The following is a 57671-nucleotide window of genomic DNA, read 5'->3' as shown; positions in this document are numbered from 1 at the left end:
CAAGTGGCCGCGGCGGCGGCCATGCCGACATACTCCTTCATTTTCCCCGGCGAAAACAAGGAAAGCAAAGCCCCTGCAAAGGGTATGATCACCACAAACACCATCATTGCCGCGTATGCTTCACTGGTTTCTGAGATACTTCTTTGTTGCCCAGGGAAATCAGCCCGGTCTTCGCCTTGATCCTGCGTGCCAGAGCCAGGGCAAATCCCGTGGCGCTGATGGAAACGACTATACCAGTGATGACCATGGCCTGGGGAACGGGGTCGGCAAAAACATTCCTGTTTCGGTATGCAACTGATATAAAAAGAAGAAATGCTCCGGTCGCCATAATATTCAAGCCCATTATCTTGCGCAGAAGATGACGGCGGCCGAGCAGGCTTTGCAGACCCATGACAAAAAGGACTGCGGCTGTCGTTCCATACAGCAGAAAAGAATCGATCATATTTCGTATCTCCACGAGGTGCGAGGCAGACCCTCTTGAAATTCAGCCCTCATCCCTGTCTGACGAGGAAATTTCCTTCCTCAAAGGCTGGAGAGCAAGTACCAATCCGGCCAATATTGCGCCAATGGACAAAGTGGCCGCGCTTTCCATGAGGAAAATCTGCAATCCCGCATATTGTCGATCGTAAGCCAGAAAGATTCCTGTACGCAGAAGGGAGGAAGTGCCCATAGCGATAAACGCCAGAAAACCCATGATGATCAGAATCCGCCATATCCCTACCGGCAGCAGGGTCAAAGACCGGTACCCGACCATCCATAAAAGAATACCAGCTGCGCCCAGAACCACACCGGCCTGAAAAGCTCCCCCCGGGGCAAAGCCTCCCCGCCAAAGCAGGTATCCGGCGACCAGGAGCAGGAGAGGCATCATTCCCATGACAAGGTTTTCGAGGATGATGTTGGTAGCGGCGGGAGGTGCGACAGCCCGGAGATCCGGGCACTTTCGGATGCAGAGAACCCCCAGGATGGCTACCAGAAGGATTCCGAGCTCCATCCAGGTGTCGTATCCCCGGAAATTCAGGAGAACGGCTGTAACCGGATGCTTGGTGCCGCTTACTTGCAGCTTGGCGTTTACCAGATCCGCCAGGCCTCCTTCTGTCCGCGGGAGTTCCAGCACCGTACTTATGAGCAGGGATAACAACAGCAGGACTGCTCCGAAGGAAAGGACCTGGTGGTACCAGGGGAGATCGGCCACATCCTGCCAGCTGTCTTCTTCTGCTGCTTTTTCTGCAGCTGTGGATTTCATCATTCTCAAAGTGTCGAGAAGCATGACACCCGCGAGCCCGGCGCCAACGGCCGCCTCTGCAATGGCAATATCGGGAGCATCCAGCCTGACCCAGGTCAACGCCAGAATCAAACCGAAGATGATGAAGAGGACTACTGCCTGAAAATGATCGGAGGAGTGCAGAACCCGCCAACTCGTGAAAACCAGGGCGGCACACAGTGCCAGATCGAGCAGGAGACCTGTACCACTCATATTGTCCTCCTTTAGGGGTGAAGGTTTCCAGCCTGATTTATCTTTCCCTGCCGTTTTTCCGCTCTTCCTCGAGAATGGAATTGCCCACCAGATAGCAGGCCGTGGAACTTGCCAGCATGACCGTAAACCAGATAAGCAGCAGTTTGATGATGACCGGCAGCACCAGCGATCTCAGGGAAAGCCCCAGGACAATGAATCCGAGTCCCAGATTATCAGCTTTAGTAAGGGCGTGCAGACGGCTCATGGCATCGGGAAAGCGGAGCATGCCCACGGTCCCGGCCAGAAAAAAGAATCCGCCTGCCAGACAGGATAATAGAGAAAATATATCCCAGATGGTCATGATCCCTCGCTGGTGTTTTTCGGTGAAAGCCGCCGTACAAAAGCGAGAACAGCCATAATCGACAGAATGACGAAAACCAGGGCGGTATCCCTGACACCTTCCATCTGCAGAGCTTCGGCTATTAGCAGACAGATGGCTGACCCGGTGGTGCTGAAGAGCTGAGCGGCAAGCATGCGGTCGGCTCTGGTAGGGCCAATAACGACACGCAACAGACCGGCCAGGATGTTGAGAAACAAAAAAAATGCCATGAGCAGGTAAAAATGCTGCATGATTACTCTCTCCTGATGTTAGTACTCACTGATTGTTTTCGTGGCTTTGTCTGTCTGAAGTTCTTGTTCAGCTCAACCTGGCTAATTTTAGAAATCCGCATTGGCTCCATTGAGTGGAATTCCTTACTTCTATAAGTCTGTCATAAAAAACAGGAAAACGGAAAGATTTTAGAACAAAAAACCCAGAAGCCCACTCTGTCAGTTATTCCAGTCCCGCAATATTCCAGCGATACCAGGTCAGGCTATTTCCAGTTAACCGCACCCTTAGCTCCTCGAACTGCAGCGATTGCCTGCCCGATTCATTTTCCATTATCACCGCGGCAAAAGGGTGAATGGTGAAAGGGGTGATGATCACTTCACCGTATCCGTGGCTCAGAGGATTGAGCTTCAGATGAAGGTCATCCCCCTCGATCCAGGCCATCACCTCCACGGTGCTGCGCCTGCCCTTGAGGTAATCGAAACTGATGCCGTCGTCGCTCCGATAGAGATAGCGGCTTGTGCCCTCATACTTTGGGGACAGGCAGCAAAACATACCTATATCATTTAAATTATGGCTATTGTTCTCTCTTTTTCCTGGTTGAAAGGGAATCAGGCCTCCTTCCCGGAAAAACAGAGGAGTGCTCCAGGGTTTTTTAATCGCCCTGACCTGCCGCTTTCCCCTGAGCCACTGCCCGCTTTCTCCATCGAGCCAGTGCCCCGACGGCAATACCAGCTCCCGCTCCTGCCGGTTTTCTTCAACAAAGGGAGCCTGCATGATGGCGGGGCCCACCATGAACTGGTCGTCGATATGGCCAAGAGGCAGTGATGCAGTATCGGCAAAATCATAGAACAGCGGGCGCAGGACAGCCTCTCCTTTCTCCTCCTGATCCATGAACAGATTGTAGAGATATGGCATCAGGCTGTAGCGTAGACGGACAAAGCGGCGGATGATTGACAAGGCTGCAGATGAATACACCCAGGGCTCCTGGGGGCGGCTTCCCCGCATGGTGTGATTGCGGAAGAAGGGAAAGAGAAATGCTGTTTTTATCCAGTCTACAAGAAGCTCTTCTCCGCAATCATCCCCGAAACCGCCGACATCGGCCCCATTGAAAGGAACCCCGGACAGGGCCAGATTTAGAGATTTGCCGATGGAGCGCTGCAGATGGTGGTAGTTCGAAAAGTTATCCCCGGTCCAGTGAGCGGCATATTTCTGAGAACCGGTGCTGCCGGAACGGGACAAAAGGAAAGGCCTCTGATAAGGACGCGCGGCCAGCAGACCGTCCCGGGTGGCCCTGGCCATCAGTAGGCCGTACTGATTGCGATAGGCCACATGCTCGGTATGGCCATACTCAAAGCGCATGGATGAGGGATCTATGGGGCCGGTGGATGGATCATTCATATCTATCCAGGCACCTTCAAAACCATACTCGAAGAATTTCCGACACAGATCAGCCCACCACTGCCGGACTTCCGCCAGGCTGAAATCCGGGAAGACCGAGAAACCCGGCCAGACCAGGCCAACGAAAATCTTGCCCGATTCGGTGAGGCAGAACATTCCGCCTTCTTTGCCGCCGGTGAAAACAGGATAACCGTCCTCGCGCTTCACTCCGGGATCGAGGATAGGCACGACTCTATATCCTCTCTCTTTCAGGGCTCTGACCGTCTCAGCCGGGTGGGGCAGATGTTTCCTGTTGAAGGTGAAAACGCGGAATTCGTCCATATAATCGATATCCAGCCAGAGACCGTCCACCGGGAATTTATGATTTTCAAAATGTTCCGCGAGATCAAAGAGGTCTGCATCCCCACTATAGCCCCAGCGGCTCTGATGATAGCCGAGAGACCAAAGAGGAGGCAGCGGCGTGGTACCAACCAGCATCTGCAGTTTACAGGTGAGTTCGGCCAGAGAGGGTCCGAGAATACAATAAAGCGAGGGAAGGCCGTTTTCCGCACCTATAACCACAGCGGCGGGATAATCGAGTCGTATCTGCAGTTGCTCTGCCACCTGAGCTTCGCCTGAAATGGAAATCACCCCCGGATAAGGGTTGTCCGACAACAACCCGATAAAAATGTTGCCGCGCTTGATGATAAGATAGGGGATAGAGATGTAGTCCGGATCGTAATCGCCGTTTCTGACCTGCTCGATGTGGTGATCCGCCCAGACATCTACATTATAGAAGCGATAGGTTCGATTGGAACGCTCGAAAGGGGCCTGCTTCTCTCCAAGCCCATAAAAGCTCATGTCGGCTTCACGCCGGAACTGAAAAAGCCAGGCGTGTCCGCATACTCCGAACCAGCTGCGCCGGCACCCTTCCAACAGAACATCTCCCGCAGGAGAAAGCAGCCGCATACCGCCAACGGAGGTTATCTCGAGGCTGGAACTCCCTTCGCCAACAGCATCCGGCAGCCGGGCAGGCCTTTCAGCGCGCACATCCTTCAGCGGCCCGGTCTGAGAGCTGATAGCGATATGATGGATGTGCTCCGCGGTCGAACCAACTTCAACCGGATAATTCCGATGGCCGATCTGTATTGTGCGGTTTTTATATCGCTCTGCAAATCTGAAATTAAGGGGGTGAAAGTGTTTATTGGGCAACACAGCCTTCTCCTGAATTTAAAATTGACATATCCCCGGTAATTCCTAGAATAAAGATGAAGTGTATTAATTTTTCAGTGGAATCATATTCTCTGCAGACTGCCACATGGCACTGAACCGTTCTCAATCAGGACAATTTTCAAAACAGAAGAAAACCAGAGACAGTATCGTTTTTTCACGCAGCATTCTTCCATTACTTTGCCTTAAAAAAAAATCAGATAGAGGTAATAGGTTGGCCGATATGAAAAAAGATATAAGACAAAGAGTCATCATTGACAAGCTGAGGCCGGAGATCGACGGCGGACGATTTCCTGCCAGAAGGGCGGCGGACGAAGCCGTCCGCATAGAAGCCGATATTTTCGCCGACGGCCATGACAAACTGGCCGCGATTCTGCTCTATCGCAGAGCAGGAGAAGATACCTGGCGGACGCTACCCATGGAGTTTGTCATCAACGATATCTGGCAGGCTTCCTTCAAAGCCGACGAACTTGGCATCTATGAATTCACCGTCCAGGCCTGGATCGACAGATACCGCACCTGGCAAAGCCAGATGATGATAAAATACGACAACGACCTGGACGTTGCGGTGGAATTGCTTGAGGGTGCGGATATCATCCTCAAATCGGCCGAGCTGGCGGCCCACGATGACGCCGAGCGCCTCAGGCAGAAGGCGGCGACCCTGCAGGACGAGGGAATTTCTGCGGTCGACCGTGTTCGGGTTGTGGACCAGGAGCTGTCCTATCTGATGACGCTCAACCCGAACCGTACCTATCTGACACGATACCGGAACATCCTCGAAGTTCGTATTGAGCCGGCCAGAGCCCGGTTCAGCACCTGGTATGAGATGTTCCCCCGCTCCTGCTCAGAAGAACCCGGCACCCACGGCACCTTCAACGACTGTATCAAGCGGCTGCCCTACATTGCCCAGATGGGCTTCGATGTGCTCTACCTGCCCCCAATCCACCCCATCGGTCATACCTTTCGGAAAGGGAAAAACAACACCATCAGCCCGGAGGAGAATGCTCCCGGCAGCCCCTGGGCCATAGGCGCCGAAGAAGGCGGGCATAAATCAATCCATCCCCAGCTCGGCAGCCTTGAGGATTTTCACCGGCTGCTGCATGAAGCACGGAATCATGGAATAGACATCGCCCTCGACATTGCCTTTCAATGCAGTCCCGACCACCCTTACGTCAGGGAGCACCCCGAGTGGTTTCAGTGGCGGCCTGACGGCACGGTGCAGTATGCCGAGAATCCTCCGAAAAAATACCAGGATATCTACCCTTTCGAGTTTGAATCGAAATATGCAGAGGAGCTGGCGAATGAACTCCTCAGTATTTTTCAGTACTGGATCGACCAGGGAGTCCGTATCTTTCGGGTAGACAATCCGCATACCAAACCCCTGCATTTCTGGGAGTGGGTGATCGCCGAAATCAAGACGGAACATCCGGAGGTGCTTTTTCTGGCCGAAGCCTTCACCCGTCCGAAAACCATGTACCGCCTGGCCAAGGGAGGCTTCACCCAGTCATACACCTACTTTACCTGGCGCAACATGAAATGGGAGATTGAGCAATACTTCCAGGAACTGACTCAAACGGATGCCGCGGAATTTTTCTGGCCCAACCTTTGGCCCAATACCCCGGATATTCTCCCGGAATATTTACAGATCGGTGGACGCCCAGCCTTCGCGGTCAGGCTGATGCTGGCGGCTACTCTGTCTTCCAATTACGGCATCTACGGCCCACCATTCGAACTCCAGGTCAATGAAGCCAGGGAACCCTTCAGTGAAGAATACAACGACTCCGAGAAGTATGAGATTCATCACTGGAACATCGACCAACCCCACAGCCTCAAGCCTTTGATCTCCCGGGTTAACCGGATCCGCCGTGACAATCCTGCACTGCAGCAGACCCGCAACCTGATGTTTCACCCGGTGGATCGCGAGGAGATCATCTGCTACAGCAAATGGACGGATGACTATTCCAACATCATTTTAGTGGCGGCCAATCTCGAGCCCCATCATACCCATTCCACCTGGCTCTATCTGCCTTTCGAGGAAATGGGGGTGAACACGGACCAAACCTTTCAGATGCACGAACTCGTCAGTGACTCCCGTTATCTGTGGCATGCCGGCGCCAATTATCTGGAGCTCAATCCACAGACACTTCCTGTTCAGATTTTTCGCCTGCGCCGGCGGATACGCTCCGAGAACGACTTCGATTATTTTATGTAGAGGCGACAATGCGACACACCACCAATCTGCACAAAGAACCGCTCTGGTATAAAGACGCGATCATCTATCAGCTGCACATCAAGGCTTTTCACGACAGCAACGGCGATGGTATCGGTGACTTCCGCGGACTCAAGGAGAAACTGGGATACCTGCAGGAACTCGGGGTCAACACCCTCTGGCTCCTGCCCTTTTACCCCTCTCCATTCAGGGACGACGGCTACGATATTTCAGATTTCAAGGGAATCCATCCCAGCTACGGCACCCTCGCCGATTTTAGAGCCTTCCTGCGGGAGGCACACCGCCGCAACATGCGGGTCATTACCGAACTGGTAATAAATCATACCTCCGATCAACATCCCTGGTTTCAGCGGGCCCGCCGGGCCAAACCCGGCAGCATCTACCGGGACTTCTACGTCTGGAGCGATACCTATAAAAAATACACCGATGCCCGCATCATCTTTCAGGATTTCGAGTCCAGCAACTGGACCTGGGATGAAGTGGCTCAGGCCTACTTCTGGCATCGCTTTTATTCTCATCAGCCGGATCTAAATTACGACAATCCCAGGGTCCATAAAGCAATTTTCCAGGCCCTTGACTTCTGGATGGATATGGGGGTGGATGGCATGCGGCTGGATGCCATTCCCTACCTCTATCAGCGTGAAGGCACCAACTGTGAAAACCTGCCGGAAACCCACGCTTTTCTCAAGAAGCTGCGAGCCCGCATGGATGAAAAATATGAGGGCCGCATGTTTCTGGCGGAAGCCAACCAATGGTCCGAGGATGCGGTGGAATATTTCGGCGATGGCGATGAATGCCACATGTCCTTTCATTTTCCGCTGATGCCCAGACTCTACATGGCGCTGCATATGGAAAACAGTTTTCCCATAATCGAAATTCTCAGCCAGACCCCGGACATCCCGGAGACCTGCCAATGGGCCATCTTCCTGCGTAATCATGACGAATTGACCCTGGAGATGGTCACCGACGAAGAACGCGACTATATGTACCGCGCCTATGCCCAGGATCCGCGGATGCGGGTAAACCTGGGCATTCGCCGCCGCCTCGCCCCGCTGGTGGGTAACCATCGCCGCCGTATCGAATTGATGAACGGACTGCTCTTTTCTCTCCCTGGCACCCCGATCATCTATTACGGCGATGAAATCGGCATGGGGGATAATATCTATCTGGGGGACCGCAACGGCGTTCGCACTCCGATGCAGTGGAGTTCCGACCGCAATGCCGGTTTTTCCCGGACCAATCCCCAGCAGCTTTACCTGCCGGTCATCCTTGACCCGGAATACCACTATGAAGTGGTCAATGTCGAGTCGCAGAAGAAGAATCGCCACTCCCTGTTCTGGTGGATCAGAAGACTGCTCACCCTGCGCAGCCGCATCCCGGCCTTCAGTCGCGGCAACCTGAAATTCCTGGAGCCGGACAATACCAAGATCCTGGTCTTTATCCGTCAATATCAGGAGCAGCGCATTCTGGTGGTAATCAATCTTTCCCGCTTCGTCCAGTTCGTCGAACTCGACCTCTCAGAATATGCGGGGATGATACCCGTGGAAATCTTCGGCAATACCAATTTTCCCAAAATCAGCGAGGAACAGTATTTTCTTACCCTCAGCCCTCATGCCTTTTACTGGTTCAACCTGGAATCCGAAGAGGCTAAGCAAGATGAAAAGGTACCTTCTCCTGAGCGGCTTGGGCTGTTTCAGGTTGAGAAGAGTTGGCATGAGATCTTCGAGGGCCGTCTGCCTGCACGATTTGAAAAACTCATCCCGGCGTATATCAGGAAACAAAGGTGGTTCGGAGCCAAAAGCCGGCGCATCAAAAACTCGGCTGTCAGGGAAATACTGCCGCTGCGGGACAGGACCCTGGTAGGGATAATCCTTTTCATCGACCTGCAGTACATGGACGGTACCGGAGAATCCTATATTCTGCCGCTAACCTATCAGGCTGCAGATAAAGCCGGGGACACTATCGAAGAACTATCGCGGATGATGGTGGCCAGGGTCAAGATACGTTCCAGCGGCGAGGAGGGCTTTATTGTCGATGGACTTTTACAGCCCGAATTCTGTACCGCCCTGCTCAACATGATTGCCACCCGCCAGGGAATCAAGGGCAAGTACGGGCGGTTGAGCGCCACCCCGACTCATGGTATGAAAAGCATCTACAATAAACTGGAAGCACCTTTAGAAACCACGGTGGTCAAAGCGGAACAGAGCAATACCTCGATTATATACGGCCATAGTTTCATCCTCAAGCTTTTCAGACGTCTTCAGGATGGTATCAACCCCGACCTTGAAATCGGCCGCTTCCTGACCCGCAAGAGATTTCCCAATCTGCCGCCGGTAAACGGCTATCTTGAATATGGCGGCAAAGGCGAGGAACCCAACACCGTGGCCATTCTGCAGACCTTCATACCCAACCAGGGAGACGCCTGGCAATATACCCTGAACAGCCTCTACAGCTATTTCGAACAAATCCTGGAAATTCAGGATGAACAGCCACCCCCACCCCGGCAGGAAACCCTGCTGGAGCTGGGTCATGTTGCCATTCCTCCTGAAAGTGGGAAACGGATCGGGTTTTACCTGGAGTCGACCCGACTGCTGGCTATGCGCACTGCCGAGATGCATCAGGCCCTGGCCTCGGAAAACATCGATCCGCTGTTTTCCCCGGAATCGTTTTCCAAGCTTTACCAACGCTCTCTTTTCCAGTCCATGAGTTCCCAGGCCAATCAAGTGCTTTCACAGTTCAAGAAGCAGTTGCGGCGGATGCCTCAGGATGTCCGAAAAATGGGAGAGAGTTTTTTGGAGCGCCAGGGGGATATCATTGCCCGTTTCCGGTTATTGACCGACCGGAAAATCAGCGCCAAACGATTGCGCTGCCATGGAGACTTTCATCTTGGTCAGGTTCTCCACACCGGTAATGATTTTGTGATCATCGATTTCGAGGGAGAACCGGCACGTCCGGTCAGTGAACGCCGCATCAAGCGCTCGCCGCTACGGGATGTCGCCGGAATGCTGCGCTCCTTTCATTATGCGATCTACAGCGCCCTGCGGGACGAGGAAGGACGGGGCTCTTTTCATGAAGACGACAGAGAGAAGATGGAGGCATGGGCCGAAGAATGGCGCATGTGGGTTAGTGCGGAATACCTGTACACCTATCTGAATCATAGTGCCGATTCCAGATTTCTGCCCGAAACGTCAGCGGAAATACAGGTTCTTCTCGATGCCTATCTTCTGGAAAAAGCCATCTACGAACTCGGCTATGAGATGAATAACCGGCCCGAATGGATACACATACCGCTGCATGGAATCGAGCAGCTCCTTGATAGCCGATAATGCCAACTGTCCCGTAACTTCAACGGGATTTTTTTTGATCTGGAGGATAATATGTCGCACAACACAACGAACGGGACAGCCGGCGAAGTCCGCTACGATTTCAGTCTGCTGAGCAAAGACGACATCTACCTGTTCAATGAAGGCAGCCATTTCCGTATCTATGAGAAACTCGGAGCCCACCCGGCCGAGCATAACGGCGAACGGGGGATCTATTTTGCGGTATGGGCACCCAATGCCGAGCATGTCGGGGTCATGGCCTCATTTAATGACTGGAACAAGGACAGTCATGTCCTGCAGCCCTATGAAAGCTCCGGCATCTGGCACGGCTTCATTCCGGGAATACATTCCGGAATAGCCTACAAGTACTATATTCGCTCACACCACAAGAGTTACCGGGCCGACAAAACCGACCCCTTTGCCTTTTTCACCGAGCTATCACCCCAGACCGCATCCGTCGCCTGGAACCTGGACTACGCCTGGCAGGATCGTGACTGGATGGAACACCGCCATATCCCCAATAACCTCAATGCCCCCATCTCCATCTATGAAGTTCATCTCGGATCGTGGATGCATGTGCCGGAAGAAAACAACCGCTCTCTGACCTACCGGGAACTGGCCCCCCGACTGATCGACTACCTTCACAAGATGGGCTTTACCCATGTGGAATTCCTGCCGGTGATGGAGCACCCCTTTTTCGGCAGTTGGGGATATCAGAGCCTGGGATATTTTGCTCCGACAAGCCGCTTCGGCACGCCTCAGGACCTGATGTATCTGATTGACCAGCTGCATCAGAATGGTCTCGGCGTCATTCTCGACTGGGTGCCTTCTCATTTTCCCACCGACGAGCATGGTCTCAGTTATTTCGACGGCACTCACCTCTACGAACATGAAGACCCGCGTCTGGGCTACCATCCGGACTGGGGCAGCTATATCTTCAATTACGGCCGTAATGAAGTGGTCAGTTTTCTGATCAGCAGCGCCCTGTTCTGGCTGGATAAATATCATATAGATGGTTTTCGGGTTGATGCAGTCGCATCCATGCTCTATCTCGATTATTCACGAAAAGAGGGGGAATGGATCCCTAATCGCTTCGGCGGCAAGGAGAATCTCGAGGCCATCGCTTTTCTGAAACGGTTCAACGAGGAGGTGCATATCAACTATCCCGATGTGCTCACCATCGCCGAGGAATCCACGGATTGGCCCCAGGTTTCCCGTCCCACGTATATAGGCGGTCTTGGCTTTGACATGAAGTGGGACATGGGCTGGATGCATGACACCCTCGCCTATATGTCCCAGGAGCCCATCCATCGCAGCTATCATCACAACAAGCTCACCTTTCGAATGCTCTACGCCTTTCACGAAAATTACATCCTGCCCCTCTCTCATGACGAGGTGGTTCACGGCAAGGGTTCGCTGCTGGGAAAAATGCCCGGGGATGAGTGGCAAAAGTTTGCCAACCTACGCTTGCTTTTCGGCTACATGTATTCCCAACCGGCCAAAAAACTGCTCTTCATGGGGGCGGAAATCGGCCAATGGAATGAATGGAATCACAGCAACAGCCTCGACTGGCATCTACTGGAGAACAGCTTTCACAAGGGACTGCAGCGCTGGCTTGAAGACCTCAACCAGTTTTACCGTAAAAGTCCCGCCATGCACGAAAAAGATTTTTCCCATGAAGGTTTCGAATGGATCGACTGTAACGACGTCCATCAATCAACACTCAGTCTGGTCCGGCACGGCCATTACGCGGAGAATGACATCATTATCGTCTGCAACTTCACCCCCGTGCCCCGCCATAACTATCGCATAGGAGTCTCCCAGGAAGGCATCTGGAAAGAGTGCCTCAACAGCGATGCGCGCGATTACGGGGGCAGCAATCAGGGCAATCTGGGATCTCTGGAAGCGGCCCCGATTCCCTGCCATGGCCATTACTTTTCCATCAACCTGGTACTTCCTCCACTTGGCATCGTCTTTTTCAGAAAGGAGAGTTGAGGTCGTCATACCGCCATGTTCGATAAAGGAGGAGTATGACCATGAACATTCTGCTGCTGACCAATGAATATCCACCCCACATTTACGGGGGTGCCGGCGTCCACATAGAACACCTGAGCCGGGAACTTGCCGAAATCAAAGGAAACCATCTTCAGATCCTGAGTTTCGGAGACCAGAAAATTCAACTCCAGACCATGGATATCGCGGGCATAGCCCCAGCCCCAAACCCTCTTTCCACCGACCGGGGACGCGCCAGGTTCCTTGATGCCCTGTATCGTAACATCATGATGACCGGCCTGGCGGAATCAGCCGATATTATCCACTGCCATACCTGGTACTCCTATCTGGGCGGCTGCCTTCTTAAGCAGATTCTGGGAATTCCTCTGGTGATCACCACCCACTCCCTGGAACCGCACCGCCCCTGGAAAAAGGAACAGCTGGGAGGCAGCTACGATGGAGTCTGCTGGCTTGAAAGAGCCGCCTTTGCCGCAGCGGACGGCATCATCGCCGTTTCACAGGCAATGAAAGAGGATACCGAAAAGCTCTTCGGGATCGCAGCCGACCGGGTGCAGGTCATCCATAACGGCATTGATGCCGGAACTTTCCATAAAATCAGGGAGCCGCAGATCCTCAAGCATTACGACATCAACCCCGACAAACCCTATATTCTCTTCGTCGGCAGAATCACCAGTCAAAAAGGTATCCTTCATCTGGTTCACTCTCTGCCGCTGCTTAACGAGGGTATTCAGGTCGTACTCTGTGCCGGTATGCCGGATACCGAAAAAATCGGCCGGGAAATGCATGAAGCGGTACAGAAGGCCAGGACCAAAACGACAAACAACATCATCTGGATCGAACAGATGGTTCCGGTACCTGACTTAATAGCTCTCTACAGCCATGCCGACATCTTCGTCTGCCCCTCGGTCTATGAACCCTTCGGCATCATCAACCTTGAGGCCATGGCCTGCAGCACCCCGGTGGTAGCTGCTGCGGTCGGCGGTATTCCCGAAGTGGTGGTGCATGGTCAAACCGGACTGCTGGTTCCTTTTCAATCCAGGGGAGGCGGCAGCCCCGAACCTCAAGACCCGGATGGCTATTCCCGGGATCTCGCCGCTGCCGTCAATGCCCTGATGGCCTCTGCCGGGAAAAGAAGTCAAATGGGAAAAGAGGGCCGCCAAAGGGTCGAGGCGCTTTTCAGCTGGAAGAGCATCGCCCGCCAAACCCAGGATTTTTACCGGTCGCTGACCGTGCCCCCCACTTTTCCCCGGTGACAGCTTCTCCACCAAACTCAACAAACGAAAAAATTGCAGCAACCGAAAACAGGCATGCAGGACAAGTTATCCTGGTTCGGCTTTATGGTTCGGCCGGTTAAACTTACCAGTCTTTTTAGCGGAACATAAACCGTCTCTTCAGCACGACCACTTTTGGTATTGAGGATGGCCCGATTTCTAACCTGAATAGCAGCCGGCTGAGATTTAAAGCGCGAATTTTGCTTGAAAGGCGGCTAAAAAGAAATAGGTTTTTGATATTGATTGTTGATGGAAAGGAATTTAAATAAAATTTGACAAACTTACAAAGAAATGACTTATCATCTCAGATGCCATCTGGCTGGAGATAAAATCTTTGGATAATTCAACCTCCGGGAAAGGACACCAAAAACGAATTGGCCGCTGGCTGGAGCGCCTGGAAAGGTCCCAACATGTTATGTGGCTGCTCTTCAGCCTTTCGTTTCTGGAAACCATCATTCTGCCGATCCCGATAGAACTTGTTCTCATCCCCTTCATGCTCACCAACCGTCACAGGTTGTGGAAAACTGCCGCCTATGTCACCGCCGGTTGCCTGGCCGCCTCAGTTTTTGGTTACGGCATAGGATACTTTCTCCTTGAAACCGCCGGGGAATGGATGATCAATACAATGGGATGGCAGCAGGGTTATGAAAAATTCCAGAACCTCTTCGACCAACACGGCTTCTTTGCCATTCTCATGGTGGGTATGGTTCCAATACCTTTTCAAACAGCCATGCTCGCCGCCGGAGCTGCCGGTTATCCTGTCTGGAAATTCGTACTGGCGGCGACCCTGGCCAGGGGCATACGCTACTTCGGATTGGCCTGGCTGGTATTTGTCTTAGGAAAGCAAACGGTAATCCTTTGGCAGAATCATCGTTTGATCGTCGGTCTGGGCCTGGCGACCATCGTCCTTGCTCTCTGGGCGCTGACACAGTGGCTTTCTTCAGTTCTCATCTAAATATGACGCCAGCCCCATCGGCAAACGCAGCTTCCGAGACTCTGGCGGGCAAAGAACCTTGAGGTAAATAAAAATACAAGAAAGTATCAACCCGATGCTGCCGATGCCATGCTTTTTCCGTCGCAGCCCCAACAAAAGCACAAACGGAGGTCTCTTGGAGTCCAATCGCCATTTCACTCTGTTCTGCCGGAAATATTCTGGGCGAGCCTGGCTTGGTAGTCGACACCATATTGTATCAGTGCCATTATAAAAAAGACCGGGATGAACAGCTCCAGACACTCCTCCATGATACTGCTGTAGATTCCCAAATCTCCCTCTTCCATACCGAACAGGAACTCAAAAACTTCCGAGTTTCCATCGATGAGTTTGCTGGCCACCATACAGGCCAGACCGAAGATGATGGAGAAGGCGTAGGCCTTCCTCGCGGAAAGTGCCCTGAGAAATCCAGGTGTTACCTTCCTCAGGTAAACAATGGCATAGCTTATTACTGCGATATCGAACAGGACGACGATGATCTTCTGCTCGACAGGAACTTCGGGGCTGAGGTAGAATTTGATTTTAAACATGCCCATGGTGGTGAAGCGGGCATGGAAATCCATTTCGCGCAGCGCCAGCAGCAGGATGAAAACACCTGGAGCGAAGCTGGTGCGCAGGATTCCAGTAGCATTGAAATAGACGATAAAAAGGATGAACAAAAAATAGAGGCCAACCGAGATAGTTTCGACAGGACCAAATTCCCTAACTGTTTCATAAGGCAGATCGCCAGGCAGCAGCGCAATCCCCACCACCAGCACCAGCAAGGCGGCAGCCATTTTTAATGTCGACACCAGAATATCTCGATCTTTCTTATGCATCCAGGCCCCTAAAGCTCTTGTCCTCTGCGCGATACCGTGTAGCATCGGCTCTGTCACAGCGGTTTTTGTGAAACTGAGTTTATGTCATACCTCCAAACGTTAGGTCGTGCAAGCTGATTCCTGAACACCAACGAGTACTTACCTCCAATTCCTGCTAGACATCGACTCGCAGCGCGCCCCTCTGTCATGTACATAGCTGCCGCAATTGGGAAATTCCGCGTTGAAAAAATATCATAAAAGAAGTACGCATTAAAACAATGTCTTACTGTTCGATTCTCGACTTCCACAATTCTTCCGGGGCAGAGCCTGAATAGATGATCGTCAAATTTATGCATAGAGGCTTCAGAAAAAGCAGGCCGATCAGCACGCTGCTCCGTCAGTTTCCGGGGATGAATCCCGTCTGGGGCCACTGCTCGTTCATATTCGACGCCGACTGTCGCGACTATGACTGGCTGGTCGTATATCATGACCTGCCCAGGAATAACGGTCTGATCAACGAAGAGCGGCTCGCCTGTCCCCGCGAGCGCACCATGCTGCTGACGGGCGAACCCTCGACCATCACGGTGTACGGTACCGATTATTTGCGGCAGTTCGGTTGTATTGTGACCTTTCAGGAACCGTGGGCGATACGGCACCCACAGGCATTTTTTCGCCACCCTGGGCTCACCTGGTTCTATGGCATCACTTCGGATAACAAATTTCTCTCGTGGGATGAATTGGTGCGCCGCCAACCTGGACGGAAAGACCAAACCATCTCGACCGTCTGTTCTTCGAGGACGGGAACGATCACGCTGCATTCAAAACGCGTGGCGTTCACAAATTGGCTGAAGGAGCAACTGCCCGAGCTGGAGATTTTCGGCCACGGCGTAAGGCCGATGAAGGACAAGGCCGAGGCCCTTGATCCCTTCCGCTACCACATCGCCGTCGAAAATCATGTGTATGATCATCATTTGACGGAAAAATTGCCTGATGCCTTTCTTGGATATTGCCTGCCGTTTTATCACGGCGCTCCCAATGCCGCCGATTACTTTCCTGAAGAGAGCTTTGTCCTCATCGATATCAATGATCGGCAAAGAACCTTCGATATCATCAGAAGCCATATTGCCAACAACGAATATGAGGACAGGTTGCCGTATATCCGTGAAGCCAGGCGGCGAATTCTCGAGGAGCAGAATCTTTTTGCCGTAATCGCCGATACCATCGAGAAAATCGAGCGCAGGCCTCAGGCAACTACATACGGGAAAGTTATCCGTAACCGCTCGACCATGCGTTTAAAAAATCCTATCATCGGCCTGCGGAGCCTCTCGCAAAAAGGATTGACCAAATTCTATCATCGCCTTGCCTTGACCGCCAGAAGAAAGCTGAAGTGGACATTGCGTTAATAGGGTTAAATTGATGCTCCGGCATAGGCACAAACCGCCTCAGGCTTTTCCCGGCTCAACTCCACCTCTTTTCCAGAGTGATGAAAAATAAGGCCCGGTCCATCCTTAAGGCGATAGACGGCTGCTTCGGGAATCAGTTCGACCTCCACGGAGCTTCCTCGGATCCTCAGACAGAAACGAAAGAGAGTGCAGCGCTCGGGAATTCTGGGATTAAAAGAAATATTCCCGTTGTAGTCCCGCATTCCGGCAAAACCGTAAGCCAGAACCATCCAGGATGCACCAATGGAAGCGATATGGGCGCCATGCCCGATATTGCCGCCGATATCCGCCAAATCCATCAGGACCGCGTACCTGGCATACTGCCCTGCTTTGCGGTAGTTTTTTATCTCGGAGGCCATAATGCTCTGCACCCCAACGGAAAGAGAGGAATCTCCAGTAGTAAGACGATCATAATAATTGAAGTTCCGCAATTTTTCTTCCTCGGAAAATTCCTGCCCGAGAAGAAATAGAGCCAGGACCAGATCGGTCTGCTTGATCACCCGGTGACGGTAGATCACCAGCGGATGATAATGGAGCAGAAGAGGATAGTTCTCCGGAGGCGTTCCGGCAAAATCCCACTCCTTTTTTTCCAGAAAACTGTCATCCTGGGGATGGATTCCCAAGTTCTCGTCATAGGGTATATACATGTGGTCGGCAGCCCGCCGCCACTCTTCGACCTCAGCGTAATCCAGAAGGGTCTTGTCCAGCAGACTCTGATAATTTCCCACATCGTCCAGGTGCAGGTTATCGATGGTATCTGCGGCAAACCAGAGATTTTCCCGGGCCATCAGATTGGTGTAGGCATTGTTGTTCACTACAGTATTGTATTCATCCGGTCCAGTCACTCCATGGATGCAGAACCTGCCGTCCTTTCGTTGTGAAAAAAAACCGAGACTCCGCCATAATCTCGCAGTCTCCACCAACATTTCCGCGCCTTCCCGGTAAAGAAATTCCAAATCCCCGGTCACCTCCACATATTTTTTCAAACCGAACATAATATCAGCGTTGATGTGGTATTGAGCGGTACCTGCAGCATAATGTGCAGAGGCTTCATCTCCATTGATGGTCCGCCAGGGGAACAGTGCGCCGCGCTGGTTGACGTCCCGAGCTCGCTGTCTGGCCCCATCGAGCATGCTGTGCCGAAATTTGAGCAGATTTTTGGCAATCCGCGGATTGGTGTATATCAGAAAAGGGAGCACATATATTTCGATGTCCCAGAAATAATGGCCCTCATATCCGCCACCGGTCAGACCTTTTGCCGGAATTCCCGTGCCCTCGGCCCGGCTGGAGGCCTGACAGAGCTGGAACAGATTCCAGCGGATAGCCTGCTGCCATTCTTCAGTGGAACGGCCGCCTGTTTTACGCCTCTCCGTTACTGCCATCTGGACATCACTTTTCTGCCAGTAGTTCTCCAGAAACTCCTTCTGGGAGTTCAGAAGCGCATCGAAACCATCTTCCTTGGCGCGGACCAGAGTCAGTTTGACCCTCCTGCACAAATCCTCCGGAGCCGTTTTTCGGGAAGTATGAAAACTCATCCATTTGGTAATCCGGATCGGAATTTCAGGTTGCGCCTCTACCGAAAAAATGATTTTACCTTCATCAGCGAGAGCCTCATTCTCCCAACTCACCGGATTCTCCGTTTCCACACTGTGATCAAAGCCGCATCCCAGAGTCATTTGGCTGTTTCGTGTGATAAATCCCAGGATAATCTGAAGATCCGCTGCCACTTTAGTTTCCGGATTCAAAACTTTTTCTCTGAAAACCCGGGTATCCCGTGGATCCCCATCCGTCCCCCGGATGGTGCGGTGGGGGGTAATCTCAGATAAAATCACCAGCGGAGCATGAGAGTTCAGCACTTTCACCTCGTACTGGATAGCCGCAAGATGTCTATGTTCAAAGGAGACCATTCGTGTCGATTTTATAGAGACCAGCTTGCCGGACGGCATTTCCCAGAGAATATCCCGGGTCAGGGTTCCTGCTTTCATGTCCAGTGTACGCTCAAAATGCCTGAGGTCTGCAGTCGGCAGAAAAAAGGGTTCATCGTCGACAAATAATCGAATGACCTTGAGGTCGTGAAGATTGACGATGGTCTGACCCGTTTTTGCAAAGCCGTAGGCCTTTTCGCCATACACTATCGGCCAGCTTTCATAAAACCCGTTAATCAGGTTGCCGTGGTTATAGAAAGGCCTTCCTTCTTCAAAAGTACCGCGCATGCCGAGATAGCCGTTGCTCAAGGCAAATATCGTCTCCATCTGGCCGAGAAATGCAGGATAGAATTTTTTTTCGATGATTTTCCATTCATCACCCGGATAGATATATCGCGGGGGATTGAGCCGTTCTCGATGAAGCATGAATTTTCTCCAAATTTTTCCAGCTTCCTCTGGACAGAAACTTTCGATTACACTTGTGGGCACCAGCTACATCAACCAGCAAATCTGTATCCACAATAATATCGGTGCCGCTTTTACGAGTCCTTCAGGTATGATAGTAAATCATATCATAATCGCCATTGTCAAAACAGAGATTTTCCCAATGGGAATAAGGCAGTGGAGAGGAAACGCTGAAGAAGAAGAGTAAGCCATAGTTTTTTTATAGCGGCAACGGCAAGCTTTGAATAAGATTCTGAAATACCGGAATTACCCTTCTCTGCTGTTACGTATGGGTAACATTCTCCTTCGACAACCGGCGGATTATGTCCTATAATCAGGCCGGAGAAGGGATGGAATCAAACTTGCAGTCATTTCTGCCGACCTCAGACCTTCTTTAATTTTAACGACAACGAGGACTCCATGTCTCTACAACGCTATTTGCTGTGCGCCCTTCTGACCGCTTTATTTTCCGCCGGTGTCACCCAGGCATCAGAGAAGAAGATAAGGGCGGGCGTTGCCAGCATGATAACCCCTGTCAGTGCGGTTAGATACTATCAACAGGTTGTTGACTATATAGGTGAAAAAATCGGCAGCTCCGCTGAAATGGTGCACCGGACGACCTACGACGAGATTGATGTGCTGCTCGAACAGGGTGAGGTCGACCTCGCCTTTATCTGTTCCTCCCCCTATGTCCTCAACAATGAAAAATTCGGAGTGGAACTGCTGGTTGCCCCCCAGGTTGAGAACAAGGTGGAATACCACTCCTACATTATTGTTCACAAAGACAGCGAGGTGGACTCTTTCAAAGACCTGCGGGGCAGTTCATTTGCTTTTGTCGATCCCAAAAGCAATACGGGAAAGCTTTACCCTACCTATCTTCTGGCCCGGATGGACCAGACTCCGGAGAGCTTTTTCAATAACTTTATCTACAGTTACAGTCATAACAAGTCTGTGGAAATCGTTGCCAAAAATAGAGCTGAAGGTGCAGCTGTCGATTCGATTGTTTACGACTTCATGGTTGCTTCAAAGTCTCCCTACATCGAACAGACTAAAATAATTCATCGTTCCCCGCCCTTCGGCATTCCTCCGGTGGTGGTCCCGCCTACCACTTCGACCTTTCTCAAGGAATCACTCCGGCAGATTTTTTTAACTATGCACGAAGACGAGGACGGGAAAAAAATATTGAGCTCCATGCGCATCGACAAATTTGTACAGGTGCCCGATACAAACTACGATACCATCAGAGCAATGAGGGCATTTATCAAAAACAACACCATTGCCCGCAACAACAACTCAATTCCTGAAAACGATGATGCAGATACAGAGAATGAGACAATCTGGATAGGGGTGTTGCCCAAGGATAACCCGATCATCGCCTATGAACGATATCAGCCACTGGTCAATTACCTGACGGAGGCAACCGGCATACAGACCGAACTGCATCTGGAAAAAACGTATAAAGAAGTGGTCAACAGCCTGGGCAAAGGAAAGATCAATTTTGCCCTCTTGGGGCCTCTTACCTATCTCGATGCCCGTAAGCGTTTCGATGCCTCCCCCATTGCCAAAAGCAGAACCTCCCGCGGCGAGAGCTTTTTCAGGAGCGTCATTGTCACCGATACCGAAAGAAATCTTGATGAAATATCCCAACTCGTCAATAAGAAATTCGCCTTCTCTGCGCTATGGTCCACCTCCGGAAATCTCATTCCGCGTTATATGCTGGCCTGGTCAGGCATCCACCTGGACGACCTTCTTGAATACCAGCACTACAACTATCATGATACCGTCGCCAAAAAGGTGATCAGCCGCGAATTCGATGCGGGAGCTTTAAGGCTGTCGGCGGCCGAACGTTATCTTCCTTACGGATTGAAAATTATTGCGGTTTCCGATCCTATCCCCACCGGTCCCGTTGTGGTGTCTCCTCATACGCCATATGCAACCATGCGCAAATTTCAAAAAGCCCTGCTGGCCATTGCAGAAAGTGAAGAAGGCAGAGCAATCCTCAAGAAACTCGATCCTGATCTGCAAGGGGGATTCGTAGCCGCTTCCGATGCCGATTACTCTCAAATTCGACAGATGATTAACGATGTCCCCAAAACCTGCGGCAAAGGTTGCCATCCACAGGTTTCCTTTTAAGGCGGTTGACGATGCGGCTTTCTCTACAGAAAAAATTTATCCTCATCGGCTTTGCCTCCGTCCTGCTTCTCACCGCCTCCATCGGGTACATGGCTGCTGTAAAGACTCGGGACGCGCTCTATAAGGCCTCCGACAAGCAAGGCAGAATGCTTGCCCAGACGGTCAGTGCGGTCATCATCAATGAGTTGATCTATGAAATGCTGGGGCTGGTGGAGGAAGGCGGTCTCATCGACAATTACATGCGGGATCTCCATAAGCATCCTGAACTTGATCTAAACTTTATCGCCGTTCTCGACAACACTCGCAAAGTCATATCCCATAGCGATTTCAGCGAATATGGAAAGCGATACGAAGTACTATTTATCGAGAAGTCGCTGCAGCAGGAAGAAGTAGCGCTTAGAAAAACCATGGATACACCCCATTCCACTTATTCTCTAGAGGTTGCCGCCCCGCTCTCCATCGAAGGAAAACGCTGGGGAATTCTCTACTTTTCCATGTCCCTGCAATCCGTTGAACAGGAGATCAACGCACTGATCCAGCTCATTGTTTCGATATCCGTGATCGCCTTGATCGTTCTCTTCATCCTCATTTATTTCCTGAGCAGAAGATTTATCAAACCCATCATAGATATGTCCCATGCCATGGCCGAAGTTGAAGTTGAAATGAGTGAAAAGGCGATACCCGTCTTCGGCAGCGATGAACTTTCACGCCTGACCGAAAACTTTAACGATATGGTGAGGAGGATACGCAACGCCAATGAAGAAATGAAAGTGGCCCACGAGAAGCTGCTCCAATCCGAAAAACTGGCCACGCTTGGAGTGCTTTCTTCCAGCGTAGCACACCGGATCAACAACCCCCTGGGCGGACTGTTCAACTGCGTTACCATGCTGCGCAGAAAGGGAGATGAAAAAGATTTTCGAGGCGAATATCTCGATCTGATAGAGGAGGGACTGGTGAGCATCAGGCGCACCGTCAGCCAGCTCCTTAAAACAGTAGGGAGAGACAAGGTAGAAGATCAGCGAAGTGATATACATGACGTTCTTGCCAATGTGATGAGGTTTCTCGATTATAAGTTAAAAAACCAGAATATAACCTTCCTGGCCGATATCGAACCTGGCCTGGAAACCCCACTTGCGCCCCATGACCTTGAAGAGATCTTTCTCAATACCATGATCAATTCGATTCAGGCCATGCCGGAAGGCGGTTATTTGCGGGTGGCCGCCAGGCGCGGCAATAAAAAAGTGCACCTTATCGTGGAGGATAACGGCGCTGGTATTGCAAAAGCTGATTTAGAAAAAGTTTTCGATCTCTTCTATTCCACCAAAGGGAGGGGTGAAGGAACAGGGGTCGGCATGTGGATGACCTATGAACTTATAAAAAAATACAACGGGGATCTTTCCCTGGAAAGCGAGGAGGGAAGCGGAACCACTATTTCCTTCATCATCCCGGAGGCCCGATGAATCAGAGTATTTTAATAGTTGAAGATGAAAAAATTCTTCGAATTTCCCTTGCCGACGCCCTCAAGTCCGAAGGCTACACTGTCTATGCGGTTGAAAACGGAGAAGCCGCCCTGCAGGCTCTCGAAGATGGTGATTTTTCTCTGGTTTTGACTGATATCAGGCTGCCGGGTGCAAGCGGTATGGATATTCTTAAAAAAAGTCTGAAAGAGCAGCCGGCTACTCCGGTAATCATGATGACCGCATACGGCAGCATAAATGATGCCGTTGAAGCAATGCGATACGGCGCCTTCGATTACATCACCAAGCCATTTGACCTTGATGAAATACTGGAAACCGCCAAAAAGGCACTGGATATCGAGGCAATCACCCAGGAAAACATCAGACTCAAGCAAGAGATCAGGCGGTATTACGGCGCCCCCAATATTATAGGAGAAAGCAAGGCTATGCAGTCTGTTTTTGCCTTGCTGGAAAAGGTCAGCAGAACGGACTCAACCGTCCTCATACTTGGTGAATCCGGTACAGGCAAGGAGATGGTAGCCTCCACCATACATTTCCAAAGCCCCAGGAAGGATAAGCCCATAATCCGTGTCAACTGTGCCGCCCTGCCGGAAAATCTCATAGAAAGTGAACTCTTCGGGTATGAGAAAGGAGCCTTTTCCGGGGCTGCAGGCAGAAAACCGGGAAGATTTGATCTGGCCGACGGCGGCACCATTTTTCTTGACGAAATCGGAGACCTGCCCCTTCTCACCCAAACTAAAATCCTTCGCGTTCTGGAAGAGCGTTCTTTCGAGCGGCTGGGCGCGACCACTACAGTTACCGTTGATGTCAGGATTATTGCGGCCACCAACAAGGATCTTGAAAAAGAAGTGAAGAAAGGCACCTTTCGCGAGGATCTCTATTACCGTCTGAACGTGATTCCCGTTCTCCTCCCGCCACTGCGCCGGCGCAAAGAAGATATTGCTCTTCTGGTCCATTCCTTTACCCGGCGGTTCAATGATCAGATGGGAACATCCGCATCCTTCACCCCGGAAGCGGTTGAGACTCTGACCTCCTACTCCTTCCCTGGAAATGTCAGAGAGCTTCTCAATGTGATCGAGCGCTGTGTAGCTCTCAACACTGATAATCTTATACGTCCCGCTGACCTGCCGGCGCATATTACCAAAGACAAGAAAGCAAAAACAGTCCTGGCATCTCTTCACGATATCACTTCCGAGGCAGAGAAAGATCATATTATCAGTATATTGCGACTTACCAAGGGAAATCGCACACAAGCTGCTGAGATTCTTGGAGTGAGCAGAAAGACCCTCTGGGAAAAAATCAACCTTCATAAAATAGATCTCTGACCCAGCGAAGCTGAATAAGTTTTTTGCGGCAGTTTTCTCGGAGGAAGATACTAATGGTCTGTAGCTGTTCGTGCTGAGGCCCGGCCACCACCACGCTGTTACACCAAGGTAACACCCCTCCAAGGACCATATCCCTACATTGCAATGGCAGCGAGTCTTTGCAGAGAATGTGGACTCTGCAATACCTGTTACGCCACTCCTCCGCCAAATACCAATCACTATAGTATTGATCTTGTATGGTAAAACCAAAGTCACCAAGAGCACATGTTACCTTAAAGTAACACCATCGCGTCATTTAGGCATGGCATGGATAATGCAAATGTTGCCCTAGCTATTGGAGGGTATGTGCAGCAATGCAACAGCGTATCATTATCCTATTCAACAATGTTATGCGGAGGTTTTCATGAAAATCAAGAGGAGAGACTTTCTCAAACTAACGGCGGTCGCAGGAGCAACAGCGGCTTTGACCGGCTACAACAGCAAACATTCAGGCATGAATGCCCTTGCCGCGACCAAAAACGGCGGAAAAACAGGAGAGTTGCCGGGTGAATGGATTCCGACCAGCTGCCAGGGCTGCACTACCTGGTGCCCTGTCGAAGTTTTTGTCCAGGACGGCAGAGCGGTCAAGGTAAGGGGCAACAGATATTCCAAACAAAATGAAGGCAAGGTATGTCCGCGCGGCCATCTTTCGCTGCAGCAGGTCTATGATCCGGACCGCATCAAGGTCCCCATGAAAAGGACAAATCCCAAAAAGGGACGCGGCGAGGATCCGAAATTCGTGCCTATCAGCTGGGATGAAGCGCTGGATACCATCGCCGATAAAATGATGGAACTCCGCAAGGCCGAGGAGCCTGAAAAATTCTGCCTGATGCGGGGGAGATACACCTACCTGCGCGATGTAATATATGATGTTCTGCCGAAAGTTTTCGGCTCCCCCAACAATATCTCGCACAGTGCCACCTGTGCCGAAGCAGAAAAGTTCGGCGCTTTCTATACTGAAGGGTATTGGGATTATCGAGATTACGACATCGATAATTCCAAGTATATCCTGATCTGGGGATGCGATCCTGTTGCCAGTAACCGTATGGTTCCGGCAATGATCAAACGGCTCGGCAACGCTCTTGATCGTGCCACAGTCGCTGCAGTCGATCCCCGGCTGACCACAAGTGCCGCCAAGGCCCAGGAATGGCTGCCGCTGATTCCGGGAACAGATGGCGCGCTGGCCCTGGGGATTGCCCACATAATTCTGACCGAAGGTTTGTGGCACAAGGATTTCGTTGGCGACTTCACAGACGGCACCAACAGATTTACAGCAGGAGCAGATGTCGCCGAGGCCGATTTTGCGGAGAAGGAAAGTCATGGTGTGGTCAAGTGGTGGAACCTGGCGGTAAAAGACATGACACCTGCACGAGCGGCGGAGCTGAGCGGTGTTGACGAGCAGCAGATTTTCAGGGTCGCCCGCGGTATGGCTGCCGCTGCGCCTAATGTCGCGGTATGGATGGGGCCCGGTGCCGCCATGCAAGCTCGCGGGGGCTATTCAGGCATGGCCGTGCACGCCCTTGGCGGACTGGTCGGCGGCATCGACAACGTCGGCGGCTCACTGCAGACGGCAAGCATCCCGGTGAACAAGCTCAACAAAGACATCCTGAAAAAGCATCAGGATGAACTTGCCCAGAAACACACGAAAAAAGAGAAAATCGATCAGCGCGGCCGGCTTGAGCTGCCTGCCCTGTCCAAGGGCAAATCCGGCGGCGGCGTAGCAACCAATAACGCGGCCAACGGTATTCTCAACAAGGATCCCAATGAAATCAAAGTGCTGGTAGGCTACATGAATAATTTTGTCTTCTCCTGCAACGGCACCGACCGTTGGGAAGACGCTCTTTCCTCTGTACCGTTTACGGTCCATCTAACCACTAATGCCTCGGAATTCAGCATGTTCGCGGATATCCTGCTGCCCTGCACCGTCAACATGTATGAACGCTATGGCTTTTTAAAGACCAAAGCCAACAGATACGCCACCTGTACGCTGCTGCGGCCGGTTATCAATCCTGTCTGGGATGTTATCCAGGATGAAACGGAATTCCCCTTCCTGCTCGCCGAGAAACTGAAGGACAGGGGGTTTGCCAATCTCTACGACTGTCTTGTGGAGATGTATTCCGATCCCGAAACCGGAGCCAAACCGACAAACTCCAAAGATTTCACGATCTATGCCATGAAATATTACACCCAGCCTCTGTGGGACGGCAAAAAGGAGAATAAAGGAGACAAGATCAACGGCTGGAATGAAATGCTTGAGCGGGGAATGTGGAATTCCGAACCCTACGAATACAAAAAACATTGGGGTGGAAATTTCAAAACAGCTTCAAAGAAATTCGAATTTTACAGTGAGACCCTGAAGGAGGCGCTCACTGGCCACGCCGAGAAACACGGGGTCGATATCGACACGGTTATGGAAAAGGTCAATTACACCGCCCGTGGAGAACTTGCTTTTGTTCCCCATTATGAAGCTCCGTTTCGGCATGGCAGTAAGAAGGATTATCCTTTCGAATTTGTCGACTATAAATCACGATTGAACCGTGAGGGCAGAAGTCAGAACAGCCCTTGGTACTATGAATTCAAGCATGTCGATCCAGGCGATGTCAGTAACCAGGATTCCTTGCGCATCAATCCAATCGATGCCGACAAACTCGGCATCAAAGACGGCGACAAAGTGAGGATAACCTCTGTTGCCGCCTCGGGAGAATGTGTTGCCCGGGTCTGGGAAGGAGTACGGCCCGGAACGGTCAGCAAATCCTTCGGCCAGGGCCATTGGGCGTATGGCAGGACGGCAACCGATGATTTCGCCAAAAGCGCCACCCGCGGGGTGAACAACAACACCATCATTCCCTGGGAACTCGAGAGGCTATCGGGATCAAATGCTCGAAACGGAGGCCATGCAGCCGTCCGTATCGAGAAGATATAGGTAAGAGGAGGATGTAATAATGACCCAATATGGAATGATAATTGATTTACGCAAATGTGTTGGTTGCGGCGCCTGTGCTCTTGCCTGCAAAACAGAAAACAACACGGCAATCCGCAAAGACGGCCAGACCTACAACTGGGCCGATTTCCTTCATGAAACGGAGGGAAAATTTCCCGACACCACCTTCAGGACACTGCCGGTTCTTTGCAATCACTGCAGCGACGCCCCCTGCGTCGAGGCCTGTCCGGTGGAACCGAAGGCCATGTATAAAACGGAGGACGGCATTACCATGCACAATGACGAACGCTGCATCGGCTGCCGCGCCTGCCAGGACGCCTGTCCCTACAGTATGTATGAGGTTACCAAAGACGGGGCTTACGGGGAATACAGCGTCATCAGCTATAATGAAGAAGGTCAACCGACCCATCCTTTCTACAGGGACAAGACCGAGCTTCTTCAAGGGAGAACCGGATCGGGAGCGGAAATTTCCTCGATTACCGGATCGGTACCTCCGCATCAGACCCGCTACAATCATCCGGACTATGAAAGTGTGCGTCGGGACAATATCGTAGAAAAGTGTATTTTCTGCGACCACCGTGTAAAAAACAACGAGCTGCCCTATTGTGTAGATGCATGCCCATCCGGGGCAAGAGTCTTCGGCGATCTCAATGATAAAAACGGTGAACCTGCCAAACTGCTCAAACAGTACCAGCATTTTGTACTGCAGCCGGAGGAAGGCACCAAACCAAACGTCTTTTACATTCGGGACTATTCAGCAAAAGTTTAATGTTCATCAACTCAGGGCAACATCCCGTTCACGGGATTGTTGCCCTTTTCAACCATAAAAGAGAAAATAATGACCACGCACGATACTCAGCAGATTTCCCGGGCCGGCGATTGCTTCAGGCTCCTGTCCGCCTGCTTCTATGAACCGGACAAAGCTCTCTTCCTGGAGCAGAAGGTATGCGATAATCTGGCCATGCTCCTGGAAGGGTTTTCACCGATTGCAGCCACCTCCGCCAGGCTGATGTCCGAGAGCCTGCTCAACCAGGATCAGGAACAGTTGGTTCTGGATCATGCAGCCCTCTTTGTCGGACCATTTGAGCTTCATGCCGCCCCCTACGGTTCCATCTATCTGGAAAAGAAGCGTGAGGTAATGGGTGAATCCACCATCAAAGTCATGAAATTTTATCGGGATGCGGGTTTAGAGGTAGAGGAAAACGAACCTGCGGATCATATAGCCATTGAACTTGAGTTTATGTCCTTTCTTTGTGGAGAGGAGAGCCGGACTGCCGCAGAAGGCCGGACTGCCGAAGCTGAAAGGTATAGGAATTTCCGACTCGACTTTTTTACAGCATGTCTGCAAACCTGGGTGGATGATTTTTGCGGGGCGATTCGGGCCGGAACCACCAATGTATTTTATTTATCCCTTGCAGATTGTCTTGCCGGTTTTTTGACATCTCAGCAGAAATGCATAGATAAAGCCGCCTGACACCGTGTCTATCAGGATATCAGCTGAAATAAACAGTTTGAAATGGTTACCTTCTCTTTTTTGACAGGCTTTATTAAAGAATCGAGTTTTGAAGTGGAAGTGGACTCCCGCCTCTGCCTTCGAAACAGGCTGAACAGCTGCAGATGCAGCCTATGTATAGATGATTGCCCGGCAAACGCCTTGAATTATAGCGATAAGCGAATTCAGCTGGATCAAAGCAAATGCACAGAGTGTATGCTTTGCACGTCCGCATGCCCGAACGACGCATTCACCCCAGGATATGATTTTGGCGGAGAGCTTATCGCCTTCGAGCAGAGTAAAGATGAAGTTGTTAACTTTTCATGCCCTCGCCAAAAGGATTTTTCGGCAGGGGAGAAGGTTGTTCCCTGTCTCGGTATTTTTTCCTATGAAGCCTTACTGTTCCTGGGAAGTTCTTCAAAAAAGAGGGCCGTCTATTTCAATGCCGTTTCCTGCTCCTTCTGTACAAATATGGCGGCTTCTCTTGCTTTCAGGAGAATGCTCGAGCGCCTGCGCCGACAGGCCGGCTCGATTCTTTGCACGGATTTAATCATACGGGATGGGTATGCAAACGATGGCCGGGCTACGGACCGGAGATCATTTCTTGGAGTCCTTAAAAAAGGCGCTTTCGCCGCTGCAAAATCGTCACTGCCGGCGCACCCTCCGCAGAGCAATGATTCTCACGACACCCGGAGAATTCCTTTGAAGACAAAATTGCTGCAGAAAAGCCTGCAGAATCTTGCCGACGATGTTCCCCCCTCCCTTGCCGCAGCCTTCAGCCCTGATCTGAGCATAAATGCTGCCTGTGTGCCATGTCCGCGCTGTTCCGGCATCTGTCCCACAGGTGCTCTCAAGCTCAGCGGAGCGGCAAAACAAAAAATATTGATATTCAGGCCGGAGAGGTGCAGCAGTTGCGGGCTTTGCATCGCTTTCTGCAAGCACAATGCCTTATCGCTGTCCAGTCCCTACCAACCTCCTGCCGATTCACTGGATAGCTGATATGTTCTCTTCAGTCCTGCGGCACTAGAGAATAGTTATAATTCTGAAGATTTATCCTGCTTTTCTTCCCTCTTCGAGAAGAGCTTCTCAGCCATAGAAGAAATCCACCAGGTATTTAACCGCCGTCGACGCGATAATGGCGGCAAGCATCCACTTGATGGTTTTCGCCGGAACGAATTTCTGGCAACGGGCACCGAAATACATTCCCGCCATGCCGCCTATGCCGAAGAGAATTCCCAGCAGCCAGTCCGGGGCCACGGCAAGATTCGGATAAAACGGGGCGATGGCCTGATAGAAGATCACACCGGCAATCGAGGTGACGAACGTGCCCATCAAAGCCGCCCCGGCAACCGTATAGACCGGCAATCCTAAAAAGGTGATGAAAAACGGCGCGATGATGGAACCACCGCCGATGCCGTAAATTCCTCCGACAACGCCGACAATGAGACTGAGAAGGAAGATGCTCCAAAAGGAGACATCAAAGCTTTCTTCATAGAAGGTGTAGCCAAGCCGCTTCAAATTAAAATGGGTGACCCTGACCGCGGAAGGATCGGCATGCGCATACTTCCTGACTGCAACCTTGGCGCGATGGCGGCGTACCATCTCCTGAAAACGTTTCTCGCCGGCGTCTTTAGTATCAGCTTTGCCCTTCTTTGCGTCAATCAGGTCCCGAGCCATTCTAAAACCGATATAGAACAGGACGGCGGCGGCAAATATCTTGAAGGTCTGCGGATCAGGCAGATAGGCAATCCGTATAAAAGCCCCGGCAAAGACACCGGGCAGAGTACCGGCAACAACAACCCAGGTCAGGGGCCAGACCATCCGGCCTTCCTTCCAGTAACGATAAACTCCGCTCGGTATGGCTACTATGTTGAACAGCTGGTTGGTGGCGCTGACCGAGGGAGTGGTATAGCCCAGAACGGACATCTGGAACGGCAGAAGCAGAAAGGCGCCGGATACGCCGCCCATGGAGGTGAAAAATGAAATTACAAAAGCGACGAGCGGAGGAATCCATACGGCCACTTCAATTCCAGCGGTTTGAAAAAACATGACTGCCTCACCATTACAGAAAAAAAGACTCGATCGGCTTTGAAAACACGATTATTATCATATTCGTGACTATACTGTTTTCGTCCGGGGAGTCAAGAGCTTATTGTACGCATTTAGAAGAGGTTATGTTACATTACCTGACCTGATGAAGCCCAGCTGCTTTTTTCGCATGGAGATAAAAAATGCCCCAAAATACCCATGGCCGCCTGGTTGCTGTCGCCGATACCGATGCGGAACATTATTTGGACAGCGGCCAATTATCCGTCCTCGAACAGTCTTTCCGGAATTGGATTGATGAATCGAACCGCGCCGATATACGTTTGTCCCGCCGCAGAGTATTTCTAATCTTCCTGCTCATCCGTTACGCTGGAGCTAAGCTGAACGAAATACTGGCGTTACACCCATACAAAGACATCGACTGGTCTGATCATTACATTCTCTTTCGGGATACGGGCGATGGGGAACAGAGCGAGCCGAGGGAGGTCCAGATTCCCGAGACGCTTTCGCGGGAAGTCAAAGATATTTTAAGCGATCCCGCGTTTCAGAAAATGTCGGGAGGTGGGCTGGATGTCGATCCCGGTTTTGTGCGCCGCAAGCTTTATGAACGCGCCGAGTCCTGCGGATTTCTCAAAAAGTTGGGAGGCCCGGAGATGCTCCGCAAAGCCCGGGCAGTGGAGTTGATGCGCAGCAGCATGCCCCTGCCGGCGGTCCAGATGATGCTGGGCCACTCGACGCCGAATCTGACCTCTTCCTACGTATCCTTCTCCAGGGAAGAAATCCGCAAGGTTGCCAGGACATTCATGGAAAAGGAATCCATGCGTAAAACCAGTGCACGGAATTCCTTCTTCGGCAAGGTTGAAATTATTGACAGGGGTGACATTCAGACACGGATCACCATAAAGACCATTGACGGTTTCATCATCACCACAATCATTACCAATCACAGCCTGGAAAGACTGGGCCTGAGTCAAGGCAAGTTGATTACCGCCGAGGTCAAGGCGCCTTCGGTTATTCTGCACGGCGGCGATACCGCATCTTCCTGCAGCGCGGAAAACAGGTTGAAAGGGAAGGTAACCAGGATAACAAAGGGAGAAATCAATACAGAATGTATCGTTACTGTTTCCGAGACAACGGAAATCTGTGCTGTAGTTTCTTCGGCTGAAAATCAGAGCATCAGCCTGCGGGAAGGAGAAGAGATCTGGGCAATGTTCAACTGTTTTTCCGTGGTACTGCATGCAGAGTAGCACCATCGCAACAGCGGGCCTTTCAGGGATAAAAAGAAAAAAGGCAACTATCCCTGAAGCCCTGAAGCCCATAAGTAACCCAACTTTTCTCCCCCCTAAAGGGGATGAGTATCTTGGATATAGAGGGCATTCACAGTTATCAAATAAGGTTTTTATAGTAGGATTTCAGGAGTAAGGTACTAATGCAGCAGGAAAATGGTATCTTTGGCTTTTACTTCTCCACCTGCTATAACTCTCGCGAAGATTCCTTCTTTCGGCATTATGCAGTCACCGGTCAGCTTCTTTATGGCGCAACCGCTGTTATGGCATTCCTTGCCGATCTGGGTGATTTCCAGAGTGACATCATTGCCGATTTTCAGGCGGTCTCCGATGGCGACTGCACTTAAATCCACACCCCGGGTAATGATATTCTCGGCAAAGGCGCCCTTTTTCAGGGTCGGCATGATATCTTTGACCGCATCAATACTTTCGCCGGCCAGCAGGGAGACCTGGCGGTGCCAGTCTCCAGCATGAGCATCCGTCTCTATGCCCCATTCCGTCTTCATGACGACCTTCTCCTGTTCCTTCTTAATCATGCCTTTCTTTGCGCTGGTACAGACCGCTTCCACATACCCCATAACAATCACTCCTCAAACAAGTTCTCTAATAAAATCATATTTGTATACATCAATGCGCTCTCCCCGCTCCAACTTCTGGTCCGGCTCCAGGATTATATAGCCATCGGCATATGCAAGCGATGTCAGCATATGAGAGCCCTGCTTGGCGGCATGTGTTATGGAGTAGCCGCCATTAGGCCGCCACTGCAGCTGAACGCGAATCATATTGGTACGTTTACCGTTGTTATGGATATCGGCAACCGCTTCTCCCGAAACCATGGGCCAGCCGAAGGACAGACTGTTCAGCGAGGCAATCACCGGCCTGACATAGTGAGTATAGCACATGAAGGCGGAGACGGGATTGCCCGGTAATCCAAACAACAGAGTTTTTCCTCTGCGGGCAAAATATAATGGTTTTCCAGGCTTTTGCCGGATTCCCCAGAAAAGGGTGTCAAAGCCGTTTGCCGCAGCGGCGTTTTTGACATGATCATGGCGGCCAACGGAAATTCCTCCGCTGCAGAGTACAATATCAGCCGAGGCTTCTGCAATGGCCAGCCGGGTGGCGTCCTCATCGTCGGAAACACGGATGCAGCTCACCACTTCTCCGCCGGCCTCACGGACAGCCGCCCAAAGCATGATCATATTCGAATCCCTAATCTGGTCATCGGCAATGCTCTCGCCAACAGAGACGAGCTCCGATCCGGTAACCAGAATGGCGACCCTGCACGGTTGAAAAACCGTAACTTTACCGACACCGATGGATGCCAGCAGAGCAGCCCGGGCAGCGGTGATTTTCGTGCCCCTGCGCAGCAGCAGCTCACCCTCCTGAAATTCCTCACCCCGGTAACGAATATCCTGACCCTGGCATTTGACAGCGTGAATTTCCACAAAATCACCCTGATCACGCGTATCCTCTACCCGGATAACGGTGTCGCAGCCTGGAGCGACAACGGCTCCGGTCGAAATCCGCACCGCCTCGCCCTGCCCGACCGTGTCGGTGTACTGCATACCGGCCTGGCTCTCTCCGATAATCTTCAAAGACACCGGAGAATCGGGATGTACCTCTTCGACATCCTGCCAGCGCACTGCAAAGCCGTCCATTGCCGAATTGGTATACCGTGGAGACGGCTCCAGGGCAGTGATGTCCTCAGCCAGATACTTCCCAATACCCTCCTCCAATGAACATTTTTTCTGTGCGGCTTCGGGAATATTTTCCTTGATGATCGCCAATGCTTCGGCGATTGATATGGTTTTAGTCTTCTGCGCGGTGTGAGTATTGTTTTCTTTCATTGATAATCTAGTCTCAGCCTCCTATTCCGGCCATTGACGGCTCCGAGGATCTATTGGATACACGCTCCGCCGCATGACCATCAACCCAACTGTTTTGTGCACAATGGATGATTTGTTCTCGTAGTTCCTTGTCGTTGCAACCGTTGCGCAACTGGGCTCTGAGATCCAGTGCACCGTTATCATAGAGGCAGGTCTTCAACATTCCGGTCGGAGTTATCCGCACCTTATTGCATGTTTTACAAAAATGCCTGGAGTGGCCTTCGATCAGGCCGATTTTCCCACTGTGCCGGGGGAGGACAAAAAGCCTTGCCGTCGAGGGTTCAATATTCACGTCTTCCTCCATGGCAGGAAAGATGTTCTTCAACCGGTCAAAAAGACGATCGCTGTCGTGATTCTGTATCTCTCCGGACCCGGAAAAAGGCATGGTCTCAATAAATCGAACAGTCACCGGATCGTTTTTGCCGAGATCAATCAGAGCTCTGAGCTCTTCGTCAGTGGTATCATCCTGGACGACGCTGTTTATTTTGATGGGTATTTTTTTCTGCAATGCTCCATGAAGTGTGTGCAGAACATCTTCAAGACGATCACGCCTGGTTATTTTCCAGAATCGTTTTTTTTCCAGGGTGTCGAGGCTGAGATTAATGCCGTCAATACCGGCGGACACCAGTCCATCCAGATGTCTGCCTGCCTGCACCCCGTTTGTAGTAATATAGAGAGATCCTACACCCTCGATCTGCTTCAAATCCTTGAGGAAGGTAAGCAGCCCTTTTCTCGCAAAAGGTTCACCACCGGTGATGCGGTATTTGCTTACTCCAAGAGACGCGAAGATTCGGACGAGTCTTAGCAGTTCTTCAAAGGTGAGAATTTCATCATGGGGAACCAGCTGGATTCCTTTCTCCGGACAACAATAGCGGCAGCGCAGATCACACCGATCAGTTACGGAGAGGCGGAGATAGGTGATGCTTCTGTGGTAATTATCAATCAGTTGGTTAGCGGGCACCGCTGTATCAATAGCACGGCGCGATTCATTCAGATGGTTTTTTGACATGAGTTCTCCTTTCCAATGTCGGGAGGCCGGGCTGTTTCCAACCGGACCCTATCGGCCGCGGACCTTATCTTTCGACTTAGGCTGTTTGGCTCGGAGGTTATTTTTTATGAATTTTACAGGATCATTATTTTTTTGACAACCTCTTTTCATTTCTGCTTCAATAGAAAGCAATCGGTATGCCAAAATGGTTCTGTTTTTGGGATACCCTTGAAAACTCCAGACGAATTCCATTATTGTTCTTTGATCATATCTATTTACAACATCTTATTTTTCTTCAACATAACCACCAATACATTCACGCGGCAGTCGGTAAAGACTCCTTTGATCTCACCCTGTCACTCACGTTACCTTTTGGTAACACAAAGAAGTAAAACACCTCTCGTCATTTCAGCAGCCTTTTGACCGCAGTTGAAATGGGAACCTCGCCGTGGGTCCGATACAGCTCATGGTTTTTTTCAATTTCCCGAAGATCGTAAAGATAATTCACCATAAGTCCGGCAGACTGCCGCAGCCCTTGACTGGAGAGGTTTGCCGACCAGTTGATCCGTTCTATACGGGCTCCATTGGTGAGGTGGAAATTGGCGACTCTGTCATAGACCTGCTCCCCTCTTCTGGCGTTAACCAGATAATGGGCGCACAACCCCATGATGGATGACCGCAATCCTTTATTAGCAGCCTGATCAGCCATCGACGCTTTGTTGCGCAGAACCTTCTTCAGTGTACCGGGATCATCTCCCGCCTGCAGAAGAAAGCCGACCACGGATTCATCAAATTCGGAAAGCTCCTGCGAATCCTCGTGCTGCCGCAGCCATGCAAGAAATCCCGGTATGGGAGAAAGTGTGCAGAATTTCTTCAGGTTAGGCATTTTCCCCACCAGATCGGCAACTACACGTTTAATGAGAAAATTACCAAAGCTAACCCCGGCCAATCCCCGCTGGCAGTTTGAAATGGAATAAAATATTGCCGTATCGGCCTTTGCCGGATCACAATTAGGTGCTTTAACATCCAGTACCTCATGAATATTGCAGCTCATGCCGTTGACCAGAGCAACTTCTACAAATATAAGCGGCTCGTCCGGCATACGCGGATGGAAAAAGGCATAACACAATCTGTCTTCCTCCAGCCGGTGCTTAAGATCATCCCAGGACCGGATCTCATGAACGGCTTCATAGTCGATGAGCTTCTCCAGAAGCGCCGCAGAAGTTTTCCAGGTAATCTGCTGGAGATCAAGAAACCCGACATCAAACCAGGAGCAGAGCAGCTGATAGACATCAAGATCAAGCGACTTGAGGCGGCTGTCCTCCCTGGCCCAGCGGATCAGTTCAACGCGCAGATCAACCAGAAACTTAACCCCTTCTTCCAATTCATTGAACTGTTTGAAAAGCTTTACCCTCGGGGCCTCCAGCAGATAGCGCAGATCAAGGGCGGCCTGCTGCAGCTCCTCGATACTCTCTGCCTCTCTGCGGCGGTTGATGGCATCTTCGACGCCGTCATAATCGACATCATACTCGGTGGCGAGCAGCTCCAGGAACCTGCGTCTCCCGGTTTCGTTGAGGTTGGAATAGGTTTTACCCAACTCCGCCGCACGGGATCTGGCCGAGACCTCTCCCCCTTTGCCGTCGAGGCAGGAGTCGATTTTCTTACGCAGTCGAGGAAGATCACTATGGGGCAGGTCAGTGGAAAATCTGTTTCTAGGGACAACGGAATCGGCAAGAGGCCAGATATCTTGAATTCTTCGTAAGGTTCGCTCCCACAGAGGTTCTTGAATTTCACCCATTCGCTCCGCTCCTTTTGATTGTTTTTTTCCCGATGCTTCGGTACTACAGGGAAATCCCCCTGCTAACCTATAGCTGAACTACTCTTTTAAAGTTTTCAGTTATGCAGATCCTTTGAAAAATCATATAATCCCAACATTAAAAAGGCAAGGACACAAGCATGTTTTCAAAGTTAGAGCCTCATCTTAAGCTGCTCATCTCCGAAAAGCTGAACCGGATTGAGAAAAAATTGCGGAGGGGTCCTGTAATGGAAGAATGTTCCTACAACATATGTATTGTAGCTGGTCGCGGTATAGGGTAAATTCATCATTAAAGTAGGATGCTAGAGACTCTGACAGGTATTTTCTCTTGCTTAACCGGATATCTTTCCAGGAAACATATGACGCTACAACACATCCAGGCTCCGGGCGCCGTCGTCATGATCCGACCGCACAGATTTCATTCCAATCCGGAAACCGCCACCGATAATGCCTTTCAGCGCAGCGAGGATGACTCTTCGCCTGCCACCATCGCCAGGCAGGCCTTTGAAGAGGTTTCCGCCGCCGCCTCGAGGCTTGAGGCCGAAGGCGTGCGTGTCCATATTTTCGAGGATCGGGGCATTAAAGACACCCCTGACTCGGTTTTTCCCAACAACTGGTTTTCCACGCATCAGGGAGGACATGTCGCCATATTTCCCATGCACTCGCCCAGCCGGCGGAGAGAGAGGCGCAGCGATATCATAGAAATGCTCAAAGCCGAATACCGCGTACAGGATGTCATCGATTACTCCAGCCTGGAATACGACAACCTTTTTCTCGAAGGTACGGGTGCTATGGTTCTCGATCATATTGCCCGCATCGCCTATACAGCAAAGTCCAACCGTGCAGACGCCATCGCTCTGGAACGATTCTGCACCCATTTCAATTTTGAGCCCATGGCCTTTGCCACAGCTGACAAAAACGGTAATTCGATTTATCACACCAATGTAATGATGTGTATTGCCACCGAGTTCGCTCTGGTCGGTTTCGACATCATTAGAGATTATGCCCGCAGGGAAGAAATCCGACGGCGCATAGCTGAAGTAGGCCGCGATGTTATCGAACTCAGCCATTATCAGATAGAAGAATTTGCCGGAAATGCCATGGAACTCTCCACCTCAAATGGCAGGATTCTGGCAATTTCCGCCCGTGCTGCCGCATCTCTGAGTGATGAGCAGAAGGCAATCATTGAAAAATCGGCTAAGCTCGTCCCTCTGGTCGTGCCGACTATCGAACTTGCCGGCGGCTCGATACGATGCATGCTTGCGGGCATTCATCTCGCCGCCAGGTATTAATAATCCTTCCCGCTGCCAATATAGATGATGAATTTCCAGACGACCCTCACCACCTCCTCACTGGTGCTCACGGAGTGCGCCATTTCTGAAAGACTGCGCCGTGACGAAGGTGTCCGGCTTCATCCGACACTCTTCAATACGCCGCTTATCTATGATTCCAACGGACGGAAAAAACTCGCAGAAATTTATCTGCAATACCGAGATATCGCCGCACAGGCCTCCCTGCCCATACTTCTCTGTGCCCCGACCTGGAGGGTCGACAGGACACGGCTGGCAGAAGCCGGTTTCGATGAATCACTCCTTACTGATGCGGTCAGCTTTATGCGTGAGATTCAGGCGAAGCGGGTTGATTCGCAATCAGCGGTGTATGTAGGAGGCTTGATCGGCCCCAAGAATGATTGTTACAAACCGGATGAATCTCTCAATGCAGATGCAGCCGAAAAATATCACGGATGGCAGATAGACCGGCTGGCCGCAGCAGGTATAGATTGTATTGTCGCCCAGACCATTCCAGCCGTTTCTGAGGCCCTGGGCATGGCACGGGCACTTTCCAGCTGCGGCATCCCTGCTTTGATCAGTTTTGTCATCAATTCAAAAGCCCGGATACTCGACTCCACCCCTCTCCTTGATGCCATTAACCATATTGACTCTCAAGTAAAGAATCCGCCGTTGGGATACATGGTGAACTGCGTCTATCCCACCTTCATTCGGGCGCAGGAACAGGAGCCGGAGCTTTTTCAACGGCTCATCGGCATCCAGGCGAACAGTTCATCTCTAGATCACAGCCAGTTGGATGGAGCCGCTATTCTACACCAGGATGATCTACAGCACTGGGGAGAAAACATGCTGCAGCTCAACCGTAAATTCGGCGTAAAAATTCTTGGCGGCTGCTGTGGCACGGATGGCTACTATCTCCGCTATCTGACCGAACATATAAATGCCCGATGATTATGAAAATCGCCATTCTGTCTCAAGGTTCTTATACCCCTCAAGGGGGTACTGTAAAGAGTCCAGCCCGGCTGGGTTAGGTATATTCTGCTGCAATCCGCAGCACCGGATTGCTGATGACAATGATTTAAGGGAGAAAAAAGCTATGAGATGTCACGAAGTTGATTATGAAATTATCGGCCATGATATGCAGATGGTCGAAGTTGAACTCGATCCTAACGAAACTGTAGTTGCCGAAGCGGGAGCTATGAACTACATGGAGGACGGGATCGATTTTCAGGCCAAGATGGGCGATGGTTCGGAGCCGGATCAGGGATTTATGGGAAAGCTCTTCTCCGCGGGAAAACGGGTGATTTCCGGAGAATCTCTCTTTATGACCCATTTCACCAATCACGGTTCGGGTAAAAAAAGGGTGGCCTTTGCCGCACCGTTTCCCGGCACTATTGTTCCTGTAAATATGGCTGAAGTCGGAGAAGTGCTGTTCTGCCAGAAGGATGCTTTTCTCTGTGCGGCACTGGGCACCAATATCGGCATTGCCTTCCAACGAAAACTCGGCACGGGATTCTTCGGTGGTGAAGGATTTATTCTCGAGAGACTCCAGGGAGACGGCATGGCCTTCATACATGCAGGAGGTACAGTGGTCAGAAAAGAGTTGAGGGGAGAAACACTGCGGGTAGACACTGGCTGCCTCGCCGCTTTTACAGGAAATATCGACTATGACATCCAGATGGTCAAAGGGCTAAAAAGCATGTTCTTCGGGGGTGAAGGACTCTTCTTTGCAACCCTTACAGGCCATGGCTCGGTATGGCTGCAAAGCCTTCCCTTCTCCCGTATGGCCGACAGGATCTTAGAACACGCACCCGCCTCGGGCGGAAAATCCCAGGGAGAGGGAAGTGTTCTCGGCGGCCTCGGTCGGATGCTCGACGGCAGGTAAATCTCTCGACACACTCTCTGCATTATACAATAACAACGACTTCTTGTTCCGGAGGGGTCGTTGCCTCGATTTCAGGTTCTATTTTTTCTCCGGCCAGGCGGCCTCGCTGCAGCCGTCCGGGCTGAAGAGACCCGTAAAAAGAGCAGTCCCGAGTTTGAGCTGAGGATTAGGGATAATCAGGAAATAAGTTTAAAACAAACATCTCAAATACACCACGGGGGACTGATCAAGCTCAGCTGGATTAGATACCTGTCTTGACCATCCGAAAACTGCACTATGCACAAAACTCATTCCGGAAGTTTTTGCATTTCCGGTATCATCTGTGTATATTTGGCAATCGCACTGATAAGTGCTTACCATAAATTGATTTTTAACATTTATTACTCAGCTCATATAGACTTACGTAAATAGAGGTAATTTAGATGGCCCTGATCTACTGGATGCCGCAATTCAACACCAATATCGAGATAATTGACCAGCAGCACCGCTTACTTGTTGACCTTATAAATGAGTTAAGCGACGCTCATGAATCCGGAAAAGATCGTCAGGTTCTCTTGAAACTACTCGGCAAAATAGGCACGTTTGCATCTTCCCACTTTGCCAGGGAAGAACATTATTTTGAAGTTCATGGATATCCGGATATGGATGACCACCTTCAGGAGCATGATTATTTCGAAGATATGCTTTTCCAGTTCGAAGATGAATTCAAGGCGGGTAAGCAGGATCTCTCATCAACCGTTCTTACTTTTCTCAGCGATTGGCTGGTAAACCACATTAACGGCAGCGATAAAGATTACGTTCCTTTCCTGACCTCCAGGGGTGTTTCATAGTAGTAACTGCTATCATGCACAGGGGAGAAGCGTTTTTCCATCAGATTCCTCCCATGCACAAGTATTTGATTTCCAGGTAATCATCACAGCCATACTTGCTTCCTTCACGGCCGATACCTGATTCCTTCATACCGCCAAATGGTGCGACAGCAGTTGAGATGAGACCGGTATTTATCCCGACCATGCCATATTCCAGCGCTTCCGCCAGCCTCCAGCTCCGGGACAGATCCCTGGTGTAAACATAGGAGGCCAGTCCGAACTCCGTATCGTTGGACAGGGAAATTACTTCTTCCTCGGTCTTGAACTTGTAGAGCGGCGCCACAGGGCCGAAGGTTTCCTCTGTCGTAATTTTCATGCCGTAATTGATATCCGCGAGGACTGTCGGTTCGAAGAAGGTGCCGCCGAGGCTATGCCGCTTGCCGCCGCAGACGATGCGCCCGCCTTTGGCGACGGCATCCTGTATATGCTCCTCAACTTTTTTCAGCGCGGCTTCATCAATCAGCGGTCCCTGATCCACCTGGTCATGCAGGCCGTTGCCGACTTTCATCTGCCTGACCCGGGCAGCGAGTTTTTCGGTAAAGGCGTCATGGATCTCATCCTGAATAAAAAACCGGTTGGCGCAGACGCAGGTCTGACCGGTATTACGATATTTGGAGATAACCGCTCCTTCGACAGCGGAATCGAGATCGGCATCATTGAACACAATAAAGGGAGCATTGCCGCCAAGCTCCAGAGAGAGCTTTTTCATGGTTCCGGCACATTGTTGCATTAAGGTCTTACCCACTTTTGTTGAGCCGGTAAAGGTCAGCTTACGCACCAGGGGATTTGAGGTCATTTCTCCTCCAATGACAGACGAAGAACCTGTCACCATATTTATGACCCCGGCTGGTATCCCCGCTCGCTCGCCAAGCTCCGCCAAAGCCAGCGCCGAAAAAGGAGTAGCGGAAGCTGGTTTGATTACCATGGTACAGCCGGCTGCAAGAGCAGCTCCGGCTTTACGGGTGATCATGGCTGCCGGAAAGTTCCAGGGTGTAATTGCCGCACAGACACCGACAGGCTGTTTAATCACCAGAATGCGCTTGTCTCTCTGGTGTGAGGGGATGATATCTCCATAAATCCTTCTGGCCTCTTCGGCGAACCATTCTATAAATGATGCAGCGTAGGCGATTTCCCCCTGCGATTCCGCCAGCGGCTTGCCTTGTTCAATCGTCATAAGCCGGGCCAGATCCTCCTGATTGTCCAATATCAGATCTGCCCAGCGACGTAGAATACTTGAACGCTCCGCTGCTATTTGGCCGCGCCAGTCAGGCCAGGCCCGGTTAGCAGCCTCGATGGCCCGGCGTGTCTCGTCGGCTCCAAGACCGGGAACGGTGCCCAGCGAACTCCCGGTTGCCGGATTCGTTACCTCCAGGGTGGAGCCGTCCGCTGCATCGACCCACTGACCGTCTATATAGCATTGGTGGCGAAAAAGGCTGGTGTCCTTAATGTCAAACATAATCTCCTCCTCTTGCTGAATGTCTTCCGGAGTAAAGGTGGGCATATTCTCTCTTCCCGGCCTTTGCCTTGCTTCCTGGCTTTATAATAGATACTATATCATATCCGGCGGATAAGCTGAAAGAATCCCATGGTAACAATTATCAGGCAGCATGATCTCAGGAAGATAGGCACTGGGAGTGTTCGCCAGGGAAGAGGTTTATTTCCACATTGGGCATAATCACATTGAAAGAGTGATCTTTTGACAATATCTTATTAAACGGATATGGATTTTATCTCGCTGCTTCACTGACACGGAAATGGTATGAAGGAAAGAGAAATTACTTCCACAGATAACAGGCGCAAAGAGGTTCGCAAAAGATCGTCTTCAGGCGAGATCGCTTCTTTCCTCAAGGCGGCCGGCGAAACGAGCCCGAGCCAAAACGGGAGACTGATTTTTGCATTGGATGCAACCATGAGTCGTCAACCGACCTGGGACAGGGCTGTCAATATCCAGGCTTCGATGTTCGACGTCGTGGGCAAGACCGGCGGTTTGTCCGTGCAGCTCGTCTACTTTCGAGGCCTGGATGAATGTCGCGCCTCTAAATGGGTCATCAATGCCGCCGCCTTGCGCGACCTGATGCTTGGCATCCAATGCCGGGGCGGAAATACCCAGATTGGCAAGGTCCTCAACCACACCCTCCGCGAAACAACCAAGGCGAAGGTCTCGGCGCTGGTATATATCGGCGATGCGATGGAGGAAAATATCGACATGCTCTGTCAGAGAGCGGGTGAACTTGGCCTCAAAGGGGTTCGCGGCTTTTTCTTTCAGGAGGGGCGTGATGCCATGGCTGAAAGAGGTTTTCGTGAAATGGCAAGGCTCACAGGCGGTGCCTATTTCCACCTTGGCCCCGAATCCGCGAGGGAGCTTGCCGAGCTTCTCGGCGCGGTTGCAATCTATGCGAGAGGAGGATTAAAAGCCCTTGCTGGCAGTGGCAGACGCGAGGCGCTTCTTCTCCTTGAACAACTTAGGACATGATGATCACCATTGTATTGTCCTGGGAAATTAAAGCTTTTTTTCGAGAAAATAATCTGTCTAAAGGTTCTTAGCCAGTTCAGTTGGGTTTTATGAGATAAGATGATACCGTATATTATATTGCTGTTTTTTTTAGTGATTGGTCTCTTCTTGCTGATTCTCACTATACCACCCCAGAAAAGTGCTGCTTATCTGGTAAAAGCCGGACCGATTTTTCTTATGGTAGTGGGGGGAGCACTGACCCTTCTCCGGCGGGGTGTGATAGGTGTTCCTTTGATGCTTCTCGGCATTTCATGGTGGCGGCGAAATAATGCTGTACGCCCCGCCACCTATTCCGGTGGAAAAAAATCAACAGTCCGCTCGGCAAATCTTGAAATGGAACTGGACCACGATACCGGGGAAATGGACGGCATGGTGTTGACCGGCAGCAAAAAAGGAAGCCGCCTGTCTTCGCTGGATCAGGATGAGGTGTTATCCCTTTATCGGGAGATGTATGCCGATACGGACAGTGCCGCCTTACTCGAATCTTTTCTTGATCGCTACCATCCGGATTGGCGGGATCATATCGATCCTGATTCTTTTACCGGGCAGGACCGGACTTCCAGCCTTGATAAGATGACTAAACACGAGGCATATCAGATTCTCGGAGTTGATCCCGATGCTTCGCCTGAGGAGATTCACCAGGCCTGGCGACGGCTTATAAAAAAGGTCCATCCGGACAGCGGAGGCTCTGCCTTTTTAGCCACCAAAATCAACACGGCCAGAGATGTCCTTCTAAATTAGTGTCGCAGTTTCTGTACCTTACGTATCACGTGCTTGACGATCTTTCGCCTCAAAAGATGTTTTAAAACTTCATAAGGAGATCGTATGTGTATGAGAATATTTCAACAGAACTGTAAACCCGTCTTGGCAATGGTTGGAGGTACGATTCTTTTGTCGGTACAGCTGGCCTGGGGCTCCGCTATCATCGAAGGCGAACGGATGCAGCCGGTGCAGGCAAACAAGGGAATGGTGGTGACCAGCCATTTTCTCGCCACCGAGTCGGCTCTGGAGGTTTTGCGGCAGGGTGGCAATGCCATCGATGCTGCGGTAACCGCAGCGTTTTCCCTGGCCGTGACCCAACCTCGTTCCGGCAATATCGGCGGTGGCGGTTTCATGCTCATTTCCTCCGAACAAAAGAATGAAATCACTGCGATCGACTATCGGGAAAAGGCTCCTGCAAAAGCAACGACAGAAATGTTTCTCGATGATAAAGGCGATGCCGACAGTCACCGCTCCCGCTATTCTCACTTGGCCGCCGGTGTCCCCGGAACGGTTGCCGGCCTGGCACTGGCTCTTGAAAAGTACGGAACAATAAGTCTGCAGCAGGCAATGGCACCGGCTATTAAGCTGGCCGAAAAAGGATTTGTGGTAACTCCACGCTTGAGCGATGGGTTGAAGGCAACAGAAGAACGCTTGAAGAAATGGGATTCGAGCAGGAAAATTTTTTATAAAGAGGATGGCAGCTACTATCAGCCCGGCGATGTCTTCATTCAAAAAGATCTCGCGGCAACCCTGAAACGAATTTCAGCTCTGGGGCCAAAAGAGTTCTATGAAGGGAAAACTGCCGAATTGCTGGTGTCCGAGATGGTTAGACATGGCGGTCTGATCTCGATGGAGGACATGATAAATTATCAACCGGTGATGAGAACTCCTGTGCACGGTACCTACCGGGGCTATGATATCTATTCCATGTCACCTCCAAGTTCCGGAGGGGTACACGTAGTTCAAATCCTCAATATACTCGAAGCATTTCCGATATCTGCATATGGCCACAATTCCGCCGGCTCGATTCATCTGATGGCGGAGGCAATGAAACGCGCCTATGCCGACCGTTCACACTACCTGGGTGATCAAGATTTTGTAGATGTCCCCCTCAAAGAGCTTACCTCGAAGGCCTATGCTGCCGACCTTGCCAGGCAGATCGACCACGACAAGGCCACGCCCAGCAAGAATATAGCACCAGGCGAACCGCTCTCCTATGAGAGCAATGAGACCACCCATTTCTCCATTGTCGACCAGTTCGGAAATGCGGTATCCAATACCTACACAATTAATTTTAGCTATGGCTCCGGCATAGTGGTTGAGGGCGCCGGATTTCTCCTCAACAACGAGATGGATGATTTCTCGGCCAAGCCGGGTGTACCCAATGCCTACGGCCTGATCGGCGGAGAGGCCAACAAGATAGAGCCAGGTAAACGAATGCTCAGTTCAATGTCGCCGACCATTGTCAAACACGATGGCAGGAACTTCCTGGTTACGGGAAGCCCCGGGGGCTCGCGCATCATCACCACCACTCTTCAGGTGATTATGAATGTCATCGATCACGGCCTCAATATTCAGAGTGCGGTTACTGCACCCCGTGTTCATCACCAGTGGCTGCCCGATGAGATACATATCGAGGAAGGAATAAGCCCGGATACTATTGATCTGCTTGAAGAGAAAGGACATAAAATCGTCCGGAAATCATCGATGGGAGCAATCCAGTCTATCATGATAAAGGACAGGAAGATGTATGGCGGTGCAGATCCACGCCGGTCGACCTCCCTGGCTGCTGGCCTGTAATACTGATGAAACCAAGGCTTAACCATACCGGGCAATTTGCAGTACCATCACCTGCTGTTTGCAGTTCCATCATCTTCAGACTTTAAGGAGAAAATATATGCACATTCGCTTTCTCAGGCGCACCGCTTTGACAGCGGCCTGTATGCTTGGTGTTACCGCCGCCGGCACGTCATATTCGGCGCAACCGGAGGCTGGATGGTCCTACCGGACCAGCGCCGGATACTTTCTTTCAACCGAGGCCGACTTTGACAACGGTGGTGAATTTTCAAGTCAGCACTTCTTCATCGGTGGCAGCACTGAAAAAATGATCGGCCGTGATTTTTCCATTGGCCTGGGGCTGAATTACACCGCCGTTGATTATGATTTTGACGGTCTCGCCATGCCGCTCTGGGATCGAGCCGATTTTTTGACCTTAAGCATCCCTTTGTCCATGCCAGCAGGCGAGAGAGGGCGAGTGAGTCTTTTCGGGAGTATCGGTACGGCAAGCGAGCAGGAGGCGGATTTTGATGACGGTTTTGTCTACAGTGTTATTTCCTCCTATATGTACAGTTTTTCCAAAGAATTAAGTATCGGTCTTGGTGCCGGATACACCGGAGGACTTGAGGACAACAGCCTGTTCCCGTTTATGATGATCCGCTGGCAGATCACCGAACAACTCCTCCTCACCAATCCCTTCCGCCCGGGACCATTCGGACCAGCGGGCCTCGAACTGAGCTACCGGCCCAACGATCGGCTCGATTTCGCCATTGGCGGCGTTTACCGCAGTCTCCGTTTTGCCCTTGACGAGGATTCCAGCGCCGCTCCTTCCGGTTATGCCGAGTTTGAAGGCATACCTGTTTTTCTGCGGGTCGGATGGGCCGCACACCCTGCAGTTACCATGGATGCTTACCTTGGTGTCTCGCTCAATGGTGAGCTCACAATCGATGATCGGGATGGCCATGAACTGTCTCAGGACGATTACGATCCCCTTCCGATTATCGGCCTGAGCATTTCCGGCAGATTGTAGTTATACAAAAATACCTCAATCGGTGAAACTTATTGAAATCGAGCCCGTGCTTTCGACCGAATATGACAGCAGAATCCTATTTTAGAACAGCTAATTACGTTTGAAAGCTAAAGCACGTCCCGAGGAGTATCCGGTGATACGCAAAAACAGAAATATTATTAAGCGCAGCAGGGAAATTTCCCACGGGAAAAGGGGAGAAGGCCCTGTCATTTACTGGATGGATCGGGAACACCGCATCGCCGACAACTGGGCCCTGCTCTACGCCCAGCAGGAAGCTCTTCTTCGAGAGAAAGATCTGCATGTTGTCCTCCTCTATTTTAAAAATATGGGAGAGCACTCCTGTCAAAAGCCTTTCCTGCTGGAAGGGCTGGTTGAACTGAGAGAAGAAGCCAAAAGATATAATATCGGATTCACCGTGCTTGATGGCGAGGCGGAAGATATCCTGCCCCGCTTTCTTGTTAAATATGACTGCCACCTGCTGGTTAGCGATTTTTCACCGCTGCGGGAAAAGCGGCGGATCTGCCGGAAAATCACGGAGGTCATAACTGTTCCTTTTGTCGAAGTAGATGCACACAATATTATTCCTGCCTGGATTGTCACCACCAAAAAAGAATATGCCGCCTATACGCTGCGGCCCAAAGTGAATCGTCTTCTTTCTGATCATTTAACTGATTTTGTTGAGGTTGTCCGTCATCCCTCCAATCCTGGTCTTGATACTGCTGATTTTCCGGATATCACCTACCAACTGGAGTCGATGCTGCAGGAATTTACCTGCGGGTTCCCAGCAGGAGAGAGGCAGGCTTTGTCCAGCATGCGGAAATTTCTCGCGCGTGGTCTGGATCGTTATGAGCAGGAGCGCAATAACCCCAACCTCAACGGCCAGTCGGGCCTCTCTCCCTATCTTCACTTCGGCCATCTCGCTCCCCAGCGACTGGCATGGGAGGTTGACAAAGCCGAGGCACTGCAGGCCAGTAAAGAGTGTTTTCTGGAGGAGCTTATCGTACGAAGGGAGCTTTCCGACAATTTCTGCCTCTACGAAGCATCGTACGACAGTTTTGAAGGTTTTCCGGATTGGGCGCGGAAAAGCCTCAACCTGCACAGGGGTGATAAACGGGAATTCATCTATGATCTTAACCAACTGGAGAATGCGGAAACGCACGAAAAACTCTGGAATTCATGCCAGCGGGACCTGCTGACGAGTCATAAACTGCATGGCTATCTGCGGATGTACTGGGCCAAGAAAATCATGGAATGGACAGCAGGGCCCGAAGAGGCTCTTTACAATACCATTTATCTTAATGACAAATATTCTCTTGACGGGTGCGATCCCAATGGCTATGCGGGTATTGCCTGGTCCATCGGCGGCGTTCACGACAGGGCCTGGCCGGAAAGAGAGATTTTCGGCAAGATACGCTATATGAATGAACGCGGCTGCCGACGGAAATTCGAGGTAGATAGATATATTGCTGAAATATCCTTGGGGAAGTGAAAATGGAGCGGGAAACGAGATTCGAACTCGCGACTTCAACCTTGGCAAGGTTGCACTCTACCACTGAGTTATTCCCGCTCATTTTTTAAAAACCGGAAGAGTTTTCTTACCAAAGGATAAGATTCAAGTCAATACCTTAGAAAAAAAATATAGGAAGAAAAGCAAATCTCGAGGCTAAAAATACGGGAGGCGAACATTTATGTTAATGGTTTCCTGCAGATGAAAATTCCACCCGAAAAAGATTCCCCCCGGATGGCAAACAGAAATATGGATAGTGGTTGTCAATGTTGATGAATGCGTAAAACCACTGACGTGCCCTCTGCGTCATTCCGGACTTGATCCGGAATCTATTTGTTTTTAAATAGTTACAGTTTCAGGATCAAGTCCGGAATGAAGGGTACCGGGAATATTGGGGTTTTTACTTCCATCAATGTTCTTCGTGCCCTTCGTCACCTTCTTCCATCATCTCCATCAATTCATTCTGAAAATTTTCATCTTCCATTAGCTTTACGGCAATGGCTTGGCATATAGCTGCCGATAAACCCTCCTGATCCGGCGAGGAGACATGAACGGTTATCTCATTATTATCGTCGGCTTCCAATATCAATGCTGCCTGGTTTGGCTTGAGTTCCATTATCCCGCTCCCTTTTTTAAAAGTTTCTTTTCCGGTAACGTTCAACTACTGGCGGACTTACACACCATTCCCTGAAAATGCAAGAGTTGCATGCATTTTGCCTTCTTTGCAGGAATTGGTAAAACTATAAGCAGGATGAATCAAAACGATACCGGAAATCATGCGGTGCCGCCTAACCCCGCATGAATGTCCTGAGCAGCCGGAGTGATGGACAAACCTCCCTTACAGGTACAGCGGAAACGGTGACACATGGCCGCCCCCACTTCCTTCATGGCACAGATAACCTGCCCCAGCGGGATAACGTGGGCAAATCCGGCAAGCGCCATGTTGGCGGCAGCCACTGCGTTGAGGGCCGCCATGATATTTTTGCCGAGACAGGGAACTTCAACCCGGTCAGCCACCGGATCACAGATCAGCCCCAGCGTGTTCTGCAGTGCCATGGAAGCAGCTTTGAGAGCTGTAGCACCATCTCCTCCCATCAGTTCGACCAGAGCAGCCGCCGTCATGCCGGAGGCTGCGCCACACTCATATTGGCAACCGCCTTCCTCCGCCGCAAAACCACCCTCCCTGGCAATAAAAACACCCAGCAGGCCCGCGGCCAGAACAGCCCGCTCCATTTCCTCCCCAGTCTTGCCTGTCTTTTCAGCAACGGCGGACAGAGCACCGGGCAGGGTGCCGCAGGATCCCGCGGTCGGCGCCGCAACGATGACCCCCATCGAACTTTTAGTCTCCATGACCGCAGAAACTGAGGCAATGACATCGTTGATAAGAGCAGAGGGGATCAATTCCTTCCGGTTTTCAGCCTCACCGATGAGATGTGACTGTGCCGGCAGAATGCGATCCTGATAGCTAGTGCCCTCAAGTCCTCCGCTCACGGCCTCCCGCATCACTCTAAGGTGTTCCGCTGCGAGGTCGGCTACTATTTTCTCCTCAACACCGCCCAGGGCGGACTCATAGGACAGAGCATAGTCGGAGAGGCGCCCTCCCTTCTCCAAAAGAAGCTGCTCCATCTCGGCAATGGTGACAAAGGGCAGATCCCTATTGCCCTGCGGCTGGATCGGATAAAGAGATTGAACATAAGAGCTGTCATCCTCGATGATGCCGCCATCAAGTTCGACCAATCGGATTATGCCGCCGCCGGTGGACAGCGCCACGAATTGCACCTTTTTGCCTTGTGTGCCGGTGAGCTCGATATGATAGGTGTTGGGATGATCTCCCGCCAGGGGTTCTATGCGAAAGAGTATCTCGATGCCACGCTCCCGACAGATCTGTTCGGCATTGATCAGATCCGGATCGGAAATCTGCATTTCCAGCAGCCCTCCTGCGAGACCCATGGCCGATCCCTGTCCTCTGTAGGTCGTAGCCAGGGAGCCCTCGGGATCGAAGGTTATAATGGCTCGTTTTGGGATATCCTGCAGCAGCATTCTGCCCAGCAGCCCTATTCTGACAGAGGCTGCGGTGTGGGAACTGCTCGGCCCACGCATTATCGGGCCTATAACGTTATTGAATATCGATGGGTAATCAGACATATTGATTTATTTTAATTTTTCTGGATTGAGTAAACAGTATCCCACAAGTGCCGGGATTCCTGAGTTAAGTACATTCCGGATCGAGTCCGGAAATGATGACGGTGGTCGGAATGATGACAGAGATATCTCCGATTTTTTACATATATTCAAAAATCCGGCTTTTCTTCCCGGTGCTGTCAATTACGCAGTTTCAGATCTGCAACATCGTAGATCGAGCTTTTTACAAGCCCATCAATTGAGCTCTACTACCATACCCTTGGCAACTTCTCTCTTTTTTTCCTCACCCATTACAATTCCGAGCAGTTCCAGTGAGAAATCCACGGCCGTGCCCGCTCCCCTGCTGGTGACGCAGTTTTTATCCATGACCACCTTTAAGGTCGCATCGGCGGGGTTGCTGAGATCAGCGGCAAATAAGGGATGACCGGTGGCCTTTTTACCCTCCAGCAGACCATGATGTTCAAGAACAACCGCTGGAGACGCGCATATCGCTCCGTAGAGTTTATCAGCCGCATTCTGTTTCCTCAGAATCTCGATCAGTATTTCCGAATTCTTCAGATTTTCAGCACCGGGAATCCCTCCGGGCAGGGCGACCAGGTCATAGTTCTCCTCCACACATTCACCAATAAGCTTATCCGCGGTAATTTTGACGTTATGGGATGAAGTAATGACAAGATCATTAACCGAGGCCAGATCGACCTCGGCTCCGGCACGCCTGAAAACATCTACAATACTGAGAGCCTCGATCATTTCTATGCCGTCGGCGATAGGAACAAGTATTTTTGTAGTCATTATTCCTCCTTTTCAGCTTTTTCGTTGGTAAACAACCTACTCTGCCTGTGATGATGATTTTATCGGAATTTCAACAGCAAAGGGGTAACGCAGATTGCATGCAACTCTTCGGCAAAGAGCTTGAGACCAGCAGTTTAGCCTTAACTGTAACAGGTTCCACAGTGCTCCGGATGTGATTGCTGCAGATGGGGCGCTGCTGAATAGTTACGATTCATTACTTCAATTCCAACACCATTTATACTACCCTATGAATTATAGATCTCACAATCAATATCGTATTGCTATAACATCCGCTTAAGAGTTAATCCCAGCTTACGGTGCCCGACATGAAAACCTTACCCAAATCCCAAAATGGCATAGAAAAGCACCGCTTTAAATCCTTTCACGAGCTGATGACCAAAAGGGTTGCAGAAATCCTTCTGGTCTCAAGTACCTATGATGCTTTCATCATGCAGGAGGATGGACCGCTGGCTGAAAGAATTATCCACGAATACCGGGGTCTCAATCTCAGCAGACCGCCCCGGCTGACCTGGATTTCCAACGGCAGTGAGGCTCTGAAAAAAATCAGCAGCGGGGATTTCGATCTTGTCATCGTCATGCCGCATATCGGCGATATGGATGCCCATGACCTCTGCCGCAGGATGAAAGAGATTCAGCCTGAAATACCCATCTATTATCTGGCCTATGATGCCGGGCGTATCCTCGAAGAAAAGAAATACGTCGACCGCTCCGTCATTGACCGGACCCTGCTCTGGTCCGGCAACACCGATCTTCTCCTGGCCATTGTCAAAAACCAGGAAGACAAAATGAATGTCGAGCTCGATACAGCACTGGCCAACATTCGCGTTATCATTTTTGTTGAAGATTCACCTTTTTACCTCTCCTCCCTGCTGCCGGTGCTGTACCGTGAGCTTGTCCTGCAGACCCAGGCGGTTATGGACGATTCGCTCAACGAGAAAGACCGGCTGCTGCGCATGCGCACCCGCCCTAAGATACTGGTGGCCGAGAATTACGAGGAGGCCTGGGAGCTCTACCAGAAGTATAAGAAATACCTGTTCTGCGTGATTTCCGATGTCAGATTCGAAAAGGACGGCAAGGAGGATCCGGAAGCCGGGATAACCCTTCTCAAAAATATCTCGCGGGAGCAGAATGACCTGCCGCTTCTCGTCCTCAGCTCCGAGCCGGAAAACAAGGAAAAGGCCGAGCAGATTCCGGCTCTGTTCTCCGATAAGCACTCACCCAGTCTGCATAGTGATCTCGATAACTTCTTTCGGCATTCCCTGGGCTTCGGGGATTTTCTCTTTCGCCAGGATAACGGTGAAATTATCGAACGTGCCGGCAACCTGCGCTCCATGGCCAACGTTCTTAAAAAACTGCCGCTTGAATCCATAGGCTATCATGGCCGCCGCAATGATTTCTCCAGGTGGTTGATGGCCAGGTTCGAAATGGAGATAGCCCAGCGGATACGATCCTCCAAACTCGATGATTTTAATGGACTCGAGGAAGTACGGCAGTATCTGATTTCCATCATTCGCAACAAACTGAAGCAGCGGCAGCGCGGTCTGGTATCCGACTTCGTCCAGCAGGAGTTTGATCCTGATCACGATTTTATTAAAATCGGAAAAGGCTCCCTCGGCGGCAAGGCCAGGGGGCTGGCTTTTATTTCCAGTCTGCTACGCGAGGAAATCGATATTGTCTCTCAGTTCGACTCGGTCACCATTTCGCTGCCGAAAACCATGGTGATAACCACCGAAGGCTTTGATATTTTCGCCAAACTCAATAATATTTTTACATTTTTCACCGGTATCGAAGATGATGAAGAAATAGAGAAGGGTTTTCTCAAAACCGCCTTCCCCGAAGAATTGCGGGAGGATATTCTGGTGTTCCTCAAGCATACCACCTTCCCGCTGGCGGTAAGGTCATCGGCGATTCTGGAGGATGCCCATTACCGGGCCAGCGCTGGGGCTTACAACACCTATATGCTGCCGAACAATGATCCAGACATCAATGTCAGGCTGGATCATCTTGTCAGGGCCATCAAGCTCATTTATTCGTCCATTTTCCAGGAAACCCCCCGAATTCTCGCCAAAACCTCGACTTACCGGCAGGAGGAGGACAAAATGGCGGTGATAATTCAGCAGCTTGTCGGCCATCAGTACGACGGCTACTTCTACCCGGCAATTTCGGGGGTGGCCCATTCCTACAATTTTTATCCGGTTTCCTGCATGAAACCATCGGAAGGGGTGGCCCATATCGCCCTGGGTCTCGGCAAGATCGTGGTTGATGGGGGTGCTGCCTTACGCTTCTCTCCCGTCTACCCCCAAATCCTGCCCCAGTTTTCCAATATCGATGACATTCTCCGCAACTCTCAGCATTTTTTCTATGCCCTGAAGATGCAGGTGAAAGGGGAAGAACCGCTCAAGGATATGCTTGAGAGAATAGAAGTCGATCAGGCCGCCGGTCATTTTCCTGTTCGCAAACTGGCCTCAACCTATAGTCCGCAGGATGAAAAAATACGTGATTTCTTCAGCGGCGACGGCTATCCCGTGATAACCTTCGCCCCCATTTTGAAATACCAGGAATTCCCCTTGGGTAAAGTGTTACTCAAGATCCTCGGGATCGGTGAAAAAGGCATGGGCTGTCCGGTCGAGATAGAGTTTGCCGTCAATCTGGCGGAAGGAGAAATACCTCAATTCTATCTCCTCCAGATACGTCCCATGGCCGTGGCCCAGAGCAGAGTCAAGGTCAGAATAACTGATCAGGAGCGCCGTAGGTCCTGGTGCTTTTCCGACATGGCCATGGGGCCCAGCCAGGAATCGCAAATCACCTCTGTTCTCTATGTCAAACCGGAGCGGTTTGATACCAGGAAGACTCTGGAGATCGCCAAAGAAATCGAAAAAATGAACGGCATCTTAAAGACCCGCCGAAAAAGATATCTGCTTATCGGTCCGGGCAGATGGGGAACCGCCGACAGATGGCTGGGAATCCCCATAAAATGGAGCGGCATAACCGAAGTCCATACCATAATCGAAACTACCTCGGAAAAGCTTCATGCAGATCCTTCGCAGGGGAGCCATTTTTTTCACAACATAACTTCGCTGGGCATAAACTACCTGGGAATTCCACCCAAGGGCGAGTGCCGCATCAACCTGGAATGGCTGGACAGCCGGCCGGCTGAGATCGAGACCGAGTACCTGAGATATGTCGAACTGGAAAAACCGGCAGTGTTGAAAATCGATGGAAAAACCTCACAGGCCGTGATCATATTCGAGATGGAGGGCTCGAAGATGGAATGACAGGAGAAAAACGGAGAAGGAATCAAACGCAGATTCATGATTTTTTATGATATTATCAATTTTCACCGATAATTTCGATAATCCTGTCGGCCGCGCTCTCAATATTGGCGGCCACTTCGGCACTAAGCCCCACCCCCAGCAGGTCAAAGCACTTTCCTTCGATACCGACCAGATAGACCCGTGCCGGTGTTTTTTCGGGATAGAGGTTTCTGGAAATTTCGACAGCTTCACGCACGCCGATGCCGTGACAGGAAACATGGGCTCCGCCCTGAGGCAGCTCGGTCCAGTCGAGGATATGAATGGTGCCGGGCGCTGCCCCGAATTGAACGGCATCAACGACTATCAAGAGATCTTCGCCGGCAAATTCGTCGAGCAGCAACATGCCGCCGAGCCCCAAAAGCCTGAGACGGATGCTCTCAGACAGCGTCCGTCCCGATAGTTCCTGATAGATGGCAGGGCCGATACCGTCATCGGCCACAAGATCATTGCCGATGCAGATTATCAGTGCGGCAGTGGTCATGCCTTTCTGGGAGCACCGCCAAGGGTAACCTTGAAGGTACAGCTGGTATCCGCCACAGTTATGGTGGTGGGCCTGGCCGGTCTGCCGGTAAATTCGGCCAGTATGCCGCCGATATAATAGTGGAACATCTGACAGGCGGCACCGTCCAGCTCCATCTTGCGTTCCCTGCAGACAGCTCCGATCGGGCAGTGGTCAATGGTGATCATCGCGTCATTGCCCTGCATTTCCCCGGAAATTTCCATCTGCTGAATAGTGAACACCCGGACTAGCTCGCTGAGTGCATTATCAGGAGTGGGATCATTCAGGTGTATGGGCATATTCAGAGCCATCTTCCGGCCGGCGGCAACGGCAAGAGCCGGAGTCGACTTGCCGACGAATTTCTCTATGGTGCTGACAAACATATCAAGCAGGAAGCAGACTTCCACAAATGCCTTGTCATGATCTTCAGCGGTAAGCTGTAATTCTGATGTTTCTATCATAGGAACTTCTCCATACGCTGACTGAAATGAATATTGCGGTAGAAATTGGAGACGGCAGGATAATTGCTGTGGGTAATGGCGCCGGAGGGACAAATATAGCCGCAGCTCAGGCAGGCAATACAGTTCTCCAGGATCTCGACTTCAGCCTTTCCGGTCTCTTCGTTGAAGGAAAAGCAATCCGTCGGACAGACATCGAGGCAGAGCCGGCAGCCGCGACAGGCCTTCTCTTTTATTTTCATTTCAAGCATTGTCTTTCCTCCTCAGTTTGCGAACGATCCTGCCATTCTGAACGAGCTCGACATCAAGGGCCATCTTACCTATGGCGTGAGTGGAACAGGCCAGACATGGATCATAACAGCGAACCACGAATTCAAGACCGTTCAGCATGGCCTCGTCGTCGGATTCCTGCAGCATGCTGTTGGCCCCCTCTCTAAGGGATGCATTGATGGCCGCGGTATTCTGCTGGGTAGCAATAATCATGTTGGCGCTGCGTACTATGCCGCGATCGTCAATATCATATTCATGGATGAGCGTTCCCCGGGGCGCCTCTATATGGGCGATACCGGTGCCGCCTCTGAAATCGGCGGGTACCCGAGTCTCGCCGCGAAGTGCTGGATTGTTGATTATCTCATGCGATTTCTCACAGGCATATACCAGTTCGATAAGTTTGGCATACATCTGCAGGACCGCATTGTGACAGGGTTTTCCGAATTTTTCCCTGAACACCTCGAATTCCTTTTGCGCCAGCGGAGTTTCCATGGAGTCGGCCACATTCAACCGGGCCAGCGGACCGACACGGTACATCTGTTCCGCCCCATCCATATTGAGATACACCTCCTTGGCATAGGAATTCTGCACCGCCCTTTCACTCATCATCTCTTTATAGCAGAGGGAGCTGAAATCCTCTTTGAGCCCGCCCTGGGTGTCCATGGCTCGCAACATGCCGTCATAAAAGTTGAGTCTGCCGCCCTGTACAGTTCCCAGATACCAACTTTCGGAATTCAGCTTTTCCAGAAGAACAGGATTCTTGTCGAGCAGGTTGAAGAGCAATTTTTTTACCTGGCCGGCCAACTCATGAACCCGTTGGACCGACTCGGCCGTCAGTTCCTGCAGTCTCTTGAATTGACCGTCACTGAGGCTAAAGGAAATGCCGCCGGCCACCGCGGTTACCGGATGAATCCCCCTGCCGCCGATGGTCTCGTTGATCTTCTGGCCAAGGCTTCTCAACCGCAGCCCTTTCCGGCTCAACTCCGGATTGGCCTCAACCATGCCGACGATATTGCGCGTGGCGGGATCACCGTCAAGTCCAAATACCAGATCGGGACCTGCCAGTACAAAGAGAGAAAGACTGTGGGAATGAATATAGTGCCCCATGTACATGAACTCGCGCAGCAGCTTTGCCGCGGCAGGTATCTCTACTCCGGCGGCATTGTCAAGAGCTTTGGCCGCCACCAGATGATGCGCAGTCGGACAGACACCGCAGATACGTGCGGTAACCTGCGGCATAGTCGATGCTTCCATGCCCACCAGAATGCGTTCAAAACCGCGCAACTCGTTAACGCAGAAGGAGGCTTCGGTCACCGTTCCGGAGTCGTCGCACTCAAGAACGATGCGGGCGTGCCCCTCGATACGGGTAACCGGATCTATTTTTATGGTTTTACTCATTTTCCTGCCTCCACATCTGCAATCCACTTATGGATCAAAAAAGTCGGTTTATTGCCGATCATCTTGGTTGCCATGGCATAGGCATAATGGGTTTTTGCCGATTTTTCCATATGGCTGACGATCGTTTCGTTCTCTAAAGCGGTGAGACGCGACATTCTCTCGCTGATTTCTGTCCTGATATCGTGGTTGGGTTCCGCCAGGATCTGCATGGTCGGCCCGGCACATCCGGTGCACATTATGCCATGGTTGGGGCATGGAGCCAGACAACGATCCAAGGTGACCGAGCCGAGACAGATATATCCCTGACTAAGAAAACAGACGTCATCTTCCGCTATGCCTTCAAGACTGTTCTTTATCGCCTTTACCTCAGTCTTTTTCATGACCCGGTTGCACCCGGCGCACACCGTCTCCTGCCCCGCCTTAGGCTGTCGGCCCTGCACAAGCGCGGAGAGGCTTTCAAATATGTAATGGGCATGAGGCGGACAACCCGGCAGATAGAGATCCACATCGATCACCTCATCCACCGGAATTACTCTGTGCTCGAGCCCGGTAACATTGGTGGTCGGCACAAAATCAGTTTTCGTCGTCTTATTTGTCTTGTAGACACAATC

47 protein-coding genes, 1 tRNA gene and 1 riboswitch (2 of these 49 cut by a window edge) are annotated in these 57671 nt (G+C 51.1%); of the genes, 25 read left to right on the top strand and 23 right to left on the bottom strand.

The genetic code is table 11. The features are described 5' to 3' along the window. The 6 genes from JWG88_RS11460 to JWG88_RS11435 form a co-directional block, all read right to left on the bottom strand. Window positions 1-107, bottom strand: the 5' portion of a protein-coding gene (locus JWG88_RS11460; protein WP_205233894.1) for a complex I subunit 5 family protein. Its footprint begins 1393 nt before the window's first position; only the first 107 of its 1500 coding nucleotides appear in the window; it begins with the start codon at window positions 105-107; the stop codon falls past the left edge of the window. Further along, complete coding sequence (locus tag JWG88_RS11455) at window positions 104-442, bottom strand: sodium:proton antiporter (protein WP_205233893.1); 339 nt, start codon at window positions 440-442, stop codon at window positions 104-106. The genes JWG88_RS11460 and JWG88_RS11455 overlap by 4 nt, the downstream gene beginning before the upstream one ends. Window positions 443-484: 42 nt before the next feature. Beyond that, a complete protein-coding gene (locus tag JWG88_RS11450) occupies window positions 485-1474 on the bottom strand; it encodes a hydrogenase subunit MbhD domain-containing protein (RefSeq protein WP_205233892.1) in 990 nt (329 codons plus the stop codon). A 37-nt stretch (window positions 1475-1511) separates the two neighbouring features. Next, the gene (locus JWG88_RS11445) at window positions 1512-1814 is read right to left on the bottom strand and encodes a cation:proton antiporter (protein ID WP_205233891.1); all 303 of its coding nucleotides are present in this window, start codon (window positions 1812-1814) and stop codon (window positions 1512-1514) included. After that, entirely contained in the window at window positions 1811-2083 is a 273-nt protein-coding gene (locus tag JWG88_RS11440) for an MrpF/PhaF family protein (protein ID WP_205233890.1), read from the bottom strand. Before JWG88_RS11440 ends, JWG88_RS11445 begins: the two co-directional genes overlap by 4 nt. Before the next feature lie 202 nt (window positions 2084-2285). Then, a complete protein-coding gene (locus JWG88_RS11435) occupies window positions 2286-4655 on the bottom strand; it encodes a TIM-barrel domain-containing protein (protein WP_205233889.1) in 2370 nt (789 codons plus the stop codon). 238 nt (window positions 4656-4893) lie between these two features. Here JWG88_RS11435 and JWG88_RS11430 point away from each other — a divergent pair, with 238 nt between their 5' ends. The 5 genes from JWG88_RS11430 (at window position 4894) to JWG88_RS11410 (ending at window position 14462) form a co-directional block, all read left to right on the top strand. Continuing rightward, window positions 4894-6882, top strand: coding sequence for an alpha-1,4-glucan--maltose-1-phosphate maltosyltransferase (locus tag JWG88_RS11430; RefSeq protein ID WP_205233888.1), 1989 nt, complete (start codon window positions 4894-4896; stop codon window positions 6880-6882). An 8-nt stretch (window positions 6883-6890) separates the two neighbouring features. Then, window positions 6891-10226 carry a maltose alpha-D-glucosyltransferase gene (treS, locus tag JWG88_RS11425; protein WP_205233887.1) on the top strand — a complete coding sequence of 1112 codons (3336 nt, stop codon included), beginning with the start codon at window positions 6891-6893 and terminating at the stop codon, window positions 10224-10226. Between the two features lie 51 nt (window positions 10227-10277). Beyond that, entirely contained in the window at window positions 10278-12218 is a 1941-nt protein-coding gene (glgB, locus tag JWG88_RS11420; RefSeq protein WP_205233886.1) for a 1,4-alpha-glucan branching protein GlgB, read from the top strand. 35 nt (window positions 12219-12253) lie between these two features. Next, window positions 12254-13489, top strand: a complete 1236-nt coding sequence (gene glgA, locus JWG88_RS11415) for a glycogen synthase (protein WP_240194408.1) — start codon at window positions 12254-12256, stop codon at window positions 13487-13489. Window positions 13490-13841: 352 nt separating this feature from the next. Beyond that, a complete protein-coding gene (locus tag JWG88_RS11410) occupies window positions 13842-14462 on the top strand; it encodes a YqaA family protein (RefSeq protein ID WP_205233885.1) in 621 nt (206 codons plus the stop codon). Between the two features lie 173 nt (window positions 14463-14635). Here the strand turns inward: JWG88_RS11410 and JWG88_RS11405 are convergent, their stop codons facing one another. Beyond that, window positions 14636-15316, bottom strand: a complete 681-nt coding sequence (locus tag JWG88_RS11405; RefSeq protein ID WP_205233884.1) for a hypothetical protein — start codon at window positions 15314-15316, stop codon at window positions 14636-14638. A gap of 314 nt (window positions 15317-15630) precedes the next feature. On the opposite strand from JWG88_RS11405, the gene JWG88_RS11400 reads away from it, so the two are divergent. After that, window positions 15631-16698 (top strand): glycosyltransferase family 10 domain-containing protein, encoded by a 1068-nt coding sequence (locus tag JWG88_RS11400; protein WP_205233883.1) that lies wholly within the window; start codon window positions 15631-15633, stop codon window positions 16696-16698. Window positions 16699-16703: 5 nt separating this feature from the next. Here the strand turns inward: JWG88_RS11400 and JWG88_RS11395 are convergent, their stop codons facing one another. Continuing rightward, on the bottom strand, window positions 16704-19088 hold the full coding sequence (locus JWG88_RS11395; protein WP_205233882.1) for a glycoside hydrolase family 65 protein: 2385 nt from the start codon (window positions 19086-19088) through the stop codon (window positions 16704-16706). Between JWG88_RS11395 and JWG88_RS11390 the strand changes: the two genes are divergently transcribed. From JWG88_RS11390 to JWG88_RS11355, 8 genes are all read left to right on the top strand, one after another. Next, window positions 19087-19314 carry a hypothetical protein gene (locus JWG88_RS11390; protein ID WP_205233881.1) on the top strand — a complete coding sequence of 76 codons (228 nt, stop codon included), beginning with the start codon at window positions 19087-19089 and terminating at the stop codon, window positions 19312-19314. The genes JWG88_RS11395 and JWG88_RS11390 overlap by 2 nt on opposite strands. A gap of 212 nt (window positions 19315-19526) precedes the next feature. Then, entirely contained in the window at window positions 19527-21239 is a 1713-nt protein-coding gene (gene phnD, locus JWG88_RS11385) for a phosphate/phosphite/phosphonate ABC transporter substrate-binding protein (RefSeq protein ID WP_205233880.1), read from the top strand. Window positions 21240-21250: 11 nt separating this feature from the next. Beyond that, window positions 21251-22699 (top strand): sensor histidine kinase, encoded by a 1449-nt coding sequence (locus tag JWG88_RS11380; RefSeq protein ID WP_205233879.1) that lies wholly within the window; start codon window positions 21251-21253, stop codon window positions 22697-22699. Next, the gene (locus JWG88_RS11375; protein ID WP_205233878.1) at window positions 22696-24042 is read left to right on the top strand and encodes a sigma-54-dependent transcriptional regulator; all 1347 of its coding nucleotides are present in this window, start codon (window positions 22696-22698) and stop codon (window positions 24040-24042) included. The genes JWG88_RS11380 and JWG88_RS11375 overlap by 4 nt, the downstream gene beginning before the upstream one ends. Before the next feature lie 403 nt (window positions 24043-24445). Then, window positions 24446-27004 (top strand): molybdopterin-dependent oxidoreductase, encoded by a 2559-nt coding sequence (locus JWG88_RS11370; protein WP_205233877.1) that lies wholly within the window; start codon window positions 24446-24448, stop codon window positions 27002-27004. A gap of 19 nt (window positions 27005-27023) precedes the next feature. Then, window positions 27024-27791: a 4Fe-4S dicluster domain-containing protein gene (locus tag JWG88_RS11365; protein ID WP_205233876.1), complete on the top strand. Its 768-nt coding sequence runs from the start codon at window positions 27024-27026 to the stop codon at window positions 27789-27791. A 69-nt stretch (window positions 27792-27860) separates the two neighbouring features. Then, a complete protein-coding gene (locus tag JWG88_RS11360) occupies window positions 27861-28496 on the top strand; it encodes a TorD/DmsD family molecular chaperone (RefSeq protein WP_205233875.1) in 636 nt (211 codons plus the stop codon). A gap of 42 nt (window positions 28497-28538) precedes the next feature. Then, the gene (locus JWG88_RS11355; protein WP_337833121.1) at window positions 28539-29513 is read left to right on the top strand and encodes a 4Fe-4S dicluster domain-containing protein; all 975 of its coding nucleotides are present in this window, start codon (window positions 28539-28541) and stop codon (window positions 29511-29513) included. Window positions 29514-29600: 87 nt separating this feature from the next. Here the strand turns inward: JWG88_RS11355 and JWG88_RS11350 are convergent, their stop codons facing one another. Next, window positions 29601-30563, bottom strand: coding sequence for a sulfite exporter TauE/SafE family protein (locus JWG88_RS11350; RefSeq protein ID WP_205233874.1), 963 nt, complete (start codon window positions 30561-30563; stop codon window positions 29601-29603). A gap of 182 nt (window positions 30564-30745) precedes the next feature. Here JWG88_RS11350 and JWG88_RS11345 point away from each other — a divergent pair, with 182 nt between their 5' ends. Beyond that, entirely contained in the window at window positions 30746-31807 is a 1062-nt protein-coding gene (locus tag JWG88_RS11345; protein ID WP_205233873.1) for a TOBE domain-containing protein, read from the top strand. Window positions 31808-31986: 179 nt separating this feature from the next. Here the strand turns inward: JWG88_RS11345 and JWG88_RS11340 are convergent, their stop codons facing one another. From JWG88_RS11340 to JWG88_RS11325, 4 genes are all read right to left on the bottom strand, one after another. Then, entirely contained in the window at window positions 31987-32424 is a 438-nt protein-coding gene (locus JWG88_RS11340; protein ID WP_205233872.1) for an MOSC domain-containing protein, read from the bottom strand. A gap of 12 nt (window positions 32425-32436) precedes the next feature. Beyond that, window positions 32437-33693, bottom strand: coding sequence for a molybdopterin molybdotransferase MoeA (locus JWG88_RS11335; RefSeq protein WP_205233871.1), 1257 nt, complete (start codon window positions 33691-33693; stop codon window positions 32437-32439). Between the two features lie 13 nt (window positions 33694-33706). Further along, window positions 33707-34741 carry a GTP 3',8-cyclase MoaA gene (moaA, locus tag JWG88_RS11330; RefSeq protein ID WP_205233870.1) on the bottom strand — a complete coding sequence of 345 codons (1035 nt, stop codon included), beginning with the start codon at window positions 34739-34741 and terminating at the stop codon, window positions 33707-33709. Beyond that, window positions 34731-34849: riboswitch (molybdenum cofactor riboswitch) on the bottom strand. Its footprint overlaps the gene before it by 11 nt. Window positions 34850-35123: 274 nt before the next feature. Next, on the bottom strand, window positions 35124-36518 hold the full coding sequence (locus JWG88_RS11325; RefSeq protein ID WP_205233869.1) for a malonyl-CoA decarboxylase domain-containing protein: 1395 nt from the start codon (window positions 36516-36518) through the stop codon (window positions 35124-35126). Between the two features lie 377 nt (window positions 36519-36895). On the opposite strand from JWG88_RS11325, the gene ctlX reads away from it, so the two are divergent. From ctlX to JWG88_RS11305, 4 genes are all read left to right on the top strand, one after another. Further along, window positions 36896-37828 carry a citrulline utilization hydrolase CtlX gene (ctlX, locus tag JWG88_RS11320; protein WP_205233868.1) on the top strand — a complete coding sequence of 311 codons (933 nt, stop codon included), beginning with the start codon at window positions 36896-36898 and terminating at the stop codon, window positions 37826-37828. A 24-nt stretch (window positions 37829-37852) separates the two neighbouring features. Continuing rightward, a complete protein-coding gene (locus tag JWG88_RS11315) occupies window positions 37853-38776 on the top strand; it encodes a homocysteine S-methyltransferase family protein (protein ID WP_205233867.1) in 924 nt (307 codons plus the stop codon). 145 nt (window positions 38777-38921) lie between these two features. After that, window positions 38922-39710, top strand: coding sequence for a TIGR00266 family protein (locus JWG88_RS11310; protein ID WP_205233866.1), 789 nt, complete (start codon window positions 38922-38924; stop codon window positions 39708-39710). A 422-nt stretch (window positions 39711-40132) separates the two neighbouring features. After that, a complete protein-coding gene (locus JWG88_RS11305; RefSeq protein WP_205233865.1) occupies window positions 40133-40540 on the top strand; it encodes a bacteriohemerythrin in 408 nt (135 codons plus the stop codon). 40 nt (window positions 40541-40580) lie between these two features. Here the strand turns inward: JWG88_RS11305 and gabD are convergent, their stop codons facing one another. Then, complete coding sequence (gene gabD / locus JWG88_RS11300) at window positions 40581-42035, bottom strand: NADP-dependent succinate-semialdehyde dehydrogenase (protein WP_205233864.1); 1455 nt, start codon at window positions 42033-42035, stop codon at window positions 40581-40583. Between the two features lie 303 nt (window positions 42036-42338). On the opposite strand from gabD, the gene JWG88_RS11295 reads away from it, so the two are divergent. The 5 genes from JWG88_RS11295 to JWG88_RS11275 all read left to right on the top strand — a co-directional run bounded on the left by JWG88_RS11295 (window position 42339) and on the right by JWG88_RS11275 (window position 48148). Next, a complete protein-coding gene (locus tag JWG88_RS11295) occupies window positions 42339-43052 on the top strand; it encodes a vWA domain-containing protein (protein ID WP_205233863.1) in 714 nt (237 codons plus the stop codon). Window positions 43053-43151: 99 nt separating this feature from the next. Further along, complete coding sequence (locus tag JWG88_RS11290; protein WP_205233862.1) at window positions 43152-43832, top strand: J domain-containing protein; 681 nt, start codon at window positions 43152-43154, stop codon at window positions 43830-43832. Window positions 43833-43961: 129 nt separating this feature from the next. Next, a complete protein-coding gene (gene ggt, locus JWG88_RS11285) occupies window positions 43962-45653 on the top strand; it encodes a gamma-glutamyltransferase (protein WP_353740676.1) in 1692 nt (563 codons plus the stop codon). Window positions 45654-45750: 97 nt separating this feature from the next. Then, complete coding sequence (locus JWG88_RS11280; protein WP_205233860.1) at window positions 45751-46659, top strand: hypothetical protein; 909 nt, start codon at window positions 45751-45753, stop codon at window positions 46657-46659. Window positions 46660-46792: 133 nt separating this feature from the next. Further along, window positions 46793-48148, top strand: coding sequence for a deoxyribodipyrimidine photo-lyase (locus JWG88_RS11275; RefSeq protein ID WP_337833120.1), 1356 nt, complete (start codon window positions 46793-46795; stop codon window positions 48146-48148). A gap of 3 nt (window positions 48149-48151) precedes the next feature. On the opposite strand, the gene JWG88_RS11270 is transcribed toward JWG88_RS11275, so the two are convergent. The 4 genes from JWG88_RS11270 to JWG88_RS11255 form a co-directional block, all read right to left on the bottom strand. Next, window positions 48152-48226: transfer RNA gene (locus JWG88_RS11270), tRNA-Gly, on the bottom strand. Window positions 48227-48575: 349 nt separating this feature from the next. Further along, a complete protein-coding gene (locus JWG88_RS11265; protein ID WP_205233859.1) occupies window positions 48576-48782 on the bottom strand; it encodes a twitching motility protein in 207 nt (68 codons plus the stop codon). A 158-nt stretch (window positions 48783-48940) separates the two neighbouring features. After that, window positions 48941-50311 (bottom strand): L-serine ammonia-lyase, iron-sulfur-dependent, subunit alpha, encoded by a 1371-nt coding sequence (locus tag JWG88_RS11260; protein ID WP_205233858.1) that lies wholly within the window; start codon window positions 50309-50311, stop codon window positions 48941-48943. Between the two features lie 231 nt (window positions 50312-50542). Next, window positions 50543-51100 (bottom strand): DJ-1 family glyoxalase III, encoded by a 558-nt coding sequence (locus JWG88_RS11255; RefSeq protein WP_205233857.1) that lies wholly within the window; start codon window positions 51098-51100, stop codon window positions 50543-50545. Between the two features lie 326 nt (window positions 51101-51426). On the opposite strand from JWG88_RS11255, the gene JWG88_RS11250 reads away from it, so the two are divergent. Then, a complete protein-coding gene (locus JWG88_RS11250; RefSeq protein WP_205233856.1) occupies window positions 51427-54396 on the top strand; it encodes a PEP/pyruvate-binding domain-containing protein in 2970 nt (989 codons plus the stop codon). A 55-nt stretch (window positions 54397-54451) separates the two neighbouring features. On the opposite strand, the gene JWG88_RS11245 is transcribed toward JWG88_RS11250, so the two are convergent. The 5 genes in view from JWG88_RS11245 to JWG88_RS11225 are tightly spaced (each overlapping or abutting the next) and all read right to left on the bottom strand, a layout consistent with a single transcriptional unit that may run on beyond the window. After that, entirely contained in the window at window positions 54452-54916 is a 465-nt protein-coding gene (locus tag JWG88_RS11245) for a hydrogenase maturation protease (protein WP_205233855.1), read from the bottom strand. Continuing rightward, window positions 54913-55395 carry a hypothetical protein gene (locus JWG88_RS11240; protein WP_205233854.1) on the bottom strand — a complete coding sequence of 161 codons (483 nt, stop codon included), beginning with the start codon at window positions 55393-55395 and terminating at the stop codon, window positions 54913-54915. The genes JWG88_RS11245 and JWG88_RS11240 overlap by 4 nt, the downstream gene beginning before the upstream one ends. After that, the gene (locus tag JWG88_RS11235; RefSeq protein WP_205233853.1) at window positions 55392-55643 is read right to left on the bottom strand and encodes a 4Fe-4S dicluster domain-containing protein; all 252 of its coding nucleotides are present in this window, start codon (window positions 55641-55643) and stop codon (window positions 55392-55394) included. Before JWG88_RS11235 ends, JWG88_RS11240 begins: the two co-directional genes overlap by 4 nt. Then, window positions 55636-57060, bottom strand: a complete 1425-nt coding sequence (locus JWG88_RS11230; RefSeq protein WP_205233852.1) for a Ni/Fe hydrogenase subunit alpha — start codon at window positions 57058-57060, stop codon at window positions 55636-55638. Before JWG88_RS11230 ends, JWG88_RS11235 begins: the two co-directional genes overlap by 8 nt. Continuing rightward, window positions 57057-57671, bottom strand: partial view of an NADH-quinone oxidoreductase subunit B family protein gene (locus JWG88_RS11225; protein WP_205233851.1) — the 3' portion only. Its footprint extends 321 nt past the window's final position; 615 of the gene's 936 nt are visible here — the last part of the coding sequence; its start codon lies beyond the right edge, outside the window — the gene reads right to left on this strand; its stop codon occupies window positions 57057-57059. The genes JWG88_RS11230 and JWG88_RS11225 overlap by 4 nt, the downstream gene beginning before the upstream one ends.

The sequence above is a fragment of the Desulfopila inferna genome (genome assembly GCF_016919005.1).
GTDB classification, from domain to species: domain Bacteria; phylum Desulfobacterota; class Desulfobulbia; order Desulfobulbales; family Desulfocapsaceae; genus Desulfopila_A; species Desulfopila_A inferna.
This window is presented reverse-complemented; position numbering and strand designations above follow the sequence as displayed.

What these genes read in the sequence shown, in the direction of transcription:
- JWG88_RS11455 (WP_205233893.1), bottom strand. Translation starts at nt 442, where the DNA reads ATGATCGATTCTTTTCTGCTGTATGGAACGACAGCCGCAGTCCTTTTT.
- JWG88_RS11450 (WP_205233892.1), bottom strand. Translation starts at nt 1,474, where the DNA reads ATGAGTGGTACAGGTCTCCTGCTCGATCTGGCACTGTGTGCCGCCCTG.
- JWG88_RS11445 (WP_205233891.1), bottom strand. Translation starts at nt 1,814, where the DNA reads ATGACCATCTGGGATATATTTTCTCTATTATCCTGTCTGGCAGGCGGA.
- JWG88_RS11440 (WP_205233890.1), bottom strand. Translation starts at nt 2,083, where the DNA reads ATGCAGCATTTTTACCTGCTCATGGCATTTTTTTTGTTTCTCAACATC.
- JWG88_RS11430 (WP_205233888.1), top strand. Translation starts at nt 4,894, where the DNA reads ATGAAAAAAGATATAAGACAAAGAGTCATCATTGACAAGCTGAGGCCG.
- treS (WP_205233887.1), top strand. Translation starts at nt 6,891, where the DNA reads ATGCGACACACCACCAATCTGCACAAAGAACCGCTCTGGTATAAAGAC.
- glgB (WP_205233886.1), top strand. Translation starts at nt 10,278, where the DNA reads ATGTCGCACAACACAACGAACGGGACAGCCGGCGAAGTCCGCTACGAT.
- glgA (WP_240194408.1), top strand. Translation starts at nt 12,254, where the DNA reads ATGACCATGAACATTCTGCTGCTGACCAATGAATATCCACCCCACATT.
- JWG88_RS11405 (WP_205233884.1), bottom strand. Translation starts at nt 15,316, where the DNA reads ATGCATAAGAAAGATCGAGATATTCTGGTGTCGACATTAAAAATGGCT.
- JWG88_RS11400 (WP_205233883.1), top strand. Translation starts at nt 15,631, where the DNA reads ATGATCGTCAAATTTATGCATAGAGGCTTCAGAAAAAGCAGGCCGATC.
- JWG88_RS11390 (WP_205233881.1), top strand. Translation starts at nt 19,087, where the DNA reads ATGAATTTTCTCCAAATTTTTCCAGCTTCCTCTGGACAGAAACTTTCG.
- JWG88_RS11395 (WP_205233882.1), bottom strand. Translation starts at nt 19,088, where the DNA reads ATGCTTCATCGAGAACGGCTCAATCCCCCGCGATATATCTATCCGGGT.
- phnD (WP_205233880.1), top strand. Translation starts at nt 19,527, where the DNA reads ATGTCTCTACAACGCTATTTGCTGTGCGCCCTTCTGACCGCTTTATTT.
- JWG88_RS11380 (WP_205233879.1), top strand. Translation starts at nt 21,251, where the DNA reads ATGCGGCTTTCTCTACAGAAAAAATTTATCCTCATCGGCTTTGCCTCC.
- JWG88_RS11375 (WP_205233878.1), top strand. Translation starts at nt 22,696, where the DNA reads ATGAATCAGAGTATTTTAATAGTTGAAGATGAAAAAATTCTTCGAATT.
- JWG88_RS11370 (WP_205233877.1), top strand. Translation starts at nt 24,446, where the DNA reads ATGAAAATCAAGAGGAGAGACTTTCTCAAACTAACGGCGGTCGCAGGA.
- JWG88_RS11365 (WP_205233876.1), top strand. Translation starts at nt 27,024, where the DNA reads ATGACCCAATATGGAATGATAATTGATTTACGCAAATGTGTTGGTTGC.
- JWG88_RS11360 (WP_205233875.1), top strand. Translation starts at nt 27,861, where the DNA reads ATGACCACGCACGATACTCAGCAGATTTCCCGGGCCGGCGATTGCTTC.
- JWG88_RS11355 (WP_337833121.1), top strand. Translation starts at nt 28,539, where the DNA reads ATGGTTACCTTCTCTTTTTTGACAGGCTTTATTAAAGAATCGAGTTTT.
- JWG88_RS11350 (WP_205233874.1), bottom strand. Translation starts at nt 30,563, where the DNA reads ATGTTTTTTCAAACCGCTGGAATTGAAGTGGCCGTATGGATTCCTCCG.
- JWG88_RS11345 (WP_205233873.1), top strand. Translation starts at nt 30,746, where the DNA reads ATGCCCCAAAATACCCATGGCCGCCTGGTTGCTGTCGCCGATACCGAT.
- JWG88_RS11340 (WP_205233872.1), bottom strand. Translation starts at nt 32,424, where the DNA reads ATGGGGTATGTGGAAGCGGTCTGTACCAGCGCAAAGAAAGGCATGATT.
- JWG88_RS11335 (WP_205233871.1), bottom strand. Translation starts at nt 33,693, where the DNA reads ATGAAAGAAAACAATACTCACACCGCGCAGAAGACTAAAACCATATCA.
- moaA (WP_205233870.1), bottom strand. Translation starts at nt 34,741, where the DNA reads ATGTCAAAAAACCATCTGAATGAATCGCGCCGTGCTATTGATACAGCG.
- JWG88_RS11325 (WP_205233869.1), bottom strand. Translation starts at nt 36,518, where the DNA reads ATGGGTGAAATTCAAGAACCTCTGTGGGAGCGAACCTTACGAAGAATT.
- ctlX (WP_205233868.1), top strand. Translation starts at nt 36,896, where the DNA reads ATGACGCTACAACACATCCAGGCTCCGGGCGCCGTCGTCATGATCCGA.
- JWG88_RS11315 (WP_205233867.1), top strand. Translation starts at nt 37,853, where the DNA reads ATGATGAATTTCCAGACGACCCTCACCACCTCCTCACTGGTGCTCACG.
- JWG88_RS11310 (WP_205233866.1), top strand. Translation starts at nt 38,922, where the DNA reads ATGAGATGTCACGAAGTTGATTATGAAATTATCGGCCATGATATGCAG.
- JWG88_RS11305 (WP_205233865.1), top strand. Translation starts at nt 40,133, where the DNA reads ATGGCCCTGATCTACTGGATGCCGCAATTCAACACCAATATCGAGATA.
- gabD (WP_205233864.1), bottom strand. Translation starts at nt 42,035, where the DNA reads ATGTTTGACATTAAGGACACCAGCCTTTTTCGCCACCAATGCTATATA.
- JWG88_RS11295 (WP_205233863.1), top strand. Translation starts at nt 42,339, where the DNA reads ATGAAGGAAAGAGAAATTACTTCCACAGATAACAGGCGCAAAGAGGTT.
- JWG88_RS11290 (WP_205233862.1), top strand. Translation starts at nt 43,152, where the DNA reads ATGATACCGTATATTATATTGCTGTTTTTTTTAGTGATTGGTCTCTTC.
- ggt (WP_353740676.1), top strand. Translation starts at nt 43,962, where the DNA reads ATGGTTGGAGGTACGATTCTTTTGTCGGTACAGCTGGCCTGGGGCTCC.
- JWG88_RS11280 (WP_205233860.1), top strand. Translation starts at nt 45,751, where the DNA reads ATGCACATTCGCTTTCTCAGGCGCACCGCTTTGACAGCGGCCTGTATG.
- JWG88_RS11265 (WP_205233859.1), bottom strand. Translation starts at nt 48,782, where the DNA reads ATGGAACTCAAGCCAAACCAGGCAGCATTGATATTGGAAGCCGACGAT.
- JWG88_RS11260 (WP_205233858.1), bottom strand. Translation starts at nt 50,311, where the DNA reads ATGTCTGATTACCCATCGATATTCAATAACGTTATAGGCCCGATAATG.
- JWG88_RS11255 (WP_205233857.1), bottom strand. Translation starts at nt 51,100, where the DNA reads ATGACTACAAAAATACTTGTTCCTATCGCCGACGGCATAGAAATGATC.
- JWG88_RS11250 (WP_205233856.1), top strand. Translation starts at nt 51,427, where the DNA reads ATGAAAACCTTACCCAAATCCCAAAATGGCATAGAAAAGCACCGCTTT.
- JWG88_RS11245 (WP_205233855.1), bottom strand. Translation starts at nt 54,916, where the DNA reads ATGACCACTGCCGCACTGATAATCTGCATCGGCAATGATCTTGTGGCC.
- JWG88_RS11240 (WP_205233854.1), bottom strand. Translation starts at nt 55,395, where the DNA reads ATGATAGAAACATCAGAATTACAGCTTACCGCTGAAGATCATGACAAG.
- JWG88_RS11235 (WP_205233853.1), bottom strand. Translation starts at nt 55,643, where the DNA reads ATGCTTGAAATGAAAATAAAAGAGAAGGCCTGTCGCGGCTGCCGGCTC.
- JWG88_RS11230 (WP_205233852.1), bottom strand. Translation starts at nt 57,060, where the DNA reads ATGAGTAAAACCATAAAAATAGATCCGGTTACCCGTATCGAGGGGCAC.